Here is a 51224-nt window from a genome sequence, read left to right on the forward strand (position 1 = left end):
GCCGTACGGGTCGGCGCGGTTGAGGTGCACCAGGGCGGCGTCGAGGCGCAGCGCCTTCGCGGCCACCAGCTCCTCGCCGTCCTCGTACGGTGAAGTGACCGTGCGCAGCGAGGGGTTGACCCTCAGCACGTCCGAGCCGAGGCCGGCCCGTACCGGCATGAACGGCAGCCGGTGCGCGCCCGCGGTGAGGCCCCACATGAACATCGCCTCGTCCAGCTCCACGAACTCGAAGTCCCCGCGCTGCCGGGCCGCGGTGAAGTGCGGCTCCAGCGGCACCGAGTCCAGCGTCGCGAAGGCGGCGACCAGCTTCCGTATCTTCCCGGCGGCCGCGAGCAGTCCGACGTCGGGGCCGCCGTACGACACCACGGTCAGATCGGTGACGTCGGACCGCAACAGCGCCCTGACCAGGGCCATCGGCTTGCGCCGCGACCCCCAGCCGCCGATGCCGACCGTCATGCCGCTCTCGATGCGGCCGGCGACCTCCTCGGCCGTCATGATCTTGGTGCTCCGGTCCTGGCCTCGGTCCTGGTCTCGGTCCTGGGTCACGTCTGCTGCTCCTTGTCCGCGTCCGCCTTGTCGGTCTTGTCGGTGCCGAAGGTGTCGCGCACCCGGTCGGCGACGCCGCTGAGGTTGGCCTCGAAGGTGAAGCCCTGCTCGAAGCGGTAGCTGCGGCGTACGTCCACGGGGTCGATGCCGTTGATGGCGGCCTTGGCGAGCCGGATCAGGGTGCCGTCCTTGGCGGCGATCTCCCGCGCCAACTCCAGTGCCGAGGCGCGCAGGTGAGCGGCCGGAACCACCTGCCACACCGAGCCGTGCCGGTGCAGTTCGGCGGCCGTCGCGGTGCGCGAGGTGTAGTAGAGGGCGCGCATCAGGTGCTGCGGCACCAGACGGGCGAGGTGGGTGGCGGCGCCGAGCGCCCCGCGGTCCAGCTCGGGCAGTCCGAAGGTCGCGTCCTCGGCGGCGACGATCGCATCCGCGTTCCCGGCCAGGCCGATTCCGCCGCCGAGGCAGTGGCCCTGCACCGCCGCGACCACCGGGACCGCGCACTCGTACACCGCGGCGAAGGCCTCGTAGCAGCCGCGGTTGGCACCGATCAGGGCCTGGTGGCCGCTGTCGCGCTGCAGCTCCTTGATGTCGACGCCCGCGTTGAACCCGCGGCCCTCCGCGGCGAGCACCACACAGCGCACCTCCGCATCGGCGCCCGCTTCCCGGACCGCTTCGGCCAGGTCGTACCAGCCCTGTACGGGAAGGGCGTTGACCGGGGGGAAGGCCACGGTGACGAGGGCGATGCCGTCGTCCGGGACGGAGGTGGAGACACCCATGAGCAAATCAGCTACCTTTCCACCAAACATTTGTTAGGTGCGAAGGTAGCAGCGAACGGAGCGAGGCGGGAGTGCCTCCACCCACCCACCGGACCCGCCCCACCACCGAAGGGACCTCTCTCATGACCGCAGCGACCCCACCGACCGGACCGACCGGACCGACCGCGCCCACCGGCCTGTGCGCCGGCCGCGTGGTCGCCGTCACCGGCGCGGGCCGCGGACTCGGCCGCGCGCACGCCCTGGCCTTCGCGGCCGAGGGCGCCCGACTGGTGGTCAACGACCTGGGAGTCGGCCTCGACGGCAGCGCACAGCCCGACGGGCCCGCGGACCGAGTCGTCGAGGAGATCAGGGCGGCGGGCGGCGAGGCCGTCGCGCACGGCGGCGACATCACCACCGCCGAGGGCGCCGCCTCGCTCGTCGCCACCGCCTTGGACGCCTTCGGCCGTCTCGACACCCTGGTCAACAACGCCGGATTCCTGCGCGACCGGATGCTCGTCAACCTCGACGAGGACGACTGGGACGCGGTCGTACGCGTCCATCTCAAGGGCCACTTCCTGCCGTTGAAGCACGCGGCGGCGCACTGGCGGGCCGAGGCCAAGGCGGGGCGCACGCATGCGGCGCGCGTGATCAACACCAGTTCCGGGGCAGGGCTGCTCGGCAGCGTCGGACAGGGCAACTACTCCGCGGCCAAGGCCGGCATCCTCGGCCTCACCCTGGTCGCCGCCGCCGAGATGGGCCGCTACGGAGTCCAGGTCAACGCCATCGCACCGGCGGCCCGGACCCGTATGACGGAACGGACCTTCGCCGAGACCATGGCCGCGCCCGCCGACGACGGATTCGACGCCATGGCCCCGGAGAACGTCTCACCCCTGGTGGTCTGGCTCGGCTCCGCCGCGTCCGACGGGGTCACCGGCAGGGTCTTCGAGACCGAGGCGGGCCGCATCACCGTCATGGAGGGCTGGCAGCCGGGCCCCACCGCCGACAAGGGCACCCGCTGGACCCCTGCGGAGGCGGGGGAGGCGACCCGGGAACTGCTCGCCTCGGCCCGCCGACCACAGCCCGTGTACGGGGTGCGGTGACGCACCCTCACGCTAGGACGCATCAGGAGTGTGCGTCAGCCTCTGCCGGGAGCCGAACCACAGCGCCCGCCCGTCGCCGAACACCGGTAGCAGGAAGGCCAGATGGGCCAGGTACCACCAGGAGAGCGCGCGGTCGAAGGAGGTCAGCCAGAGGACCGCCCCGACCGCGACGCACACCAGGGGCCCGGCGAGCGCCACCAGGGCGGTCTGCCGGCCCGTCATCGTCCCGGCCGGGACCACCGACGTACGCCACCCGGTCCGTTCCAGGGCGATGTGTGTGACCGTGGGAATCCGCCGCAGCACGAGCACATGCGCCGACTCGTGCAGGGCGAACGGCACGAGCAGGCCGAGCAGCGCCGGCTTGGCGAGCAGCATCCACGCCATCGCGGCCGGCACCGCATCTCCGGAGCGGATCATCCAGAGCAGGGCCGCACCCGTCAGTACACCGGTGAACAGCAGCAGCGGCCAGACCTGCGACGCGACCGCCCCCACGACGGCGCGGATCCGGGGATCAGCTGCCGGACTGGCTGAGGAGTTCTGCACGGCGTTGCTTCAACCCCTGGTAGATGGCGGAGATCATGAGCAGGACGAGGGTGAGGACGACGAAGAGCACCACGATCGGGACCGGGTTCTCGACGCCGGTGGTGACCCCCATCGCCCCGTCCTTCTTCTTCACCGTCTCGAACACCAACGAGCCGAAGAACGCCTTGCGTTCGACGATCTCGTCAGTGCCCGTCGAGAACATGAGGACGAGCAGCGTCGTCGCCACGCCGACCAGCGTCAGGAGTGCGGCCCCGACGGCGCACTTCACTACCGACCGTGCCTTGAACATTTCTTCTCCTCGCTTCACTGCTGTGGATTCCTTGGATCGCGTACCAGACGAACGCCGCGGCCGCCGCGAGCAGACTGACGACGACCGCCCACGGCGGGAGGTTCAGCAGACCGAGCCCGATCAGCGCCACACCCGCGGTCACCAGGACCACCGAGAGCCCCAGGAACACGGAGAACGGATTGTCCTTCTCCGCGGGGAACACGATGCTGATGCAGGTGGTCATCACGGCCCCGCCCGCACATGCCGCCAACGCCGTTGCCCCTTGGGCCAGTTGCTCGGGACGCAGCCCCACGGCCAGCGCGGCCGCGGGCACGGCGAACACGGCGAGCAGCACCAACTGTGCCCGGATCAACCGGAGATACACCCGCCACGCCGGCTCCTGCGCCCCGGGCAGCAGACGCAGCTGCTGGGTGGCGGTGAACTGATAGAGCCCGCCGAAGGACAGCGCGGCAAGACCCCACAGCGGAGTGACCGACGGCTTGGCGAGCAGCAGGTACGCGAAGAGCGCGAGCGACATCGCCCCCGCGGCCACCGTCTGCGCACTGCGCAGCAGACACCAGTCGTACGGGCCGAGCACGCGGCGCAGCCGGACGCTGCCCGGAAGCTTCAGGAAGCGCGACTGGCGGATGTGCTGGTTCGGTGCGAGCGCGAAGGTCAGGACCAGGAGCAGCGCGGCCGCCAGCAGCGCACCTGCCGTCGTCAGCCACGGCCCGTGCGTGTTCCAGGCCCAGGACACCGAGGTGACCCAGTTGTACGCGGTCTCCTTGCGCAGATACGCGCCGGAGATGTCCTGCACGATCCCGGTCATCCGCGTCGAGTAGTACGCCAGGAGCGCGAACAGCACGAGCACGTTGAGCAGCCCCGCCATCCGGCTCAGACCCACCAGGATCCAGAGGCGGGTGAGCACTTGGTAGAGGGCGGAGAGGATCAGATACGTGAGGGCCGCGGGCAGCACGATCGAGGCGACGATGTAGCCGGCCGCGGACGGGCCGAGCAGGATCAGGGCGCTGACGGCGAGCGAGACCAGACCGGCGGCGGCGACGACGGCGGTCATCGCCGCCTCGTACATCAGGAACGCCGCCGAGCGCTCCCGGTTGGTGACCGGCAGCTGGTAACTGAGCTGGAGCATCCCCTCGGCGTTGATGAACAACACCTTCACCAGCAGGAACGCGATCTGGATCCACAGCAGCAGGGAGGCCGTCGCGGTGTTGAACAGCAGGTCCCAGACGGCCGTTTCGTCGGTCAGCGGACGCAGGAAGAAGTACGAGCCGGTGCACATCGCGGCGAGCAGCAGCGCGGCGCAGACCCCGGAGAACACGCGGACCGAGGCGGACTTGAACACGCCGGCCCGCAGCACCCGTCGGCGGAAGAATACGAGGAGCATCCGGGCCAGGACGGCGGAATGCTTCAGGCGGATGCCTGCGCGGAGGCCGGTCATCGCTGCGACGTCTCGAGGTAGTCGAAGACCATCTCGGCGACCGATCCGTGCTCCGCGACCAGGTCCCCGGTCGGCTCGTCGTACACCACGTGCCCGAGGTCCAGGAACACCGTGCGGTCGGCGAGGCGCTCGAGCACGGAGAAGTCATGGGTGCACAGCAGGATCGAACCGCCTTCCTCGCGGACCCGCCTGAACTCCTTCTCGGCGAGGTGCAGGGCCTCCAGATCGATGCCGTTCAGGGTCTCGTCGATGACGATCAGCGGAGGGCGGACGACGAGTGCGGAGACCAGCTGTGTTTTTTTCCGCATGCCGTGCGAGTAATCCTCCACCAGGTCGTCGTAACGCCCTTCCATGGAGAATTCTCGGAACAGTGCGAGCGCCTTCCCGTGATCGACCGTGACATCGAACAGGCGGGCCATCATGGTGATGTACTCGCGGGCGGTGAGGAATTCGGGAAGGTAGTCGTTGCTGGAGAGGTAGATCGCCTGCTGTTTGGCCTCGGGGCGGGCGTGTTCGTGTCCGCCGATATGAATCGTCCCGGACTGGAGTTTCACCAGGTCGAAAATGTTCTTGATCAGCGTCGATTTCCCCGAGCCGTTGGGTCCGACGAGACCGGTGATGGCACCTTCCTCGACGTCGAAAGACACATCGAGCAGGACGTTGACGATTCCGTCGTAGGAATAACTGACGTCTTTGACGCTGAGGAGAGACACAGTCGCGTGGTTCCTTTGCCGAGACGGTCGAGTCGGTCCGGTCCTTCGTAGGACTGGTGCCCGGGAAGTCCGGTTCCATTGCGGGGGGAGGGCTTCCCGGACACCAGTGGACCTACCGGTCGGTCAGCTACTTACATTCGGCGCTGACCTTGAGGCCGAAGTCCTTGAACGACCACGAGCCGGTGAACTTCTTGTTCTGCTTCACGACGCACCAGACCACCAGGCCGGCGAAGATCGTCGCGCCCAGGCCGAGGACGACGGCGGTGAAGATCAGGAACCAGGCGTCGTAACGCACCAGGCCACGGTCGATCTTCGCCCGCATGGAGGCGATGGCACGCGCCGGAGCGGTGGTCGCGGCCACGTAGGCGCCGATGGATGCGTTGGTGTACGCGCTGACGGCCTTGGCCTGAACGGACTCGGCCTGAGTCTCGTTCTCGCGCACCAGAGTTGCTGTAGTCACAGTTGCACTCCCCTGTGGTTCGGTATTGACCCGGTGAAGGTGTCACGGGAATTGCAAGCCGGACTAGTGTCCTCTTGGGCACCTTTCGGCGCAGGATTTGAAGGTCGCAATCACTGCGGCCTCCGCGCGCGTGGAGATGTCGAGTTTCACGAATACGCTGGTGATGTGCTTCTTCACGGTCCGCTCGGCGACGCACAGGCGCCGCGCAATGACCGTATTGGAAAGACACTTTCCCAATGCGTCGAGTACTTCGAGTTCTCGGGTGGTGAGCTGCGAGAGGTCCGCGTCGCGCACCCATTGCGGTGCGGCACAGACGCGGACCTCTTCATGGGAATGATCGACATGTGTGGTCAATGGCGTTCCTGATCCCCCGTGGGCGGCGGTCCACCGCCCGTGCCGGTGCGCCTCTTGTTGACGGAATGTATAGGTCGATTACGTCCGTCAGGGTCGTCACCCTATGGTCGGCTTCTACGACCGGACAAGCAAATGCAGTTGGGGGTACGGAAATCGGTACCGCCGGTACGTGGAGGCGGTACCGCCTTCACATCTCGCAGGTCGCGGCGTGGGCCAGAAAGTCGACCCAGGCCGCGGGGGCGACGGCGAGACGAGAGCCGTCCGGGAGCTTGGAGTCGCGGATGTGGATGAGGTGGGGGGTGGGGGCGACCTCTACGCAGTCGCCCTCGCTGCCGCTGCTGTACGTCGACTTGTGCCAGTCCAGGGCCACTTCGACGCAGTCGTCGCCGGAACCGCTGCTGTAAGTGCTCTTGAACCAGTCCAACTCGGACATGCTCATAGCGCTCCTCGCAATCGCTTCAGCAGGCCAAGGGAGTCTGCCGGAGTCAGGGCCTGCGAGCGCATCTTGGCATAGCGCTGGTGCAGCACGCTGATGTCCTTCAGGTCGGAGATCAGACGGCCGTTCTTCTGCCCTTCCGAGTAGCCGAACCAGCGATTGCCCGGCGTCTCCATGAGCTGGAGAGGCCCGTCCAGACCGGCATGCGACGGCTGGATGGATGGCATCAGCTGCAGCTCCAGGTTCCAGTGACGCTCAATCAGGTCCACCAGGTGATCGAGCAACTCCCGCGTCACCGCCTCCCCTCCGGTGCGCCGCTCCAGGACCGCCTGCTCGACGATGAAGCTGAACGCCGTCGGTGGCTTCCGGCACGTGGACAGGAGCTCTTGCCGCGCGAGCCGAGCCGTGACGCGCTGCTCCAACTCGTCCGGGTCCGGCAACGGAGGAACGCTCAGGGAAACAGCTCGCGCATACGCCTCCGTCTGCAACAGCCCCGGCACCAACCGGCATTCGTACGTGTAGAGGCTCACCGCCTCCGCCTCGAGCCGTGCCCACTGGCGGAACCAACTGGCCAGCCCCGGCTGCCGCGACAGGTGCCGCGCCGCACCCCGTAACGCCCCGAACGCGTCCAGCGCCTCCTCGGCCCGGTCCACGAAGTCCGGCGTCGGAAAGCGCCGGCCCTGCTCGATCGAAGCCACCGTCGGGACGGAGTACCGCACCCTGGGCGCGAACTCCTCCTGCGTCAGACCGGCCCGCCGCCGGAACGCCTTCACCACCTCCCCGAACGACTTGAGGCTGTCCGAAGCCTCCGGCTCGGCCCCCGCACCCGCGTACGGGTCCGCGATCTGGCGCCCGAAGGCGCCGTCACCGTACGTGTGTTCACCCGCTCCTTCGTCCAGCGGTCGGGCTCCAACGGAGCCCCTCCGGCGATTGAGGAGGCCCGTCCGGCAGGACTTTTCGGGAAGGGGCGGGTCCGGGGCTCACGCAGCCGCAGGCACCCGTACTGGCTCCGGAGCAGCCGCGAGCAGTGCTCGCGTGTACGGCTCGCGAGGTGAGTCGCAGAGGTCGTCCGCGCGCCCCGTCTCGACGAAGCGGCCGTGACGCATCACCGCGATGCGATGGCTGACCTGCCGGACGACGGCCAGATCGTGTGCGATGAAGACGAGGGCGAGCCCCAACTCCCGCTGCAGATCGGTCAGCAGATTGATGATCTGGGCTTGGACGGAGACGTCGAGCGCGGCGACGGGTTCGTCGCACACCAGGACAGACGGCTCGGGCGCCAGCGCACGGGCGATCCCGATCCGCTGCCGCTGGCCGCCCGAGAAGGCCCGCGGCCGGCGATCCGCGGCCGACGGATCGAGCCCCACCTGGGTGAGCAGCTCACCGACCCGTCGCCGCCGCGCCGCACGGTCCTCGAAGCCGCCGCGCGCCAGCAGTGGCTCGGCGATGATCCGGCCTGCCGTCATCCGCGGGTTGAGCGAGGCGTACGGGTCCTGGAAGACCATCTGCACCTCCTGCCGCAGGGCCCGCAGCGCCGCCCGGGACGGCCGCGTCACGTCCGAACCGCGCAGTTTCAGGACTCCCGCATCCGCCGGGTGCGCATGCACGAGGATCCGGGCGAGCGTGGACTTGCCGGACCCGGACTCGCCCACGATGCCGAGCGTTTCCCCCGCGTCCAGACGCAGGTCCACCCCGTCCACGGCGACCAGCGGATCGCGGCGTCCGCCCCGGGCCCGGCGCCCGAACTCCTTGCGCAGACCGGTCGCTTCGAGCAGCGGGGCACCACCGTCGACCGTGTCGGTCCGGGCGGCGCCCACCGGTACCTCCGACGGCACACGCCGGGGGACCTCCGTCACCCCGGAGCCGCCCGGATGGTGGCAGGCCACCCTGCGTACATCCGCCGCCCCGCCGTCCGCGACGAGCGGCGGCGGCACCGTCCCGCACTCCGCGTCCGCGGACGGGCACCGCGCGGCGAACGCGCAGCCCACCACCGGCAGCGACAGATCGGGCGGCGACCCGGGGATGCCGTACAGCCGGGTGCCGGACGGCGAGGAGAGGCGGGGCACGGCCGCGAGCAGCCCCGCGGAGTACGGGTGTCGAGGGCTGCCGAGCACGTCCGCGGTGGCGCCGTCCTCGACGACCGTCCCGCCGTACATCACCAGGACCCGGTCGCAGGAGCGGGCCACGACGCCGAGGTTGTGGGTGATGAGGAGGAGGGCCGTGCCGGTCTTCTCGTTGAGTTCGGCGAGGAGTTGGAGGATCTGCTCCTGGACCGTGGCGTCCAGGGCGGTGGTCGGCTCGTCGGCGATCAGGACGTCCGGTTCGTTCGCGAGGGCCATCGCGATCAGGATGCGCTGGCGCTGGCCGCCGGAGAACTGGTGCGGATGGTCGTCGAGGCGCCGCGCCGGATCGGGGATGCCGACCAGTTCGAGGAGTTCCTGCGCGCGCCGGCGGCGGGCGCGGCGGTCCCGGTGGCCCGCGTCGTGCTCGCGAGCGTGGGCGCGGAGGACCTCGTCCAGCTGCCGGCCGATGGTCAGGACCGGGTTCAGGGAGGTCATCGGGTCCTGGAAGATCATGCCGATCCGGGCGCCGCGTACGGTCCGCAGTTCGTCTTCGCCGAGGGTGGTGAGGTCCGTACGGTCCAGGCGTACGGAACCGGAGACGATCCGGCCGTTCCCGGGCAGCATCCGCATCAGGGCGAGCGCGGTGGTCGACTTGCCGGAGCCGGACTCGCCCACCACGGCGACGGTCTCGCCGCGCCTCAGGGTGAGGTCCACGCCCCGTACGCCATGTACCGGAGAGCCGTCCGGGGCGGTGAAGTCGACGCCCAGGCCGCGTACTTCGAGCAGTGCGGGTTCGAGGGAGGCTGGGGTGGTGGCGGTCATCGGCGGGTCTCCCGGTTGAGGGCCTCGGACAGCAGGGAGAGGCCGAGGACGAGCAGGGTCACGATCAGCAGCGGGCCGGCCGCGAAGTACGGGGCCTGGGACAGATACGGCAGCGCCTGGCTGAGCGAGTTGCCGAGGGTGGGCTCGGGCGGGCGTACGCCGACACCCAGGAAGCTCATGGCGCCCTCGAGGAATACGGCCACGGTGAGTGAGACGGCGAGCTGCACCACGAGCGGGTCGGCGCAGTTCGGCAGGATGTGGCGGATGAGGAGGCGGGCCCTGCGGGTGCCGCCGACGCGGGCGGCGACCGCGTAGTCACGCTCCCGCTGGACGAGGATCCCGGCCCTCAACTGCCTTCCGAACACCGGGATTTCGGCCAGGGTGATCACCACGATCACGGGCAGCCGGCCCGGTCCGAGGATCGCCGTCACGGCGAGTGCGAGGATCAGGCCGGGGAAGGCGAGTACGAGATCGAAGGCGCGCTGCACCACCGTGTCGAGCACCGGATGCACGGCCGCGAGCAGCGCGAAGGCGCAGCCGAGCAGCGCACCGATCGGCACGGCGAGCGCGATCACCTCCAGGTCCGTGCGGATGCCGTACAGGAGGCGGCTGAGCAGGTCACGGCCCAGGTCGTCGGTGCCGAGCAGATGGCCGCCCGTGCCGGGAGGGACCAGTGCGCGGCCGCTCTGGGCGGTGGGTGCGTGACTGCTCAGCAGCGGCGCGAGCAGTCCGGCGAGGACGACGGCGCCGACCAGGACGAGGCCGATCCGTGCCCTGGTCGTCGTCAGGGCGGCGAGATAGGGGTGGCGTGCGGCCGTCCCGCGCCTGACGGCGGGGGCGGAGGAAACTGTGCTGGTCATGGCGGTGATCACTCCCACCGGATGCGGGGATCGAGCCAGGCGTGCACCACATCGGTGAGCAGCTGGACGAGGACGAAGACGGTGACCAGAAGCAGCAGCAGGTCCTGGACGACCGGATAGTCACGGGCGGTGAGCCCGGTCTCGGCGAGCTGCCCGAGCCCCGGCCAGGCGAAGATCGCCTCCACCAGGACCGCGCCGCCGAGGAGTTGGCCGGTCTGCATGCCGATCAGGGTCACTACGGGCGGCAGTGCGTTGGGCAGGGCATGCCGCCACAGGAGCCGGCGCCGGGAGACTCCGGCCGCCGTCGCCGTACGGATGTAGTCCTCGGAAAAGGCCTGTTGCAGGCTGTCCTTGAGGTAGCGGCCGACGACGGCGGCGCTCGGCAGGGCGAGGCACAGCGCGGGAAGCAGCAGATACTGCAGTTCCAGATCGGGCGCCTCGAAGAGGCCGACCCGCCCGCCGGACGGCAGTACGGCGAATCCGACGGCGAGGACCAGCACGAGCAGCACTCCGGTGACGAACGGCGGCACGGCGAGCGCTCCGGTCGTCAGGGCCTGCACCACGCCCCGCACCGAGCGGCGCCGCGAGGTCGCACCCAGCACCCCGAGCGCGAGACCGATCGCGATCGTCAACAGCAGGGCGCCCAGGGTCAGTTCGACCGTCGCGCCGAATCCCTCGCCGATCAGGTCCGCGACCTCGCCGCCGACTGCGTACGACGGGCCGAGATCGCCGCGCAGCAGATCGCCGATCCAGTGCACATACTGGACGGCCAACGCCTGGTCGAGGCCCAGCTGTCGGCGGATCGCGGCGACGGACTCCTCGCTCGCGTCGGGTCCGGCGAGCGCGGTGGCCGCGTCCCCGGGGACGAGCCGCAGAATGCCGAAGACCACGACGGAGGCGATGACCAGGACGACGAGTGCGGACGGGATCCGCTTCAGCAGATAGCGACCCATGATCACGCCAAGTACGCGTGGTCGAGGGAGAGATAGCTGAACTTGTTCAGCGTGGCCCCGCGCAGCCGGGCCGCCGCGACCTCCACCTGGTCCTGGATCGCGAGGTCGATGATGAACGCCTCCTCGAGGAGCTGGTCCGAGACCCGCTGATAGCGCGCGTGCGCCGCCGGCCCGTCCGCGTCCCGTTGCTGCCAGGCCGCGCGGACCGCATCGGTGTATGCCTTGCTGCGGAAACCCGAGGTGTTCTTGGCCTCGTTGAAGGGGTACGCGCTCACCGCGAGTGTCGCCGGATGCACCTGGGCGAAGCCGTGCAGGTTGACCCAGAGGGCGGGCATGGTGCCGGAGATCAGCTTCTTCTGGAAAGTGGCCGAGTCGTGGGGCTGCAACTCGGTGCGGATGCCGGCCTGTTCGAGGTCGTACTGCACGATCTCGGCGATCGCCGTGTGCAGCGGCTGGCTCGGGTGGCCGAGCGGGACCCGGGTGCGGGTGGAGACTCCGGAGGACTTCAGGAGCGCGCGGGCCTTGCCGGGGTCGTGCGTGTAGTGGATGCGGTCGGCCTCGGTGTGGGCGGGCGAGGACCTGGGCCAGGGGGCGGCGGAGGGCAACCCGTAGCCGCCCAGGGCCTGTTGGACCACCCGCTCGCGGTCCACGGCCCAGGCGACGGCCTGGCGGAAGGACTTGTCGTCGGACGGCTTCGTCCCGACCGACGCCCCGACATAGGCGGCGCCGCTGCCTGTGTCGTAGCGCTTGATCCGGAAGTTCGGTGCCGCCTTCAGAGGCGCCAGATGCTTGCCGGACACGCCGTACGAGAGCTGGGCCTGGCCGGAGCGCAGGGCGGAGAGCAGGGCGTCGGGGTGGCTGTAGACGCGGAGTTCGACGGAGTCGAGATAGGGGCGGTCGGGTATCCAGTAGCGGTCGTTGCGGCTGAGGCGGACGCCGGTGCCGGGCCGCCAGCGGTCGAAGCGGAACGGGCCGGTGCCGTTCAGCCGCCGGCCCTTCAGCGCGTCGTCCAGGGTGTGCCGGTCCGTGATGATCATGAATTCGAAGAGGTCGAAGAGATTGGCCACGGGATGCGCGAGCTTGAGGACCAGCTCGTGCTCGCCGCGCTTCTGAAAGCCGGTCACCGCACGTGCTGTGGACGCCAGTTGGGCGGACCGTTCGGGCTTTCTGAGGTTCTCCACGGCGAAGATCACGTCGTCCGCGGTGAAGGCCCGCCCGTCGTGGAACGTCACGTCGTCCCGCAGCTTCAGGGTGATGCTCCGGCCGTCGTCGGCGTACTGCCAGGAGCGGGCCAGCTCGGGCTGTGGCCGGAGCTTCTCGTCGTAGCGGATGAGGGTGTTGTAGATCAGCCGCTGCTGCAGCGCCTGGTCGCTCTGGGTGAAGAGCAGGGCGGGGGTGAAGTCGACATGGATGCCCACGGTGAGGGACCCGCCGCGACGGGCGCCGCCCTCGCCGGCCGCCACCGAGACCGCGGAGCGGCAGGCGGTGAGCCCGCCGGTCGCGCCGAGCGCCAGAGCGCCGGCGCCTGCCGCGCGCAATGTGGCGCGTCTGGAGGGGAGTTGAGGGTGCGCAGGGGAGGCTGGGGGAGCGTGTACACGCATGGGTGTGACCCGTTCGTTTCGCTGCGGTAGGAAGTAATCACTCGCGCGGCAGGGCCCGGAAGGACATCGGGGCGGGCGGGCCGGCGAGGTGCTCGACGGTCGAGGGGACTACGTCAGCGGCGCACGGCACACAGCGCGCTGGACTGCCGACAGAGGTCGACGTGCCAACGGGCGACGAGGCGCGGATCCGGGTTCACGCGGAGCAGAATGACAGCGCACGCCACACGCGGTCAACGGCGTCCTCGGCGCCCTGCGTCCTCACTGTGAAGGCGCCATTGCGTCGGTCTTGCCCAGGGTTTGCAGCGGGCTTCTGAACAGGGGATTCAGCAGTACGGTGACGGCCGCGACCGGAAGTGCCGCCGGTCCAGCATGTGGGACCACGATCCGTTCGGGGTCGTCGCAGACGTGCGAATGGGCGACCGCCGCAGCCCTGATCTCCGCCAGGTACTCCGCCTCCAGCAGGCTCGACTGCTCGGTGATCACGACCTGTTCGGGGTTGAGCACATCGAGCAGCAGGCCGGTCGCGCGGCCGACCGCGCGGGCCCGCTGCCGCAGCAGCTCGTCGGCGCGCCGGTCGCCGGACGCCGCGGCGTCCACGATGAGCGCGGCGCTCTCCTCCGGCACGATTCCGCGCGCCACGGCCTCCCTGGCCAGCGCCGTGTCCGAGACGGTCGCCTCCAGACAGCCCGTACGGCCGCAGGGGCAGACCACCGTGCTGTCCGGCACCGGCAGATGGGCCACGTCGCCGGCCGCGGAGCGCGGACCCCGGTGCACCACGCCGGCGATGGCCACGGCCGCGTCCACCACGTTCCCCACGAACAGGTGCACCAGGGAGCGACGGGCCTCCGGCCGGCCGAACAACAGCTCCGACTGGGCGACGGCACGGGCGTGATTGTCCATGCGTACGGGAAGGCCCGTGTGCCGCTCCAACTCGGCGCCGAGCGGCAGCCGGTGCCAGTCGAGCGCATCGTGCCGGACCACGGTGGCGCGCCCCGGATCCACCCAGCCGCCGAGCACCGCGCCCACTCCGAGCAGCCGTCCGCCGCCCACGTACGGCGTGATGAACTCGGCCAGGGCGCGCCCCACCCGGTCGGGCAGCACACCCGCCGGCACACCCTCGTGCCGGAAACTCCCGCGGGCGAGGATCCGCCCGCGCAGATCGGCCACACAGAACGTGGACTGCGGGACCCCGATGTGCACACCGGCCGCCAGAGGGCCGCCGGCGGTGCCCGGGTGCAGATCGACCGGGATCTGCGGCCGGCCGACCGCGCCCGGCGCGACCAGCTCCGGCATCTCCCGCAGCAGGCCGAGCCGGGTCAGATCGGTGCACTGCCGGGACACGGCGGCGGGGCTCAGACCGGCGAGACGGGCGATCCGGCTCCGGGCCACCGGCCCGTGGTCGAGCACGGCACGCAGCACGGCGGCGGCGTTCGCGCCGCGCCGTCCGTCACCGGAGGTGGGGGTCGGCATCTCGGGATCCTTCCTGGATCGGACGTTCAACATGCCCTGTCCGCAGGTGATTTGGCGACCACATGTGACGTGCACGATGCCCCCGATGTCGGCCGCATTGCAGGGTCGTGAAGCGTCACCGGACGTCATTGACCACCCGAGATCCACCGAACCATGCTCAGTTCGAGCTCCCGCATCCAGCCGCTCCGGCTCATCCAGCCTCTCCGGCGCTTGAGGAGGCTTCAGCTCCAGCCCCTCCGGCGCTCGAGGAGGCCCCGGATCCGGCCTGTCCGGCGCTTGAGGAGGCTCCAGTTCCAGCCTCTCCGGCGCTTGAGGAGGCCTCTCCGGCAGGAGGAAACGGTGAAAGGGCGGGACCGGGAGACCCACCTCACCTGCACACACTTCGTTCCGCTCCGAGAGCAATCAACAACCCACCACGACCCCACCACGACCCCACCCCGAAGGGACAGAAACCCATGACCACCGCAACCACCCCCCTCACCACCCACAAGGTCGGCGGCCGCATCGGCGCCGTCATAGAGGGCGTCCGCCTCGGCGGCGACCTGGACGCCGAGACCCTCACCGCCGTCCGCACCGCAATCCTCACGCACAAGGTCGTCTTCTTCCGCGACCAGTCCCACCTCGACGCAGAGAGCCACGAGGCATTCGGCCGCCTGCTCGGCACCCCCGTCGCACACCCCACGGTGCCTTCCGTGGACGGCCGTTACGCCCTCGGCATCGACAACGACCACGGCGGCCGCGCCAACCAGTGGCACACCGACGTCACCTTCGTCCCCGCCTACCCCGCGTTCTCCATCCTCCGCGCCGAGGTCATCCCGCCGTACGGCGGCAACACCCTGTGGTCCAACACGGCCGCCGTCTACGCCTCGCTCCCGGAGCCGCTGCGCGTACTCGCGGACAGCCTGCGCGGCGTCCACACCAACGACTACGACTACGCCGCCGCCCGCCCCGAGGCCCGTACCGCCGCCCTGGAGCAGCACCGCAAGGTGTTCACCTCCACCAAGTTCCAGACCGAGCACCCGGTCGTCCGCGTCCACTCCGAGACCGGTGAACGCACCCTGATCCTGGGCAACTTCCTGCAGAAGCTGGCCGGCTTCCGCGCCGCCGACTCGCGCGCCATCATCGACCTGCTGCAGGCGCACGTCGAGCGCCCGGAGAACACCGTCCGCTGGCAGTGGCGCGCAGGCGACGTCGCCATCTGGGACAACCGTGCCACCCAGCACTACGGCGTGGACGACTCCGACGACCACGAGCGCACCCTGCGCCGGGTCACCGTCGACGGCGACGTACCGGTCGGCGTCGACGGCCGGCGCTCCGTGCTGCTCTCCCCGGAATCGGTCCCCGAGCCGAGCCACGGCATCGCCTCCGGCGCTTCGACGGACGGCAGCCTCGCCGAGGCGGCCTAGGTCCTGTCCGGCGGCCCAGGGCCTGTTGCGAAAATGTCCCGAGGCGGGCTGACCAGCGCTGCTTACGGCTCGTACAGCGGCAGAAAATGGATGACCGCCTCCTCGTAGGGGTGGGCATCGCGGACAGCCCGCTGGACGGCCCTGGCCTGATCCGCGTCACAGACCGATTCGATCCGGCACTCTTCGCTGTGCCGTACGAGACCGACTTCACCGTCGTACGGCTGTGCGCCAGGCAGGGCCTGCCAGCTGCCGGTCACTTTCCAGACACTGGAACACCTTGCGTACTCGCCCACCCGCCCCGCACCGGCCGCGTGGAGAGCCTCGATCACCACCTCCGCATGACTCTCGGGGACGGATATCTCGATCTTCAAGCGCGTCATGCCTGGACCCTAGCAACCCGTGCCACCAGCACTTTCACATCAGGGCCTAGGCGTCGTCCGCGGGGGAGTCCAGTCTCAACTCCACCAGCGCACCCGCCTGTTCGAGGCCGCTCTCCTCGACCACCCCGCGGATGCTCTGCGCCTCGCGTACGAGTGCGAACCGTACGTCACCGTCCGCTGTGGCGCGGTACCCGTAAACAGCGGGCCGCGGCAGCGAGTTGTACGAGAAGTGGGAGGAGAAGTAGTAGGCGCCCGTGTCGTACAGGGCCACCACGTCACCCGGCTCGATCGGCGGCAACGGGCGCGCCTGTGCCGTCAGATCACCCGCGAAGCAGCACGGGCCCGCGACATCGGTCACCTCGGTGGGGCCGGCCTTCGGGTGGCCCTTCGCGTCGAGGACCCCGACCCGCAGCGGCCAGGCCTCGGGCGCGAACGCCGTACGGGTGGCGACCTGCGCGCCCGCATGAGTGACGGCGATCCGGCGGCCGCCCGCCGACTTGGTGTACTCCACGAGCGAGGCGATCGTGCCGCTCTTGGCGAGCAGCGAGCGGCCGAACTCGGTGACGAGGGTGTAGCGGCCGCCGAACAAGTCCGGTACGGCTGAGCGGAGTTCGGCCACGAGGTCGTCGTACGTCGGCCGGTCGTCCTCGTCGTCGAAGTTGACGGGGAGACCGCCGCCGATGTCGAGCCCGGTGACCTGTTGCCGGCCGGCCTCGGTGTTGATCCGCTCGGCCAGGCCGTGGGCGACGCGGATGCCCTCGGCGACAAGCGGAAGCGGAACGCCCTGCGAACCGACGTGCACGTGCAGCCTGTTGAGCCAGGTCCGGTGCAGGAACGCCTCGACGACCGCGTCCTCGGCGCCCGGATCGCGCAGCGCCACACCGAACTTGGAGGTGTCGGTGGCGGTACTCATGGCGCCGATCGCGCCCGAGCCGACCTGCGGGTTCACCCGGATCCCGACCGGGCCCGCGGGTCGTCCCTCTCCCAACAGGCCGTCCACACGAGCCAGTTCCTGAAAGTTGTCGATGTTGACCGCGATGCCGTGACCGAGTGCGTACTCCAGCTCCTCGACCGTCTTCGCCGGGCTGTCGAACACCAGACGGTCGTGGGTGAAGCCCGCGGCCAGCGCCTGCTGGAGCTCGCCCGGCGAGGCGACCTCGCAGTCCATGCCGGCCTCGGCGAGCAGCCTCAGCACGGGGACCAGACCGCAGGCCTTCGCGGCGAAGGCGTGCCGCACGGGTGCCGGACCGTCGAAGGCGGTGCGGAACGCCCGGTGCAGCGCGTCGACCGCATGCAGGACGTCGTCGATGTCGAGCAGGCCGACGAGGGGCTGCTCCGGGCCGAGGATGCCCCGGCGGACGGCTTCCGCCAGGGCTGCCGCACGCCTCTCTGCCCGCTCTGTGGACCGGCCGGAAGACACCTGGGTCACTCTCCGTCGCTCGTACGTACGCGTGCTCTCCGGTCCAGTCTCCGGGTCGGTCACCGGCCGTGTCTTCTCCGCGCCCGACGAGGTCAGAGCTGCCGCGTTGTGCTCCCGTACACGTAAACGATCATGGTCGTCGGACGAGCCGCAGCCCGATGGCCGCGAGCAGCCGCATCGTCGGGTCCGACAGATCGACACCGAACAGCTCGCGGGCCCGCCGAAGGCGATAGCGCAGGGTGTTGGGGTGCACGCCCAGCCGTTCGGCCGCCCGGCGTGCGTCGCCGAAGGCGTCCAGATAGGCGGCCACGGAGGCCCCGTAGCCGGAACCGTGTGTCCGGTCGTGCTCGACCAGCGCGTGCACCGGTCCGGTGAGCGCCTCCCACAGGGGCTCGAGGCGGTCGAGCATGCGCAGGGCGACGGTCTCGGCGGCCACCTCGGAGCTGTCGGCCCAGGCCGACTCGAGCGGTCCGGCGCCGTCGCCCTCGGCGCGCTCGCGCAGCACCCGTACGACCAGTTCGGCCTCCTCGCGGGACGCGGGCAGCGACGACAGGTCGGGCGCCGTCGGACCGACCCCGGCGAAGACCACGCTGTGCGGCACCGTACGGGCCGTCTCGACCAGCCGGCGTCCGAGGCCGCCGTCGTCCAGCCCACCGGGGACGAGGACGTGGAGGCGCCGCCCTGATCGGGCCGTGACCGAACCGGACCGGTCCGCGGCCGCCTGCAGCGCCAGCACATCGAGCACACGCTGCTCGATGGCGCCCGCCGGACCCGGGAACCCGCCGCCCTCGCCCAAGGACTGCTCGCCGAAGACCCTCTCGCCGAAGGCCCGCTCGTCGTACGCCTCGATGGCGAGGACCCGGTACGGCCGGTCCGGTTCGATGCCCGCCTCGTGCGCGGACCGGGCCGCGTGCGGGGCGCCGTCGAGCACCGCGCGTACCGCCGCATCGCGCGCACGGGCCGCCGCGCGCCCCCACGTCTGATGGTGCGCGAGGTGCGGGACGGCCGCCCGGGCCGCGGTGCGCAGCGCCGCCACCGCCCCGTCCGGCAGCGGACGTCCGTCACCGGCCGCCCACAGCGAACCGAGGACCTCGGAGCCCAGCCGCACCGCGATCGCCAGGCGCTCGGCGAAGCGGTCGTCCGCGGGCAGCCGCAGCACGTCGCCGCTGTGCCACAGCTCCTGCAGAAAGCCGCTCTCGCGCAGCTCGGCCACCCGCCAGCGCGGCACCTGCTGCCCGAGGATCGTCAACCGCCGCATGGCGTCCGGTTCGTGCACCATCCGGGAGTACGCGAGCACCTGTGACTGCGGGTCCTCCACGGTGATCGCCCCGCCGACCAGATCGGCCAGCGCATTCGCCAGGCCCGCCAGATCGCCGAGCCGCAACCCGTCCACCGCCACCGGCCCGGACGCCCCGCCGGCCGCGAGCGCGGTCCGCAGCTGCCCCAGTGTCTCCGTCCAGCCCTGACCTGCACGGTGGCGGCCGAGTACCACCACACCGGTCTCGCCGGCCGCGGCGAGCAGCCCCGGATCCGGACCGCCGTGTCCCTGCCGCAGGACCACGGCCGCCGCTCCTGCCCGCCCGGCCCCGCGGACCACGTCCGCCGCGGCCGGCGACGCCGTGTCCGCACCGATGGCGAGCAGCACCAGACCCTCGGCACCGGGGACGGGCTCCTCACCGGGATCGTGCAGCGTCACCTCGGTCACCTGTGCCCCGAGCCCGGCCGGCGCCGCCACGACCTCGAGGACGCCGGGCGGCACCCGGGCGAGCAACTGCTCGACGGTGGCACCCGAGGCGGCGGGGGAGCGGTCCGGACGACCGTGCGTGGACATACGCCCATCATGACCGCGGGCGGGTCCCGGACCCCACAGTGAGGTGAGGAGGTCCGGAACCCGCCCGCTCAGTACCGCTCGCCGAGGGCGGTCGGGCCCCCGCTCACTCCTCCACGTTGATCGTGAACGTGTCGGTGGTGTTGCGGATGTCCTCCGCGTTGTCGCTCAGCTCCAGATTGCGGAAGGTGACCTCGCCGACCGCGGGTCCCTGGCCCTCCTCCGGCATCTCGTTCGCCCACAGCCCGAAGCCCGACTTGTCGTCGTACTCGTCACCGCTCTTCTGCGCCCCGCTGATGCTGACGTCCGTGAGGATCGTGTCGGCGACCGGGAACTCGGCCTGCCCGCCCACGTAGTTGGTCTGGAACATGATCCCGCTGTACGTCGGGTCCACGATGTCCACGTTGTTCACGCGGATGTTCTGGAACACCTTCGAGGCGGAGAACATCCAGATCCCAGGGAAGGTCTGCCCGTTCCAGAAGTGACCGCCCGCCCGCTCGATGCTGATGTCCTCGAGCGTGGTCGGTCCGGGCCCGAAGCCGTTCATCGGGTAGCCGAAGTCGAGCGAGCTGACCGTGATCCCGGAGTACACCAGGGTGTCGGCGATCCGGATGTTGCGGAAGGTGTTGTCGTAGCCGCCGTAGACCGCCAGGCCCGCGGCCCGCCAGGTCAGGACCGACGTCAGGTTCTCGTAGACGTTGTCCTTCATGTCCGCGCCGCCGGCGTCGATCGCCGAGAACAGGGCGAAGCTGTCGTCGCCCGTGGCGCGCGCCTCGTTGTTGCTGACCAGGTTGTCCGTGCTGCCGTTGGTCATGTTGATGCCGTCGGCGAACATGTTGCGGATACGGGAGTTCTTGATGGTGATGTTGTCGGTGTTCGCGCCCCAGTAGAGGCACACCATGTGCTCGTTCCAGATGTTGTCGATGGTGATGTCGGAGACATTGGCGAAGTCGAAGACCTTGCCCGGGCCGTCGATCCGCGAGGTGTAATTGCCGAAGTAGGCGAAGCCGGCGAACGACGAGCCCTGCGCGTCCGCGTCCGCGCGGAACCCGATGTCGGTGTTCTCCTGCCCCTCGGGCGCGTGGAAGCGGGTGAACCAGGGACCCGCGCCGACGACCTGCACGGCCTTCCCGTACACCTGGAACTTGCTGGACGTCTCGTAGTCACCCGCCGGCAGATAGACGCCTACCAGCTTGCCCGTGGTGTCCATCCGCACCTCGTCCAGGGCGTTCTGCACATCCTGATGGGTGAAACCGTCGGGGACCGCGTACGTCTCCGGGTCCGGGTTGGCCGCCTCCGTGGCCTCCTCGAAGCTCACGAAGTCGATGGCGTACTCGGAGTCGTTGCCGTCGTCCTTCTGCAGCTTGACCGTGCTGCCCGCCGGCACGGTCTCGTCGAGCATCAGCTGCGCCTCGTCGTAGATGTGCCGCGGGTCGCCCTCGCCCGGGGAGTTGCCCGGGCTGGCCTCCGCGCCGTACAGCCAGGCGTACTTGGAGGTGAGGTCGATCGCCTTGTGCAAGGTGCCGTCGACGTACACGTTCAGAGTCGAGTCGATGCCGCCGCCGCCCGGGGCGTCGGGGATGGAGAAGCGGGTGACCAGGGTGTTGGTGGCCCGGTCGGTGGTGAACTCGACGGAGTCGCCGGTCGATTCGAGGGTGACCGCGCGGCGGCCGGAGGCCTCGCCCGCGAGGTCGCCGATGGTGCGGTTGGGGCCCAGCACCGCGGCGCCGCCGCCGAGTTCGGCATCCTCCGCCTCGAGTATCGAGTACGGCATGGTGGCGCCCTCACCGGCTGCCGCTTGCGCCTTCCCTCGCGCCTTCTTCTTCTCCGCCGCGACCGCGTCGTCCGCCGCGGACGTGCCCGGCGCTGAGGGGGCGCCGGGTCCCTTCGCGGCGACCGGCGCGCGCTCCACGGCGGCCGAACTCGGCGTGGAGGCAGGCTCGGACACCCGGAACGGGCCCGCCGGCTTGCGGGTCACCGAGTCGCTGTCCGCCGACTGGTTCCCCATCGCGTCCCGGGCGCGCACGGTGTAAGTGACCGGCTCGTCGCTGCGCTGGGGGTCGGTGTACGTGGTGGTGTCCCCGGCGACGCTGGTGCGCAGCCGGCCGTCGGCGAACACGTCGTAGGCGGTGACACCCTTCGCGTCCTCGGCCGGCTGCCATTCGAGCGTGGTGCCGGACTCGGACGCCGACTGCTTCAGGCCGCCCGGTGCGGTCGGCGCGGTGGCATCGCCGTGCCGGTCCGCGTACACCTCGATTCCGGCGAGGCGTGCCGACTTGCCGCCGGGGCCTGCGGTGATCAGGACCCGGATGTGGCGGGTGGGGGCGCCGCCGAGGTCCGCTGTCGTGGTCCGTGCCGCCTTCGGGGTCCTGGCCGAGGCGCGGAAGGTCCGGCTCTTCGCCTCGGTGAGGTCGGTGAAGTCCCGTCCGTTGGTGCTGCCTTGGAGCTTCAGGGTCTGCTTCTGCGGACCGTCGCCCGCGGGCAGGTTCAGGACGACCTTGCCGACCCGGACCGTCGAGCCGAGGTCCGTGCTCACCCACTGGGGTGTCCCGGCGGTGGCCTTCGCGGAGCTCTCCCAGTACGTGCCCGAGTCGCCGTCGGTGATCTCGCCGGCGCCGTGGCCGTCCCGCGCGGAACTCGCCGACGCCGGCTGTCCGTCCGCGAGTTGGTCCTGCGCACCGGCCGACGCGGACGGCGCGGACATCGCGAGTGGCAACAGTGTGCCCGCGACCAGGGCCGCTCCGGCGCGCCCTCTCCAACGATGGAGTCTCATGACCTCTCCCACTCCTATTCGGATTTTGCAGTGATTTGTTGAAGAGTTGCAGAGGCCTGTCGATCGGTCTACAGGTACGACAGAACTGATCCGAGACGGCGCGATACGAGCGGTGCGCGAGCAAACGCCGTGTCGCGGTTGGGCCGATCGGGTGAATGACGTAAGAATTGGCCCGTGCAGACCGACAGTGCGAACCCGGACGGGGTGGGGCCTTGAACAGCCACGACGTCACCGACGAACAGTGGGAGGGGCTCGCCCAGGTCGTACCGCTGCGCAGCCGCAACGAGTGGCCCTCGTGGCCCGGACACCGCGCCCTGGCCGACGCCAGGACCGAGACCAGACGGCGCTTCGTGGTGCTGCGGGTCAATGTGTTCGCCGACGCCCGCGAGGTCGCCCAGACCCTGATGGCCGGCACACCCGTCCTGCTCGACCTGTCGGGCGCGGAGACCGAAGTCGCCCGCAGGGTCCTCGACTTCAGCAGCGGCGTCGTCCTCGGACGCGGCTGCGCCATGCACCGCGTCGACCGGAACGTCTTCCTGCTCGCGCCGTCGGGGACCGAGGTGCAGGGGCTCGTGGAGGGGACGACGATCCCTCGATCGTAGGAAGGTCACCAGGGCAAAACGGTTCGCCTCGCAGCGGGCCGCCTAACGTCCTGCCCCATGACAGCGCACTGCGAGACCCCCGCGTCCGACGTACGCCCGGCCGGTCCCGCACTCCGTGAACTGCGGCTCTCCGCCTTCGCCTCGCACCGCGGTACGGTCCTCGCCCTCGGCCCGTGCACCCTGGTGGCCGGCCCGAGCGGCAGCGGCAAGACGACCGCCCTGCGGGCCTACGAGGCGCTGGCGGGCCTCGCGGCCGGGGGCACGCTGGACGAGGTCTTCCCCGATCCGGGCGTCTGTGTTCCGGAGAGTGCACGGCCCGACCGGCAGCGCCGGCGCGGCTTCCGCATCGGCTGCACGGTGGACGGCGCGGCCGGTCCCGTACGACTCGATCTGGCCGTGCAGGCCGAACCGGAACTGCGGCTCGTCGGCGAGCGGTTGACCGCCGGCGGGCGTGTCCTGCTCGCCTCGGCGCTCCGCGATCCGGCGCGCCGCACGGTCGCCGCCTCCTGGCACACCGGCGGAACGGCGCAGGTCACCAAGGGGCCACTGCCCGACGACCGGCTCGGCACCGCCCTGCTGCCGCTGCGGGTGGCCGGCCGCACGGACGGCGAGCGCCTGGTGCTCGCGGCGGCCGAGCAGGTGGTGGTGGCGCTGCGCTCCGTCTTCGGCTGCGATCCGCGGCCGTCCGTGATGCGGGCGCCCGTGCCGGTCGCCGAGGGTCGGTTGCTGCGCGGCTGCGGCAATCTGGCCGAGGTGCTGCGGCGCACGGCCACCGAGTGCGGCATCCGGCACGCCGCGCTGGTCGAGGCCGTGGGCCGCGGGTGCGCGGGACCGGTCGCGGACCTGCGGGCGGAGGTGCTCGTGGACGGGACCGTGCGGGCCGTGCTCGACCGCGCGCTGTCCGGGCGGACAGCCGACGCGTGGAGCGCCTGTACGCCGCTCGAGCGGCTCGGGGACGGGGAGTTGAGATACGTCGCCCTCGCGCTGGTACTGCTCACCGGGCCGGGTGTGCTGCAGGTCGATCCGGTCGCCGAGGTGCCCGGGGCGTTCCAGACGCTGACCGTGCTCGCCGACGGCTTCGACCGCTGTCTGGACCGGCGGCAGGCCCGCGCACTCGCGGCCCTTGCGGTCGGCGTGGCCGAACAGCGGGGGCACATCGGCCTGGTGGCGACCGTGGGGGACGCCTCCTGGGCGGACGGGGTGGACGGTCTGACGGTGGTAGACCTGGACCGTGACGGAGAACGGGCCGGAGACGGCGGACGAGTCGGTGACGGGGATCGTGCGGGACGAGGATCGGCGACAGGACCTCGCGGCATTGCAGCGCAGACTCGCCGAGTTCGCGGCGGCGCGTGACTGGGGGCCGTACCACACGCCGAAGAACCTGGTCTCCGCGCTCAGCGTCGAGGTGTCCGAACTCGTCGAGATCTTCCAGTGGCTGACGCCCGAGCAGTCCGCCAGGGTGATGACGGACCCCGACACGGCCCACCGGGTGCGCGACGAAGTCGCCGATGTGCTCGCGTACTTGCTGCAGTTCTGCGAGGTGCTCGGCGTCGATCCGCTGGACGCCCTCGCGGCCAAGATCGACCGCAACGAGCGGCGGTTCCCGGTGAGTTCGGGGCGCGCGGAGGATGCGCCGGTGATCGGCAAACGCCGGCCGCCGTCGGGGCCGTGAAGCGGCCCGGGCGCACCTCTACGGCGTCAACCCACCCATGATCGTCACTCTGCGGAGTGGCGCACTTGTCCACAGCCGAACTTCTGTCCACAGATTTCCGTATTCCTCTGGCCTTTCGGTCTCCGAACGCTCACTCTGGGTAGTGGAGTTGAAGGAGCCGGTGTGAGACCGGGCTGGTGCGGCGGCGAGAGCGCCGCCAGGAGGGACGGGGGAGTCGTGGTGGACGCGGTGCGGTTGATCAGGGAGTGCCGGAGCGCGCTGGCCTCTTGCCAGGAGGTGCCGGCCATCATGAGCGAGGCCTGGCAGGCGCAGGCCCTTGCCCAGGCGATCGGCGGCCGGCTCGCGGTCGGCGGACCGCCCGAACTGCGCGGTGACGCCCTCGGACTGAGCGAGGTCAGCGGCCGCGGCTGCGGGACGCTCGACGTCCGGCCGCCCGGCGGCGGAGCGATACGGGCGGCGCGGCTGGACGAGGTCGCCGATATCCGGGAGGCACTGACCGGGCTCGGGAGCCTGCTCGGCGAGGTGGGCATCGCCCTGGTCGGGGTGGCCTGTTCGGCGGACGCCGATCAGTACTACTGGCAGTGCATCGAGTCGATCGACGCCGCCGACGAGTCGAGGGACCGTGTGCTCGAAATGCTGCGCCGGCTCACCGCACGGGAGCAGGGACTCGCGCCCGACCCGCTGGCCGGTCCGCCGTGAGCGGCCGGGGCGTGCAGGATGGTGGCCATGGATCTTCGCATCTTCACGGAGCCCCAGCAGGGGGCCACCTACGACACACTGCTCTCCGTCGCCAAAGCCACCGAGGAGCTCGGCTTCGACGCCTTCTTCCGTTCCGACCACTATCTGCGCATGGGCGGGGGAGACGGCCTGCCCGGCCCGACCGACGCCTGGATCACCCTCGCCGGCCTCGCCAGGGAGACCAGCCGGATCCGCCTCGGCACGCTGATGACCGCCGGCACCTTCCGCCTCCCCGGAGTCCTGGCGATCCAGGTCGCCCAGGTCGACCAGATGTCCGGCGGACGGGTGGAACTCGGCCTGGGCGCAGGCTGGTTCGAGGAGGAGCACACGGCGTACGGCATCCCGTTCCCGAAGGAGAAGTTCGCCCGGCTCGAGGAGCAGCTCGCGATCGTCACGGGCCTGTGGTCCACCGACACCGGCAAGACCTTCGACCACGACGGCACTTACTACCAGCTGTCCGGCTCGCCTGCGCTGCCGAAGCCCGCGCAGGCGAAGCTGCCGGTCCTGATCGGCGGACACGGCGCGAAGCGCACCCCGCGCCTCGCCGGGCGGTACGCGGACGAGTTCAACATGCCGTTCGCCTCCGTCGAGGACAGCGAGCGACAGTTCGGCCGGGTCCGGGAGGCCGCCGAGTCCGCCGGTCGAGCGGCCGGGGACCTGGTGTACTCCAACGCCCTGGTGGCCTGTGTGGGCAAGGATGACGCGGAGGTCGCGCGCCGGGCGGCGGTGATCGGCCGGGACGTGGCGGAGCTGAAGGCCAACGGCCTTGCGGGTTCCCCCGCCGAGGTCGTCGACAAGATCGGCAGGTACGCGGAGATCGGCTCCCGGCGGATCTACTTCCAGATCCTCGACCTGGACGACCTCGACCAACTGGAACTGATTGCGCACGAGGTGGGCGGTCAGCTCTCCTAGGGCTTGCTCGCGCGAAGACCCCTCCGGGGCCGCCCGGTGCGGCGGAACCCGGAGGGTGTGGCGGGCCGACCTGCGGGTAGCGGCCGTGCGGGACGGCGGTGTCGGCGACCGCTCCGCGGCACCGGAGTGGTCACGATCGTCGCCCCGCTCTCCTGCCGGAGCCGCACGCAGTGATGGGATGGGCCCACGCCCGGCCCGGCCCGGCGACGCAAGTGGGACGTAGAGAACACACAAGTACGACAAGGGGGACGCAGTGGCGCGAGCAAAGGCGCAGAGCCTGCGCAGGGTGGCAGGGGCGGTAGCCTCCGGAGCCGACCCGCGGCAGGCGGCTCAGGACGAGGTCCGGCGGCGCGCGGCAGGCGCGACCGGACGGTCGCGGGACGAGCGCGACGACACGGCGGACGGTCACGAACCGCAGGAAGAAGGCATGGACCCCGCCGACTTCCCGGCGGCCCGTGAGCAGGGTGGCTCGCTCGCCACCGTGATGGAGCAGAAGACCGTCTCGCTCGACGAGGCGGGCGAGGCGCTCAACCGCAGCGAGCAGAAGCGCGAGGACGGCGACAAGGTCCACGCGATCTGCCCCATGGTGCTGCCCAAGGGCCGCTCCTTCATCAGCATGCTGCCGGTGCTCTGTCTGCTCGTCCTCGGCATCGTCGGCACCGCGGTGGTCTCGGCCGCCGACGACTCCCCGCTGACGAACCCGCTGTTCGGCATCCACTACTGGGTCATCGCCGTGCTCGCCGTCGCCTTCGTCTGGTGGCGCCAGGGCATGGTGATGGTCCCGGACGGCTGCCAGGCCCTGATCACCCGCTTCGGCAAGCTGGAGAAGGTCGTCGGACCCGGCCGGGTCACCCTGATCAGCCCGTGGAAGCGGGTCTCGTACATCGTCAACACGACGCGCGAGTACCCCTTCAACGCCCCCGTGCGCGAGGCGCCGACCAAGGGCGGCGTCAAGGCCTCGATCGATCTGTTCATCCAGTTCCGGATCAGCGACCCGACCGAGTTCGTCTACACCCTCGGCGCCGTCCGCGGCTTCGAGGAGAAGCTGAGCAACGCGGTCAGTGAGACCATCCGCAGCCTGATCTACGAGCAGGAGGCGGCCGGCATCTACGACATGGTCGGCGAGGACACCAGCCGGCTCGTCGAGCAGCTGAACCAGCAGTTCCGGCCCGCGGTCGAACTGACCAACGCGAACATCACGCACGCCGAGCCGTCCGACCGTGCCTACCGCATGGACCTGGCCGCCCCCGAGATGGTGCGGATGGCCAAGGAGGCGTACACCCACGAGTACGCGCTGATGCTGCGCAAGGAGCAGGACGAGGGCGACCTGACCAAGGAGCTGGCGAGCAGCCAGGAGACGCTCTCCGCGATCCAGGCCGACATCGCCCAGTACCAGGCGCAGATGGACACCGCGGTGGAGCGCGAGACCAACCGCGCCCAGGCCCTGGCCCGTCAGCGGTACGTCCAGGCCGAGTCCGAGGCCAAGGCCAATGCGGCCCTGCTCGAGGCACAGGCCCTGGACATCCGGGCGGTCACCGCGGCCGAGGCCCCGGAGATCCTCGAGTACCGCTACCAGCAGCAGATCCTCGACACCCTCGAGCAGGTCGCCGACCACCTGCCCCGTCTGGTGCGGATCGGCGGGGACGGCAGCGGCGCCGCCGGCGTCGACTTCCTGCAGCTGGCCCGGGAGTTGGTGGGCGAGCGCGGTGACGAGCTGTTCACCGAGGCCGACATGGCCGCCGTGCGCGCCCGCCTGGACGAGGTGGCCGCGCGGATCGCCGAGCGGCAGGGCGAGATCGACGAACTGCGCGAGGCCGAGCGCCCCACCGTGCCCGAGGCCCCGGAGGCCGAGTCCGGCGGAGTCCCCGTACCGGCCGTCGACGGGGCGGCACCGGCGACCCCGCCCGCCCCCGAAGCGCTGTACGAGCCGGGGGCCGCATCCGTCGGCTTCCCCGGCGACCCGCTGTCCGAGCGCCCCGACCACACTGAGGAGGCCGGCGAATGAGCGCCGCACGCACTGACCGCAGGTCGGTCATCTCCGAGGCCGTGGCGCCCTGGAGCAATATCGCCCAGCTGCTCCGCGGCGGCGAGGCGGGCACCCTGATCCCCGTCATCATCCCGCGCAACAGCCGCCGACTGTGGTGGATGCTCCCGCTGTGGCTGGGCCTCTTCGCCCTGCTCATGGGCGTGATGCTGACGATCAGAGGGGCCGACTCGGACGGCGCCGCCGACCTCGCCTACGGCACCCTCGCCGGCCTGTCCTACGCCGGCGGAGGCCTCCTCCTGGTCATCGGCGCGCTCTGGTGGTGGCGCTCCTCGATCGTCGAGATCGAGCAGGGCACCAACGGCGTCCTGACCCGGTACGGCGCCGTCACCCGCACGCTCGACGCAGGCCGCCACTACCTGTGGCACCCCTGGTCGCGGGTGGACTTCGTCGTCGACACGGCGACCGAGATCCCGTACTCCGCACCGGTGATGGCCTGCCCGACGCAGGAGAACGTGCCACTGCGGTCCATCGAGTTCTTCCTGAAGTTCCGCATCACGGACGCGGTGCTCTTCGTCCGCGCCATCGGCGCGGGCAACTTCGACCTGGTCCTCTCCAGCGCCGTCCAGGACGCCATCCGCCAGCGCGCCCGCAAGATGCGCACCGAGCGGGCCTACGATCTGCGCGGCTCCGACGTGGCCGACATGCAGGAGCTGCTCAACCGTCAGCTGGACCGCTACGGCGTCCGCATCACCGGCTGCAACATCCCGGACGTCCAGCTCCCCACCCAGTACCAGCAGCACCTGGCCACCCGTGAGCGGGTCGCCAAGGAGCGGACGGCCTACGAGCAGGAGTGGGGCCTCATCCGCAAGCGCCGCATCGACAGCCTGGGCATGGACATCGAGCGGGCCAAGAAGGTGCGGGACGCCCGCATCGTCGAGGTGAAGGCCGCGCTCAACCGGGCACGTGAGGAGGTCGCCCAGCTTCTGGAGGAGCAGGAGACCAACGCCCAGCGGGTCCGCTTCGAGATCGAGACCCGCGGCCGCAGCGGCCTGATCTCCGCGGAGAACGAGGCCCGCGCCCAGCGCGCCCTCGCCAAGGCCTACCGCGACAACCGGGCGGTGCTCCAGTACGAACTGGCCCGCCGCCGGCTCGATGTGGGCGCCGAGCTCGCCTCCAAGGCGCCGCAGCCGGTGGTCGTCCGCACGGACGGCGGCAGCGGCGGCGACAACTCCGCACTGTCCACGCTGATCGCCGCACAGTTGCTGCCCCGCATGGCCGCGCTGCCGGCGGGCGAGGCCGCGACCTCGGTACACCGTTACTTCGACGACTCGGGGGCGCCCGAGGACGACTGACCGGATCATCCCGTCACCGGGCGGTCCCGGACGGCGCGGCCCTCGGGTCGCCGCCGGACCGCTCGGTGACGGGCAACTCCCGCACACCGGCAGCCAGTCGGCGGGCACGGCCCTTTCCGCTCACGAGGCACGCGCGGGCGCGTCGCCGCAGCCGTCAGCGGAAGATCGACGCGGGATCGCCCATGGCGACGACCGGCTTCTTCGCGGGGTCGAGCCACCTCAGGAGCGCCCGCATCTTGTCCCGCGCCACCGCCACGCAGGCCTGCGTCGGCCCGTGGTGGTCGACGTNCAGGAGCGCCCGCATCTTGTCCCGCGCCACCGCCACGCAGGCCTGCGTCGGCCCGTGGTGGTCGACGTGCAGGAAGATTCCACCGCCCCGCTCCGGGCCCATCGGGCGGGTGAGATTTCTCGGTGGGGTGCCCGGGCGGCGGTTGTAGTCGATGGCCACCACGTGGTCGAACGCCCCGGCGAGCGGTTCGCCCAGATACCCGACGCCGTCGACGGCATAGACGTCGTCCTGGTCGTACGGGAGCTTCGTGCCCGGGTTCGGCAGCAGCCCGCCGGCGTCGCTGAGGCCGTAGACGCCCACCGGGGTGCTCCGGTCGCCCGCCGTGTGGTGCTCGGTCCAGCCGCGCTGGCCGTTGCGGGCCGGCCAGGGTTGCGACGCCCGGTGCCAGCCGGCCTTCGGGTGGTGCTCGTACAGGGTCACCGTCGCATAGCTGGAGTCGACCGCCTCGCCCTGCACCAGGACGACCTGCCGTGCTCCGAGGCGGTCCACGGAGTGCTGCATCTGTCGGCCGAGCAGTGGAACGGACGCCGAGCGAGGGGCGGGAGGCCCCGGGCGCCCGGCGGACGGGGAAGCATCGGCGCTCCGGTCGGGACCGCCGTCGGCCGGGGATGGACCGGAGGCGCAGCCGCCGAGGAGCAGGGTGGCCACGAGCAGCGGAGCCACGGACCACGACCGGACATAATTGCGCATTGGCGAATTATCGGTCCAGGGGGTCCGCTTCCTGCGGAGCCGTGGTCGTGGCGTGTTGCGGCGTCCGGTGCTCCATGGCCCGGCCGGGCGACCCGTCCGGCCTCGTAGGCCGGTCGCAGGAAATCTTGCGGTCTACATCCAGTTTCGCTGTGAAATGCATCATTCAGGCGTGTTAGTGTCGTCACATCTCCTCGCGGGCGATTTGTTCATCCATGTCCGGAGTTGTAGATGTGCCGCAATGGGGCGGCCGCTTCCCCCGAAATCGACCCGAGAGGGCCTCTTTCGTCATGCGTACTTCCCGCTCCCTGCACTCCGCGCTCATCGCCGTGACCGCGCTCGCCGCCGTCGGGCTCTCCGCCGCCGGCGCCCTGGCCGCACCGGCCGCCACCGACGCCCGCACGGCTGCTGCCGCGACGGCCCACGGCCACCACCAGCGCACGTACGTGAAGACCGTCAAGCTGCGCGACGGCTCGACGGTGAAGGTCTACAAGCTCGGCAAGCGCGGCGCCCAGGCCGACATATGGGCCAAGGGCCGCAAGGCCGGAACCCTGACCGCGAAGGGCAGGAACGCCGACGCCGACCACAACGGCCTGCACATCAGGCTCTCGCCCAACGGCACCGTCACCTCCTGGGCCGACCGCGCCGAGCCGAAGCCCAAGCCCAAGCCGGTCACGCGGGTCCTGGTCAGGATCGACACCCTCGAGGACGGCTCGGCGGCCAAGGTCTACCGGCTCGGTGCCAGTCACTTCCAGGCCGACATCCACGGCAGCGCGAAGATCGGCACCCTGGACGCCGACGGCCGCGCGGCCTACGGGCAGAACAACGGCCTGCACATCGCACTCCAGCCGGACGGCTCCCTGACCTCCTGGAACGAGGACGCCGGAAGTCCCGCCCCGGAGGCTCCGGACACCCCGACCGGCGACACCGGCCAGGTCGGCACCCCGGCATCCTGAACGAGCCCGGTACAGCACCGACTTGTGTACGGGTATCCGGCTGCGTGCCGTACTGATCGCGACCGCGGCCCTGGGGGTCCTCGCGCTGCCCACGGTGGCTGCGTTCACCGACACCGCCGACCTGGCGCACCGACCACCCCCCGACGCCCCGCACCGCACGCCCCGAGAGGAGATACAGCCGGCCGCCAACATCGCCGGTGAAGCCGCCCGCCGGGCCGCGCAGCGCCTGCTCGGCGGCTCGGCGACGCCACTGGCCGAACAGGCTGAAGCGCCACCGTGCCATGCGCCCGCGCCCGTGCCCGTGGGCGATGTCTAGCGGCCGCCGAAGAGCCCTTGCGCCGCGTGTGCGAGGGCTCTTTCGTGTCCGGCGGGCGCCACACCATCCGGTAGGTCTGGGGCGGTCGCGGTCCCGGCCGCCAACACCCGGCCCCGCGGCCCGAGTTGGGTGGCCGAGGGGCACTCACGCGGGCCCGGGGCGCTACTCCAGGTGGCGTTGCGCCGACTCGCCGTAATGGTGCGCGCCTGACATGCAGGTAGGGAAGGCGCGCGGCACCCCGAGACCCGACCGGCTGTCCGGCCGCGCCTGGATCGAGGAGCCATGCGCGTCATATCCGCAGCCGCCACCGCCGCCCTGACCACCGTCGCCGCCGTCTCGTTCGCCGTACCGTCGGCGTTCGCGGACGAGCAGCCTTCGTTCTCCGCCACTCCGAACCCGGCGAAGCCCGGGGACTCCGTGGTGCTTTCGGTTTCCGGAGGCTGCCAGGCCGAGTCCGCCACCGCGTCGTCCGCGGTGTTCGAGCAGGTCGTACCCCTGTCGACCGGTTCGGCGGGGATCTACACGGGTACCGCGAAGATCCGTTCCGGTGCCTCGGCCGGTGCGCACCCCGTGCAGGTCGACTGCGCAGGCAGTGTGTCCAGCTATTCGATCAGCATCACCGGATCCGGGACGACGTCCCCGACTCCGTCACCGGTCAGTCCCGCGCCCAGCCGAGGCGTACAGGGCGGACTCGGCGGTTCGAGCGACGACCTGCCGGTGGCGCCGATCGCCCTCGGCACCGGGCTAATCGCGGCCCTGTGGGGCACCGTCTGGTTCAGGAGCCGGCGGCCCGGCCGTCGCTAGACCGGGTCTTCACGGACGGCCCGCGGACGTGCCGTCGGTGCGGGTGACGGCGAGCAGCGCCATGTCGTCCGCCTGACGGCCGTTCGTGTGCCGGTGCACGGCGTCGAGCAAGGTGTCCAGGAGACGGTCGGGGGTGGTGAAGCTGTGGTTCCGCAGGGCGGTGACCGGGTCGAAGAAGGCGCCGTCCCGGTCCCGCGCCTCACTCAGTCCGTCCGTGAAGGCGAGCAGCGTCGTCCCGGGCGGGAACGCCACCTCGACCGACTCGGTGGGCTCGCTGCCCAGATCGCCCATGCCCAGGGGCAGTGCCGGGACATCCGGCTCCACGGTCCGTACGCGGACCGGCCTTCCGTCGGGCGTATCGACGTTCTCGACCGGCGTCAGGAGCAGCGGACCAGGGTGTCCGCGGTTGACCACCCGCAGCAGGTTCCGGTCCTGATCGAGCTCTGCCAGTACGGCCGTGACGAAGCCCTCGGACACCGCGGGACCCTCGGCGAGCCGGGTCCCGCGCTGGACCGCGAGATCGAGCCGGTCGGCCACGGCCGCGAGGTCCGCCTGCTGCTCCGCGGCCTCGCGGAAGACCCCGATCGTGGTGGCCACCGCCCGGACCGCCTGCATGCCCTTCCCGCGCACATCGCCCACGAGCACCCGCACTCCGTACGGCGTCTCCTGGACGGCATACAGATCACCGCCGATGAGGGCGTCCGCCTCCGCCGCCTCGTACCGTGCGGCCACATCGAGCGTGCCCGTCCGCTGTGGCGGGGGAGGCAGCACCGCGCGCTGCACCGTCTCGGCCATGCCCCGCGCCGTGGCCAGGCGCCGGCCGTGCCGGGCGACGATCAGATGCAGGGCCACGGCAATGCCGCCCACCAGGAACTGCGTGACCATCTCGGTGATCGCCGTGGGGTCGTCGGCCGTGCCGTTCGCCAGCTCCAGCGCGATCTGTACGGCGAGGGCGAGCGCGGCCACCGCCACGGTGCCGCGCAGCGAGTACAAGGGAGCGATCAGCAGGGGCGCGGTCTCGAAGAACGGCGGCGAGGTGAACCCGGCGGGCGTGAAGACGTAGAAGGCGGCGCCGGCCAGGATCAGCGGGAGCGGCAGCAGCCGTACGATCCGCGCGGCACGTGCCGCGATCAGATCGGAGCGGCGGGGGTGACGGAGCCTGGGGGCACCCGGCCGGCCGGCGAGGTCGAGCATGTTCGGGTCTTCCTTCGTGAGGGTGCCGATCGGGCGGCGTGCTGTCGGAGCCGGATCGTCCGTACGACCTTGCCGTCGCCGTTCCGGATCATCCGAAAGCCGTTCCGGATCATCCGAAGGTCCGGGGCCGGGCGGTCGGCGAGCAGCCGGCCCCGACCACCCTCCCGGTCCGCGTCCGGATCCCCGCGGACCGGCAGCGCCGTGTCGGCGTCCTGCACGTCCCGCCCATTCTCGGCAGCCGGGACCGCGGCGAGGACGGGGCGATCGGGCATGTGTCCCCGCAAAAGGTCCCGACCGGCGGGACCTTGGTCCCGTTTCCTCTGCCGGCGATCTTCCCCCGCCGCCCCACCCGCTGCCCGCCCGAAGTGGAAAGTCCCTCGCCATGGCGAGCACGGCGCCGCATACTCGGACGGGTGTTCCTGACGATAAGTACCACCGGCAGCCCGGAGCGACCCGCGACCGATCTCGGATTTCTGCTGCACAAGCATCCCGAGAAATCGCAGGCGTTCGACACCTCGCACGGCACCGCGCACGTCTTCTATCCCGAGGCGTCCGAGGAGCGGTGCTCCGCCGCGCTGCTCCTGGAGGTGGACCCGGTGGCGCTGGTGCGGCGCGGCAAGGGCAAGGGCCGCGGCGGCGCTCCCGACTCGGCGCTCGCGCAGTACGTCAACGACCGTCCGTACGCGGCCTCCTCGCTGCTCGCCGTGGCCGTCGGACGGGTCTTCAAAACTGCGCTGCAGGGCACCTGTGCCGCCCGGCCCGAACTGGTCGGGCAGCCCCAGCCGTTGCGCATCGAGGTCCCCGTACTGCCCGCGCGCGGCGGCCCCGACCTGGTCGCGAAGCTCTTCGAGCCGCTCGGCTGGAGCGTGCAGGCCACCCGGCTTCCGCTCGACGAGCAGTTCCCGGAGTGGGGCGAGTCCCGGTACGTGAGGCTGGTCCTCGAGGGCGAGCAGGTGCTCGCGCAGGCGCTGCGGCACCTGTACGTCCTGCTGCCGGTGCTCGACGACGCCAAGCACTACTGGGTGGCGCCCGACGAGGTCGACAAGCTGCTCAGGGCGGGCGACGGCTGGCTGGCCGAGCACCCCGAGCAGAAGCTCATCACCAGCCGCTATCTGTCCCGCCGCTGGTCCCTGACCCGTACGGCCATGGAGCGGCTCGAGCTCGTACGCCTGGCGGAGACCGACGACAGCCAGGTCGAGGAGATCGACAACGCGGTGGACGAGGAGACCGACACCGAGGAGCGGCCCGTGCCGCTCGCGGTGCAGCGGCGCGAGGCACTGCTCGCCGAGCTGCGCACGGCCGGTGCCGGGCGGGTGCTCGATCTCGGCTGCGGGCAGGGCCAGTTGGTGCAGGAGCTGCTCAAGGACACCCGGTTCACCGAGATCGTCGGCCTCGACGTGTCGGTGCGGGCGCTCACCATCGCCTCGCGGCGCCTCAAGCTGGACCGGATGGGCGACCGCCGCGCGGAGCGGGTCAAGCTGCTCCAGGGCTCGCTCGCGTACACCGACAAGCGGCTGACCGGGTACGACGCGGCCGTGCTCAGCGAGGTGATCGAGCACCTGGACCTGCCGCGGCTGCCCGCCCTCGAGTACGCCGTCTTCGGCTCCGCGCGGCCCGCGACCGTCCTGGTCAGCACGCCGAACGTGGAGTACAACGTCCGCTGGGAGTCGCTGCCCGCCGGGCACAGCCGGCACGGCGACCATCGCTTCGAGTGGACCCGGGCCGAGTTCCGTGCCTGGGCGCACCGGGTCGCCGAACGGCACGGATACGCAGTGGAGTTCAAGCCGATCGGACCCGACGACCCGGAGGTCGGACCGCCGACCCAACTGGCCGTCTTCACGCGGATCGAGCACACCGCGGCACCCGCACCCACTACCAGCACCACCAGCACCAGCACCTCCACCGCCACAGCCACGAAGGGAGACGAGGCAGCATGACCGAGCACGACGACCGCCGCACCGACGCCCCGTCCGGCCCGCGTGAGCCCCGCAGGCTCCCGGTGACCGACCTCTCCCTGGTCGTCCTCGTGGGCGCCACCGGCTCCGGCAAGTCCAGCTTCGCCCGCAGGCACTTCAAGCCCACCGAGGTGATCTCCTCGGACTTCTGCCGCGGCCTGGTCGCCGACGACGAGAACGACCAGAGCGCCAGCCGCGACGCCTTCGACGTCCTGCACTACATCGCCGGCAAGCGCCTCGAGGCCGGCCGGCTCACCGTCGTGGACGCCACCAACGTCCAGTCGGAGAGCCGCAAGCAACTGGTCCAGCTGGCCCGGCAGTACGACGTGCTGCCCATCGCCATCGTGCTCGACGTACCCGAGCAGGTGTGCGCCGAGCGCAATGCGCAGCGCGCCGACCGGGCCGGCATGCCGCGCCGCGTCATCCAGCGCCACCAGCGCGAACTGCGCCGCTCCCTTCGGCACTTGGAGCGCGAGGGCTTCCGCAAGGTGCATGTGCTGCGCGGCGTCGACGAGGTGGACGCCGCGGAGATCTCCCTGGAGAAGCGGTTCAACGACCTCAGTCACCTGACCGGTCCCTTCGACATCATCGGCGACATCCACGGCTGCCGCTCCGAGCTGGACACCCTGCTCGGCAAGCTCGGCTACGTGGACGGCTCGCACCCCGAGGGCCGCACCGCCGTCTTCGTCGGCGACCTGGTCGACCGCGGCCCGGACAGTCCGGGCGTACTGCGCCGGGTGATGAGCATGGTCGAGTCCGGCGACGCGCTGTGCGTGCCCGGCAACCACGAGAACAAGTTCGGCCGCTACCTCAAGGGCCGCAAGGTCCAGCACACCCACGGCCTCGCCGAGACCGTCGCCCAACTGGAGGAGGAGAGCGAGGAGTTCCGCGCCCGGGTGCGGGAGTTCATCGACGGCCTGGTCAGCCACTACGTCCTGGACGGCGGCAAGCTCGTGGTCTGCCACGCCGGTCTGCCGGAGAAGTACCACGGCCGCACCTCGGGCCGGGTCCGCAGCCACGCGCTGTACGGCGACACCACCGGCGAGACCGACGAGTTCGGGCTGCCCGTGCGCTACCCGTGGGCCGAGGAGTACCGGGGCCGCGCGGCGGTGGTCTACGGCCACACCCCGGTGCCGAGCGCCAGCTGGCTGAACAACACCATCTGCCTGGACACCGGCGCCGTCTTCGGCGGCCGGCTCACCGCGCTGCGCTGGCCGGAGCGCGAACTCGTCGACGTACCCGCCGAGAAGGTCTGGTACGAGCCGGTGAAGCCGCTCGCCACCGAGGCGCCCGGCGGGCACCAGGGCCGGCCGCTCGACCTCGCGGACGTGCAGGGACGGCGCATCGTGGAGACCCGGCACATGGGCCGCGTCTCGGTCCGTGAGGAGAACGCGGCGGCGGCGCTCGAGGTGATGAGCCGCTTCGCGGTCGACCCGCGGCTGCTCCCGTATCTGCCGCCGACGATGGCGCCCACGGCGACCTCGGGGCGCGAGGGCTATCTGGAGCACCCGGCCGAGGCCTTCGCGCAGTACGCGTCCGACGGCGTCGAACGGGTGGTGTGCGAGGAGAAGCACATGGGCTCGCGCGCCGTGGTGCTGCTCTGCCGCGACGCGGAGGTGGCCGCGCAGTCGTTCGGCCTCGACACGGCGCCCGGCGGCGCGAAGGAGGGCGCTCCGACCGGCGCCGTCTACACCCGCACCGGCCGCCCCTTCTTCGACGACCCCGCGGTCACCGAGGAAGTCCTGGCGAGGCTGCGCGCCGCGGTCACCGAAGCGGGACTCTGGGACGAACTGGGCGCGGGCGAGTCGGCGGGCTGGCTGCTGCTCGACGCCGAGCTGCTGCCCTGGTCCCTGAAGGCCTCCGGCCTGCTCCGCTCGCAGTACGCGGCGGTGGGCGCGGCCTCCGGCGCGGCCCTGCCCGGCGCGGTGGCCGCCCTGGAGGCGGCGAAGGCGCGCGGCGTGGACACCGGCGAACTGCTCGACCGGCAGCGGGGCCGCGCCACGGACGCGGCCGCGTTCACCGAGGCGTACCGGCGCTACTGCTGGACGACCGACGGGCTCGACGGGGTGCGGCTCGCGCCGTTCCAGATCCTCGCCACCAGCTCCCGCAGCCTGACCGCACTCCCGCACGACGAGCAGCTCGCCCTGATCGACCGCATGGTCGAGCACGACTCGAGCGGACTCCTGCACACCACCCGCCGGCTCTACGTGGACACCGGCGACGAGGCCTCCGTACAGGCAGGCATCGACTGGTGGCTCGAGATGACCGGGCGCGGCGGCGAGGGCATGGTCGTGAAGCCGGTGCAGGCCGTGGTGCGCGACGGCGGCGGCCGCCTGGTGCAGCCCGGCATCAAGTGCCGCGGCCGCGAGTACCTGCGGATCATCTACGGTCCCGAGTACACCAGGCCGGACAATCTGCAGCGGCTGCGCAGCCGCTTCCTCGGGCACAAGCGATCGCTCGCCCTGCGGGAGTTCGCGCTCGGTCTGGAGGCCGTGGACCGGCTCGCCGAGGGGGAGCCGCTGTGGCGGGTGCACGAGGCGGTGTTCGCGGTGCTCGCGCTGGAGTCGGAGCCGGTTGACCCGCGGCTCTGAACAGGCGCACAGCGCCCGGGGGTTCGCGTCGCCGCGGCCAGGGGGCGTCTCCCCTGGGTCCTGTCCGGCGGATCTTCGCGGGCTCGCGGCGCCTGGCACGCTCCCCCAGCCTCCGGCCGGGGGTACCCCCACTCGCCGCACGCCCGAATCACCCGAGTACGTCCAGTACGAGGGCGATCCGGGCGCACTCCCCCAGCCTTCGGCCGGGGGGACCCCGAGAGCACGCACATGGGGGCACCTCCCGGCCGGAGGCTGGGGAGCCGCGAGCTGACCCGCGAAGATCCGCCGGACAGGACCTAGCCGCGGCGGCGGGAACCGCGCGGGTGGAGTACGGCGTACGCGCCGAGCAGGCGCGCGGCGTCCGCCTCCGGCAGCCGCCGTGCGCCCTCCCGCAGGGTCAGTCCGGACACCCGGTCGAGCCGGTAGCCCAGCCAGGCGGCGACCGGCTCCGGGTGGTGTTTGGTGCCCTCGCGCAGCGCCCAGCCGATCGCCTTGCGCACGAAGAAGCGGTCGTCGTCGAGCAGCGGATCGACTACTTCGCCGAACACCGGGAACCAGCGCGGGAATTCACGCTCCCGCCGCAGCGCGAGCAGGAACGTCAGGATGCCGCCCCGCCGCACCCACTGCCCCGGATCGGCGGCCCAGCGGCGGGCGGCGTCCACCACCTCGGGCCGGTCCAGGAGCATCCGCCCCGACACGAACGGCGCCAGCAGATCGACATGGGCCCAGGACCGGCAGTCCCGCAGCAACTCGTCGAGTAGCGCGCCCTCCTGTGTGTCCGTCGCCCGGAGCCGGTCCACCCAGCCGGCGAGCAGCAGCAGCGCGACCGACCGGTGCTCGTGCACGGGTCGCGACCACAGTGCCCGGACGAGCCCGGCGATCTCCTCGGGGTCCGGCTCGGGCCGGGCGCGCACCACGTCCCGCGCCACGGTGCGCAGTGCCGGCAGCGGCACGCCGATGTGCTCGAGGTCGCTGCGCAGGTACTGCTTCTCCTTCGCCGCACGGCCGGGCACGGCCCCCTGCGCGATCCGGTCCCGGATCTCCTGCGGCTGTGCGGGAACGGCCACGGCACACATGCGGACCTCGGCTCCGTACGGGAATGGGCGCCGCCGACCGTACCGGAAGGCGGGGCCCGTACCTCGCGGAAGGCGCGCGTGTGCGGGCGGCGCGGGGAAGGATGGGGGCATGGGATTCCACGTCGACTCCGAGACCGGACGCCTGCGGCGCGTCATCCTGCACCGGCCCGATCTGGAGCTCAAGCGGCTCACCCCGACCAACAAGGACGCACTGCTCTTCGACGACGTCCTGTGGGTGCGGCGCGCCCGCCAGGAGCACGACGGTTTCGCCGATGTCCTCAGGGACCGCGGAGTGACCGTGCACCTCTTCGCCGACCTGCTGCGCGAGACGCTCGACGTACCGGCCGCCAGGAGCCTCGTCCTGGACCGGGTCTTCGACGAGAAGGAGTACGGGCCGCTGGCCACCGGCATCCTGCGGACGTCCTTCGACGCGCTGCCGTCCGACCTCCTGGTGGACGCGCTGGTCGGCGGGATGACCAAACGGGAGTACCTCAGGGAGCATCCGGAGCCGACGTCGGTGCGCTTTCATGCGCTTGACCTGGACGACTTCCTGCTCGGACCGCTGCCCAACCACCTGTTCACCCGCGACACTTCGGCCTGGATCTACGACGGGGTGTCCATCAACGCCATGCGCTGGCCGGCGCGGCAGCGCGAGACCGTGCACTTCGAGGCGATCTACGCGCACCATCCGCTGTTCGCGGGCGAGCAGGCCGGGCCCTTCCACCGCTGGTCGGACGGGCAGCGGGACTATCCGTCGACGATCGAGGGCGGGGACGTCCTGGTGATCGGCAGGGGAGCGGTACTGATCGGGATGAGCGAGCGGACCACGCCGCAGGCGGTGGAGATGCTCGCCCACAAGCTGTTCGCCGCGGGCTCCGCCACCGCGATCGTGGCGCTCGACCTGCCCAAGCGCCGGGCGTTCATGCACCTCGACACCGTGATGACCATGGTGGACGGGGACACCTTCACGCAGTACGCGGGACTCGGCATGCTCCGCTCGTACACCATCGAACCAGGCGTCGGGGAGCGGGAGTTGAAGGTCACCGACCACCCGCCGGAGCATATGCACCGCGCGATCGCGGCGGCCCTCGGGCTCAGCGCGATCCGGGTCCTGACCGCCACCCAGGACGTGCACGCGGCCGAGCGTGAGCAGTGGGACGACGGCTGCAACGTGCTCGCCGTGGAACCGGGCGTCGTCGTCGCCTACGAGCGGAACTCGACCACCAGCACCTATCTCCGCAAGCAGGGCATCGAGGTCATCGACATCCCGGGCAGTGAGCTGGGCCGGGGGCGCGGTGGCCCTCGGTGCATGAGCTGCCCGGTGCAGCGGGATCCGGTGGACTGAAGGCGGCGCACCGCCCGGCCGTATAAGAATGTAAGTCGTCGTATAGACTTCCAGCATCGTCCTCGTCAGTCACGTCCCACGCATCCCGCGCATCCCACGAATCCCGCATATCCCATACATCCCGCACGTCCCCTGGAGCGTTCATGTCCACCGACCTCACCGGCCGCCACTTCCTCAAGGAGCTGGACTTCACCGCCGACGAGTTCCGCGGACTCCTCGCGCTGGCCGCCGAGCTCAAGGCGGCCAAGCGGGCGGGCACCGAGCAGCGGCGGCTCACGGGGCGGAACGTGGCGCTGATCTTCGAGAAGACCTCCACCCGTACGCGCTGCGCCTTCGAGGTCGCCGCCGCCGACCAGGGCGCCTCGACCACGTATCTCGACCCCTCCGGATCGCAGATCGGGCACAAGGAGTCGGTGAAGGACACCGCGCGCGTCCTCGGTCGGATGTTCGACGCCATCGAGTACCGCGGCGACAGCCAGCAGGCCGTCGAGGAGCTCGCCGAGCACGCCGGCGTCCCGGTCTACAACGGCCTGACCGACGACTGGCACCCCACCCAGATGCTCGCCGACGTCCTCACCATGACCGAGCACAGCTCCGCACCGCTGGAGCGGATCGCCTTCGCCTACCTCGGCGACGCCCGTTTCAACATGGGCAATTCGTACCTGGTCACCGGCGCCCTGCTCGGCATGGACGTACGCATCGTGGCGCCCCGCAGCTACTGGCCCGCGGACGAGGTGGTCGCCCGCGCCCGGGAGCTCGCCGCCGCGAGCGGTGCCCGGATCACGCTCACCGAGGATGTGGCGGAGGGCGTCGCCGGGGCGGACTTCGTCGCCACCGACGTCTGGGTGTCGATGGGCGAGCCGAAGGAAGTCTGGGCCGAGCGGATCCAGGCGCTGCGCCCGTACGCGGTGACGCTGGACGTACTGCGGGCCACCGGTAGGCCCGACGTGAAGTTCCTGCACTGCCTGCCCGCGTTCCACGATCTCGGTACGAAGGTCGGGCAGGAGATCCACGAGCAGTACGGCCTCGACTCGCTCGAGGTGACCGACGAGGTCTTCGAGTCGGCGCACTCGGTCGTCTTCGACGAGGCGGAGAACCGGCTGCACACGATCAAGGCGATCCTGGTGTCGACGCTGGCCTGAGATCTCTCCGGCGGCGTCGTGTCCCGCGCCGCGGGATCAGTGCCGCGCGGGCAGCCGGAACCACACGGCCTTGCCCGACTCCGTCGGCCGGTGGCCGCACTCCTGGCTGAGTGCCCGGATGAGGAGCAGTCCGCGCCCGTGCTCCTGCCACGGGTCGGGCTGCTCGGTGCCCGTCGGCCGGGTCAGATCGCCGGGCGGCGACGGGTCGGCGTCGTGCACCTCGACATGGCAGCCCGTCGGCAGCAGCTCGATGACCAGCTCGATCCCGGAGCCCGGCGGGGTGTGCTCGACCGCGTTCGCCACCAGCTCGGCCGTCAGCAGCTCCGCGGTGTCGCAGGCGTCGGCCGCGGCGATCTCGGCGAGCGCGGTGCGGACCAGGGCGCGGGCGACCGGGACGGCCGCGGTGCTGTGCGGCAGGTCGATGCGCCAGGTGGCGGGCGGGGGAGGGGTCGAGGGCACGGGGTTCCGTTCGCTGTGTGGCCGTCGGTGGGGCGGCCGCTGTCCTGATTTCAACGATACGAAGGCGCATTCGCTGGATATAGGGGCGTCGGTCTGTAGTGGGTGGGACGTCGGACACATTTCGGGATTCCGGGTGGGGGTGTGGTCGCTTCTTCAGGCCCGGCCTGGCGGCCTTGTCCTCAAGCGCCGGACGGGCTGATCTGAGCCTGGCGGCTCTGTCCTCAAACGCCGGACGGGCTGATTTGAGCGCGCTCCGCGGTTATCGCGTACCCGTGACGACGGTCACGACACGGTGATACCTTCGCTGGAAGGGATCCCGCCCCCGTGCAAGGAGGCCGCTCCGGATGAGCCCGTTCACCGGCTCCACGCCACCCATCTCCAGCTGGCAGCATCTGCGCGTCGCCGTGGACGAGACCGGCGTCGCCACCGTCACGCTGGCCCGCCCGGACAAGCTGAACGCGTTGACGTTCGGTGCCTACGCCGACCTCCGTGACCTGCTCGCCCAGCTGTCCAGGGAGCGGTCCGTGCGGGCCCTGGTCCTTGCCGGCGAGGGCCGCGGCTTCTGCTCGGGCGGGGACGTGGACGAGATCATCGGAGCCACCCTCGCCATGGACACCGCCCAGCTGCTCGACTTCAACCGCATGACCGGCCAGGTCGTACGGGCCGTCCGCGAGTGCCCCTTCCCGGTGATCGCGGCCGTGCACGGGGTGGCCGCGGGAGCCGGCGCCGTCCTGGCGCTCGCCGCCGACTTCCGGGTCGCCGACCCGTCCGCGCGGTTCGCGTTCCTCTTCACCCGCGTCGGCCTCTCGGGCGGCGACATGGGCGCGGCGTATCTGCTGCCCAGAGTCGTAGGACTCGGCCACGCCACCCGGCTCCTCATGCTCGGCGACCAGGTGCGTGCCCCCGAGGCCGAACGCATCGGTCTGATCAGCCAGTTGACCGACGAGGGCGGTGCCGACGCGGCCGCCGCCGAGCTCGCCCGGCGCCTCGCCGACGGACCCGCCCTCGCGTATGCCCAGACCAAGGCACTGCTCACCGCCGAGCTCGACATGCCGCTCGCCGCCTCCGTCGAACTGGACGCCTCCACCCAGGCCCTCCTGATGACCGGCGAGGACTACGCCGAATTCCACGCGGCGTTCAGCGCGAAGCGCAGCCCAAAATGGCAGGGGCGCTGACGATGGCGCCGGCGAGCGACGGCACGGGCGGCGGCCCGCTCAGTGTGGCGGTGATCGGCGGCGGACCCGGCGGTCTGTACGCGGCCGCCCTGCTCAAGCGCCTCGACCCCGACCGCGACATCACGGTCTGGGAGCGCAACGCCCCGGACGACACCTTCGGCTTCGGCGTCGTCCTCTCCGACGAGACACTCGGCGGCATCGAGCACGCGGATCCCGCGGTGTACGCGGCGCTCCAGGCCGACTTCGTACGCTGGGACGACATCGACATCGTGCACCGTGGCCGCCGCCACACCTCCGGCGGCCACGGCTTCGCCGCCCTCGGCCGCCGCCGGCTGCTCGCCGTCCTGCACACCCGCTGCCAGGAGCTCGGCGTACGACTGCACTTCGGCACCGAGGCACCCCCGGCCGTCGAACTCGCCCGCACCCACGACCTGGTGATCGCCGCGGACGGAGTGCACAGCCTCACCCGCGAGGCACAGGCGGACGGCTTCGGGCCGCGGATCGAGGAACACCGCTGCCGGTACATCTGGCTCTCCGCGCCCTTCGCCTTCGACGCCTTCCGCTTCGAGATCGCCGAGACCGAGCACGGCATCATGCAGCTGCACGGCTATCCGTACTCCGACAGCGAGTCGACGGTCATCGTCGAGATGCGCGAGGAGGTGTGGCAGGCCGCGGGATTCGAGGGTCTCGACGAGCAGTCCTCCGTGGACCGCTGCGCCAAGATCTTCGCCGAGGCGCTCGGCGGCCGCCCGCTGCGCGGCAACAACTCCGCCTGGACCACCTTCCGCACCGTCGTCAACGACCGCTGGAGCCACGGCAGTACGGTCCTGATCGGCGACGCCGCGCACACCGCCCACTTCTCCATCGGCTCCGGCACCAAGCTCGCCATGGAGGACGCCCTCGCCCTCGCCGCCACGATCCAGGAACAGCCGACACTCCCCGCCGCCCTGGCCGCGTACGAGGAGGAGCGGCGCCCGGTGGTGGCCTCCACTCAGCGCGCGGCCCTGGCGAGCCTCCGCTGGTTCGAGGAGCTCGAGCGCTATGTCGGCCAGCCGCCGAAGCAGTTCGCCTTCAATCTGCTCACCCGCAGCCGCCGCGTCACCCACGACAACCTCCGGCTGCGCGACGAGCGCTTCACCGAGGCCGTCGAGCGGGACTTCGGCTGCCCACCCGGCACACCGCCCATGTTCACGCCCTTCCGGCTCGGCCCGCTCACCTTGCGCAATCGCGTGGTCGTCTCACCGATGGACATGTACTCGGCGACCGATGGTGTCCCCGGCGACTTCCACCTCGTCCACCTCGGGGCCCGCGCACTGGGCGGCCCCGGTCTGGTGATGACCGAAATGGTCTGCGTCAGCCCGCAGGGCCGCATCACGCCCGCCTGCGCCGGCCTGTGGGACGACGAACAGGCCGCGGCCTGGCGCCGCATCACCGACTTCGTGCACACGAGCGCACCGGGCACCGCCATCGGCATCCAGCTCGGCCACTCCGGCCGCAAGGGGTCGACGCGTGTGATGTGGGAGGGGATCGACGAGCCGCTTCCCGAGGGCAACTGGCCGCTGGTCGCGGCCTCCCCGCTGCCGTACCGCCCCGACAGCCAGATCCCCCACGAGCTGACCGAGCCCGAACTCGCCGCGATCCGGGAGGAGTTCGCCGCCGCCGCGCGCCGTTCCGCGGACAGCGGCTTCGACCTGCTCGAACTGCACTGTGCACACGGCTACTTGCTCTCCGGCTTCCTCTCCCCGCTCACCAACCACCGCACCGACTCCTACGGCGGAGACCTCGCCGGCCGACTGCGCTTCCCGCTCGAAGTCCTCGACGCGGTACGCGCCCAGTGGCCCGACGACCGCCCGCTCACCGTGCGCATCTCCGCCACCGACTGGGCCCCCGGCGGCACCACCGGGGACGACGCGGTGGCGATCGCCCGCGCCTTCGCCGAGCACGGCGCCGACGCCATCGACGTCTCCACCGGCCAGGTCGTCTCCGACGAACGCCCCGCCTACGGCCGCTCGTACCAGACCCCGTACGCCGACCGCATCCGCAACGAGACCGGCATCCCGGTCATCTCGGTCGGCGCCATCTCCTCCTGGGACGACGTCAACTCCCTTGTCCTCGCAGGCCGTACGGACCTCTGCGCGCTCGCACGCCCCCACCTCTACGATCCGCACTGGACCCTGCACGCCGCCGCCGAACAGGACTACACCGGCCCCGGCGTCGCCTGGCCGGCCCCGTACCGCGCGGGCAGCCGCCGCCCCCAGACCGGCCGCACCGACGGACCCAAGCCCCGCCTCACCCTCAACTGACCTTCCACGTACGTCACTTCACTGTGACCGGCGGCGACTTCAGCTCACCGCGGCGAACAGCGCCCCCGCCTCGTACAGCCGCTCGTGCAGCTCACCGAACACCTCGGCCGAGCGCGTCCCCGGCCAGTCGGCGGGCAGCAGCTTGGGCGGCAACCCCGGGTCGGCGTACGGGAGATGGCGCCAGGAGTCGAGCGCCAGGAGATAGTCGCGGTACGCCTCCTCGGCCGGGGTGTCCGTGCGCCCGCGCCAGGACCGCAGCACCGGCTCGTGCCGCGCCAGGAACTCCTCGTGCTGCTTGGCGATCCCGGCCAGATCCCACCAGCCGGCCACCGCGTCCGCGCTCGGCGAGAAGCCGACATGGCGGCCGCGGAACAGCTCCACATACGGCGCGAGCCGCAGCCGCTCCAGGGTGTGCCGCGCCTCCTCGTGCAGCCGGTCCGGCGCGATCCACACCCCGGGCGCCACCGTGCCGAAGCCCAGCCGGGACAGCTGCGAGCGCAGTATGTGCCGCTTGCTGCGCTCCGACTCCGGCACCGAGAACACCGCGAGCACCCAGCCGTCCTCGGCCCGCGGCGGCCCGCTCGCGTACACCCGCCGGTCGCCGTCGTCGAGCAACTGGCGGGCGTCGTCGGACAGGGCGTACCCCGCGGCGCCGTGCGCCGTCCGCTCCGGACGCAGCAGCCCGCGGCGCTTGAGCCGGGACACCGAGGACCGAACCGACGGCGCGTCCACACCGGCAGGGGTCAGCAGCCGGATCAGCTCGGACACCGGTACGGGGCCGTCGAGGCGCCGCCCGTACGCGCCGTAGTAGGTGACGATCAGGGACCTGGGAGTGTGCAGCTCGGACACGTGATCACTCTAGAACGCGCTCCTGCGGCGGATTCCCCGGCCTGGTGCGCAGCCGGAACCGCTGCAGCTTCCCCGTCGGTGTCCGCGGCAGCGCGTCCAGGAAGGCGATCTCGCGCGGGCACTTGTACGGCACCAGCTCGGCCTTCACGAACTCCCGCAGCCGCTGCACCGTCCCCTCGTCCCGCGGCACCCCGTCGCGCAGCACCACATGGGCCGCCACCAGCTGTCCGCGCCGCTCGTCCGGCTTGCCGACCACCGCCGCCTCCAGCACATCGGGGTGCCTGAGCAGCGCGTCCTCCACCTCGGGTCCCGCGATGTTGAACCCGGCCGAGATGATCATGTCGTCGGCGCGGGCCACATAGCGGAAGTAGCCGTCGCTCTCGCGCACATAGGTGTCACCGGTGATGTTCCAGCCGTGGCGCACGTACTCCGCCTGGCGAGGGTCCGCGAGATACCGGCAGCCCACCGGGCCGCGTACCGCGAGCAGACCCGGCTCGCCGTCCGGCACGGGCTGCCCCGCCGCATCCACCACGCGGGCCTGCCAGCCCGGTACCGGAACTCCCGTCGTCCCCGGCCGGATCGCGTCGTCGGCCGCGGAGATGAAGATGTGCAGGAGCTCGGTCGCGCCGATGCCGTTGATGATGCGCAGACCGGTGCGCTCGTGCCAGGCCTGCCAGGTGGCCGCGGGCAGATTCTCGCCCGCCGAGACACAGCGGCGCAGCGCGGACAGATCGTGCCCGTCGAAGGCGTCGAGCATCGCGCGGTACGCGGTCGGCGCGGTGAACACCACCGACACCCGGTGCTCGGCCATCGCGGGCAACAGCTGCTTGGGGCCCGCCTGTTCGAGCAGCAGCGCCGCCGCACCCACCCGCATCGGGAAGACCACCAGACCGCCGAGGCCGAAGGTGAAGCCGAGCGGCGGACTGCCCGCGAACACATCGTCCGGCTCGGGCCGCAGCACATGCTGCGAGAAGGTGTCCGCGATCGCCAGCACATCCCGGTGGAAGTGCATACAGCCCTTCGGTCTGCCGGTGGTGCCGCTGGTGAACGCGATCAGCGCCACGTCGTCGGCAGCAGTGTCCACCGCATCGAAGGGCTCGGGACGCGCCGCGGCCCGTCGCAGCAGATCGTCCGGAGCGTCCCCGCCGAACGCAGTGATCGCCAGGCCCGGCACCTCGGCCTTCGCCAGATCGTCCACACTGCGTACGTCGCACAGCGCATGCCCGACCCGGGCGATCTCGCAGATCGTGGCCAGCTCCTGGGCGCGCTGCTGGGCGAGCACCGTCACCGCCACCGCGCCGGCCTTGAGCACCGCCAGCCAGCAGGCGGCGAGCTGCGGAGTCGTGGGGCCGCGCAGCAGCACCCGGTTCCCCGGCACCACACCGAGCTCCTCGGTCAGCACCCGGGCGATCGAGTCCACCTCGGCCCGCAGCCTGCCGTACGACCAGCGCTCGCCCGACGGCAGGACGAAGGCCGTCCGGTCCGCGCCGTACCGCTCGATGGTGCCGTCGAGCAGCTCGGCGCCGCAGTTCAGGCGATCGGGATAGCGCAGCTCGGGCAGCTCGAAGAGCAGCTCGGGCCACTGGTCGACGGGCGGCAGATGATCCCGCGCGAAGGTGTCCGTGTGCGCCGAGGCCGTCAGCTCCATGTGCGTCCCCTGACTGTCGTCGGGTCGTCCGAGCATCTCAATCCGTGGAACGAGCGTATCGTGGTGGTGACGACAGTCAACAGATCGCGATACGGAGGGGGTGTCGATGCCCGCGTTCGCACTGGAGACGGGGGACCGGGACCGGTGCGAGAAGCTGCGCACCCAGGCGGCGGAGCACCTCGCACCACTGGCGGGCCGAGGGGAAGAGGGCCGGATCAACCGCCCCTTGGTCCAGGCGCTCGGTGAACTCGGCCTGATCGACCGCCTGTTCACCTCCGGCTCGCTCGAGCTCTGCCTGATGCGGGAGTCCCTGGCGTACGCCTGCACGGAGGCCGAGACCGCACTCGCGCTGCAGGGCCTGGGCGCCCACCCCGTCCATGCGCACGGCACCGAGCGGCAGCGGGCCGCCTGGCTGCCGCGGGTGCGCGCCGGGACCGCGGTCGCCGCCTTCGCGCTCAGCGAGCCCGGAGCGGGCTCGGACGCCGCGGCCCTGTCCCTCGCGGCGGAGCGCGACCGGTCGGCTCCCGGGGACGGCCCGGGCTGGCGCCTGTCCGGCGAGAAGTGCTGGATCTCCAACGCCCCGGGCGCCGACTTCTACACCGTCTTCGCCCGTACGACCCCGGGCGCCGGAGCCCGCGGCGTGACCGCGTTCCTGGTCCCCGCCGACCGCACCGGACTCACCGGAACCCCGCTCGACATGCTCTCGCCGCACCCCATCGGCGCGCTCGCCTTCGACGGCGTCCCCGTCGGCGAGGAGGACGTGATCGGCGCGGTCGACGGCGGATTCCGCGTCGCCATGGGCACCCTGAACCTCTTCCGGCCGAGCGTCGGCGCCTTCGCCGTCGGGATGGCCGATGCGGCACTCGACGCCACCCGCGCGCACACCGCGCGGCGCACCGCGTTCGGCGGCCCGCTCAAGGACCTGCAGTCCGTCGCCCACCAGGTCGCGGAGCTCGCGACCCGCACGGAGGCCGCCCGCCTCCTGGTGTACGCGGCCGCCGCGGCGTACGACCGCGGCGATCCGGACGTGCCCCGGCGCGCCGCGATGGCGAAGCTCTTCGCGACGGAGACCGCGCAGCAGGTCGTCGACGCCGCCGTCCAGCTGCACGGTGCACGCGCCCTGCAGCGCGGACACCTCCTCGAGCACCTCTACCGCGAGGTGCGCGCCCCACGGATCTACGAGGGCGCCACCGAGGTGCAACGCACCATCATCGCCAAGGAGTTGTACCGCGAGACCGCAGCCGCGAGTGACGACACCTAGCGGGGCGTCCGCATCGCCCCCCCAGTCCCCACCCGGCACCACCACCACTGAGAGGAAGCACCCCGCCCGATGAGTGTGGAGCGCATCAACCCGGCCGAACTCTCCCCGCCCACCGGCTTCTCGCACGCCGTCACGGCCACCGGCGGCCGCCTCGTGCTGCTCGCCGGCCAGACCTCCCTCGACGGCGACGGGAAACTGGTCGGCAGCACCCTGCCGGAGCAGTTCGAGCAGGCCCTGACCAATCTGCTCACCGCCCTCGCCGCCGCCGGCGGCACCCCGTCCGACCTCGCCCGCGTCACCGTCTACGCCACCGATGTGGCCGACTACCGCGAGCGGGCGCCCGAACTCGGCCGTATCTGGCACCGGTTGGCCGGCCGCGACTACCCGGCGATGGCCGTCATCGGCGCGGTCCGCCTCTGGGACGAACAGGCCCTGGTGGAACTGGACGGCATCGCGGCGGTCGACTGAACCGAGCCCGCCAAGGGCCGGCCGATCCACGAAGATCCGCCGGACGGGCCCGAGCCCCACATGCCCGGGCCTCGACCCGGAACCCCGCTTCCCCGCGGAGCCCCGGGCCGAGGCGCGATGCCGGCTCAGGCCGTGCAGTACCCTCCGGCCACGGCTCAGTGCCGGCCGGCGAACCAGTCCTTCTGCGATGCCTTGCCCGTGAGCGAGCCGCAGTTGGAGCCGAAGTTCCAGGCCTGCTCCTTGCCGATCACGCCGCCCCACTCCACACAGGCGCCACGCGCCTCCACGTACACCGGGCCGGCGTACTGGGTGAAGTCGCCCTCCTCGTAGCTGTCCTCGTCGGTGTCCACGTTCCGCACGTAGGCGACCATGTGGGTGGCCTCGCCGGCGCTGCTGCGGACAGTGACCGTACAGTTCTCGCCCGTGGACGAGTTGTAGGTGAGGAAGACGGTGCCGGCGGCGCCGTCCGTGCCGACCGGCAGGGAGTTGACCACCGAGAATCCGGAGCCGCAGGCCCCGTTGTACTCGGCGGCCGCCTCGGCTGCGCCGGCGGCCGGAGCAGTCGCCACCAGCCCCGCGCCCACCACGCCGGCAGTGAGCAGGGACGCACCCAGAGTCTTCATCGAACGCTTCATGGCACCTCGATCCATCGAACCGAACGGCTTCGCCATGGTGTTGCTGAAGCCACCTGTTGAGACCTTTGTGCCTCTTCGGTGGTTGTACGCCGTTGGCGATTGTTTACGGCCGTCCGCGCGGGAGCCGGACGCGAGCCACCGCCAGACACACCCTGCGCGGAGGCTGCACCGTCCCGTACAAGAGGAGCAAAATCACTCCATAGCCGCACAGAACGCCCCGCGGCACACGAACCGGCACCACTGGAGACCCTCATGCCCGCCACCGCACACGCCCCGCACCCCGACCACACGCACCAGCACGGCGAGGGCTGCGGCCACGTCGCGGTCCCGCACGGCGACCACACCGACTACGCCCACGACGGCCATCTGCACCGTGTGCACGGCGACCACACGGACGAGTGCGAGGCCGGCGAGCACAGCACCCACGACGACCACGCCCACCAGCACGGCGAGGGCTGCGGTCACGTCGCCGTCCCGCACGGCGACCACACGGACTACCTGCACGACGGCCACCGCCACGCCCAGCACGACGGCCACTGGGACGACCACTGACCCGGGACACCGCAGCACACCACGGACCCGGCCGGGCGTCACGACG

46 protein-coding genes and 2 pseudogenes (1 of these 48 only partly in view) are annotated in these 51224 nt (G+C 71.4%); 21 read left to right on the forward strand and 27 right to left on the reverse strand.

The window, feature by feature from the left end; translation table 11 throughout:
* Both DY218_RS06235 and DY218_RS06240 read right to left on the reverse strand, forming a co-directional pair.
* On the reverse strand, positions 1-495 hold the 5' portion of the coding sequence (locus DY218_RS06235) for a CoA transferase subunit A (RefSeq protein WP_128554946.1). The gene continues 375 nt to the left of window position 1, outside the view; 495 of the gene's 870 nt are visible here — the first part of the coding sequence; it begins with the start codon at positions 493-495; its stop codon lies off the left edge, out of view.
* A gap of 47 nt (positions 496-542) precedes the next feature.
* The gene (locus DY218_RS06240) at positions 543-1322 is read right to left on the reverse strand and encodes an enoyl-CoA hydratase family protein (RefSeq protein WP_128554897.1); all 780 of its coding nucleotides are present in this window, start codon (positions 1320-1322) and stop codon (positions 543-545) included.
* 122 nt (positions 1323-1444) lie between these two features.
* On the opposite strand from DY218_RS06240, the gene DY218_RS06245 reads away from it, so the two are divergent.
* Positions 1445-2401 (forward strand): SDR family oxidoreductase, encoded by a 957-nt coding sequence (locus DY218_RS06245; protein WP_128554898.1) that lies wholly within the window; start codon positions 1445-1447, stop codon positions 2399-2401.
* Positions 2402-2413: 12 nt separating this feature from the next.
* Here DY218_RS06245 and DY218_RS06250 read toward each other — a convergent pair whose 3' ends face one another.
* The 14 genes from DY218_RS06250 to DY218_RS06310 form a co-directional block, all read right to left on the reverse strand.
* The gene (locus tag DY218_RS06250) at positions 2414-2893 is read right to left on the reverse strand and encodes a hypothetical protein (RefSeq protein ID WP_128554899.1); all 480 of its coding nucleotides are present in this window, start codon (positions 2891-2893) and stop codon (positions 2414-2416) included.
* A 19-nt stretch (positions 2894-2912) separates the two neighbouring features.
* A complete protein-coding gene (locus DY218_RS06255; RefSeq protein ID WP_128554900.1) occupies positions 2913-3170 on the reverse strand; it encodes a hypothetical protein in 258 nt (85 codons plus the stop codon).
* Positions 3127-4671 (reverse strand): hypothetical protein, encoded by a 1545-nt coding sequence (locus DY218_RS06260; RefSeq protein ID WP_128554901.1) that lies wholly within the window; start codon positions 4669-4671, stop codon positions 3127-3129. Before DY218_RS06260 ends, DY218_RS06255 begins: the two co-directional genes overlap by 44 nt.
* Positions 4668-5384, reverse strand: a complete 717-nt coding sequence (locus DY218_RS06265) for an ABC transporter ATP-binding protein (RefSeq protein ID WP_128554902.1) — start codon at positions 5382-5384, stop codon at positions 4668-4670. Before DY218_RS06265 ends, DY218_RS06260 begins: the two co-directional genes overlap by 4 nt.
* A gap of 127 nt (positions 5385-5511) precedes the next feature.
* Positions 5512-5844: a hypothetical protein gene (locus tag DY218_RS34435; protein ID WP_199566639.1), complete on the reverse strand. Its 333-nt coding sequence runs from the start codon at positions 5842-5844 to the stop codon at positions 5512-5514.
* A 63-nt stretch (positions 5845-5907) separates the two neighbouring features.
* The gene (locus DY218_RS06275) at positions 5908-6198 is read right to left on the reverse strand and encodes a response regulator transcription factor (RefSeq protein WP_128554903.1); all 291 of its coding nucleotides are present in this window, start codon (positions 6196-6198) and stop codon (positions 5908-5910) included.
* Positions 6199-6385: 187 nt separating this feature from the next.
* Positions 6386-6637, reverse strand: coding sequence for a DUF397 domain-containing protein (locus DY218_RS06280; protein WP_128554904.1), 252 nt, complete (start codon positions 6635-6637; stop codon positions 6386-6388).
* Complete coding sequence (locus DY218_RS06285; protein ID WP_128554905.1) at positions 6634-7479, reverse strand: helix-turn-helix domain-containing protein; 846 nt, start codon at positions 7477-7479, stop codon at positions 6634-6636. Before DY218_RS06285 ends, DY218_RS06280 begins: the two co-directional genes overlap by 4 nt.
* A gap of 135 nt (positions 7480-7614) precedes the next feature.
* A complete protein-coding gene (locus DY218_RS06290) occupies positions 7615-9519 on the reverse strand; it encodes a dipeptide ABC transporter ATP-binding protein (protein WP_128554906.1) in 1905 nt (634 codons plus the stop codon).
* A complete protein-coding gene (locus DY218_RS06295; protein WP_407703567.1) occupies positions 9516-10388 on the reverse strand; it encodes an ABC transporter permease in 873 nt (290 codons plus the stop codon). The genes DY218_RS06290 and DY218_RS06295 overlap by 4 nt, the downstream gene beginning before the upstream one ends.
* Positions 10388-11332, reverse strand: a complete 945-nt coding sequence (locus DY218_RS06300; RefSeq protein WP_128554908.1) for an ABC transporter permease — start codon at positions 11330-11332, stop codon at positions 10388-10390. Before DY218_RS06300 ends, DY218_RS06295 begins: the two co-directional genes overlap by 1 nt.
* Positions 11333-11334: 2 nt before the next feature.
* A complete protein-coding gene (locus DY218_RS06305) occupies positions 11335-12933 on the reverse strand; it encodes an ABC transporter substrate-binding protein (RefSeq protein WP_128554909.1) in 1599 nt (532 codons plus the stop codon).
* Between the two features lie 113 nt (positions 12934-13046).
* Entirely contained in the window at positions 13047-13157 is a 111-nt protein-coding gene (locus DY218_RS35780) for a putative leader peptide (RefSeq protein ID WP_407703564.1), read from the reverse strand.
* A 34-nt stretch (positions 13158-13191) separates the two neighbouring features.
* The gene (locus DY218_RS06310) at positions 13192-14403 is read right to left on the reverse strand and encodes an ROK family transcriptional regulator (protein WP_128554910.1); all 1212 of its coding nucleotides are present in this window, start codon (positions 14401-14403) and stop codon (positions 13192-13194) included.
* Between the two features lie 455 nt (positions 14404-14858).
* Here DY218_RS06310 and DY218_RS06320 point away from each other — a divergent pair, with 455 nt between their 5' ends.
* Positions 14859-15809, forward strand: coding sequence for a TauD/TfdA dioxygenase family protein (locus DY218_RS06320; RefSeq protein ID WP_128554911.1), 951 nt, complete (start codon positions 14859-14861; stop codon positions 15807-15809).
* Between the two features lie 62 nt (positions 15810-15871).
* On the opposite strand, the gene DY218_RS06325 is transcribed toward DY218_RS06320, so the two are convergent.
* The 5 genes and pseudogenes from DY218_RS06325 to DY218_RS35790 all read right to left on the reverse strand — a co-directional run.
* Positions 15872-16189 carry a hypothetical protein gene (locus DY218_RS06325; RefSeq protein WP_128554912.1) on the reverse strand — a complete coding sequence of 106 codons (318 nt, stop codon included), beginning with the start codon at positions 16187-16189 and terminating at the stop codon, positions 15872-15874.
* 46 nt (positions 16190-16235) lie between these two features.
* Positions 16236-17618 carry a type III PLP-dependent enzyme domain-containing protein gene (locus DY218_RS06330; protein ID WP_407703565.1) on the reverse strand — a complete coding sequence of 461 codons (1383 nt, stop codon included), beginning with the start codon at positions 17616-17618 and terminating at the stop codon, positions 16236-16238.
* A gap of 121 nt (positions 17619-17739) precedes the next feature.
* Positions 17740-19440 carry a PucR family transcriptional regulator gene (locus DY218_RS06335; protein WP_128554914.1) on the reverse strand — a complete coding sequence of 567 codons (1701 nt, stop codon included), beginning with the start codon at positions 19438-19440 and terminating at the stop codon, positions 17740-17742.
* Positions 19441-19543: 103 nt separating this feature from the next.
* Positions 19544-21226: pseudogene (locus tag DY218_RS35785) on the reverse strand (hypothetical protein); the annotation flags it as partial.
* 504 nt (positions 21227-21730) lie between these two features.
* A pseudogene (locus DY218_RS35790) lies at positions 21731-22210 on the reverse strand (discoidin domain-containing protein); the annotation flags it as partial.
* A gap of 212 nt (positions 22211-22422) precedes the next feature.
* Between DY218_RS35790 and DY218_RS06345 the strand changes: the two are divergent.
* The 10 genes from DY218_RS06345 to DY218_RS06395 all read left to right on the forward strand — a co-directional run bounded on the left by DY218_RS06345 (position 22423) and on the right by DY218_RS06395 (position 32525).
* Positions 22423-22812: a cell division protein SepF gene (locus DY218_RS06345; protein ID WP_128554916.1), complete on the forward strand. Its 390-nt coding sequence runs from the start codon at positions 22423-22425 to the stop codon at positions 22810-22812.
* A 57-nt stretch (positions 22813-22869) separates the two neighbouring features.
* Positions 22870-24165, forward strand: coding sequence for an ATP-binding protein (locus tag DY218_RS06350; protein WP_233521395.1), 1296 nt, complete (start codon positions 22870-22872; stop codon positions 24163-24165).
* On the forward strand, positions 24092-24484 hold the full coding sequence (locus DY218_RS06355) for a nucleotide pyrophosphohydrolase (protein WP_128554917.1): 393 nt from the start codon (positions 24092-24094) through the stop codon (positions 24482-24484). Before DY218_RS06350 ends, DY218_RS06355 begins: the two co-directional genes overlap by 74 nt.
* A gap of 219 nt (positions 24485-24703) precedes the next feature.
* Entirely contained in the window at positions 24704-25183 is a 480-nt protein-coding gene (locus DY218_RS06360) for a DUF6099 family protein (protein WP_128554948.1), read from the forward strand.
* A gap of 27 nt (positions 25184-25210) precedes the next feature.
* On the forward strand, positions 25211-26134 hold the full coding sequence (locus DY218_RS06365; RefSeq protein ID WP_128554918.1) for an LLM class F420-dependent oxidoreductase: 924 nt from the start codon (positions 25211-25213) through the stop codon (positions 26132-26134).
* Between the two features lie 253 nt (positions 26135-26387).
* Entirely contained in the window at positions 26388-28139 is a 1752-nt protein-coding gene (locus tag DY218_RS06370) for an SPFH domain-containing protein (RefSeq protein WP_128554919.1), read from the forward strand.
* Entirely contained in the window at positions 28136-29473 is a 1338-nt protein-coding gene (locus DY218_RS06375; RefSeq protein ID WP_128554920.1) for an SPFH domain-containing protein, read from the forward strand. Before DY218_RS06370 ends, DY218_RS06375 begins: the two co-directional genes overlap by 4 nt.
* A 1266-nt stretch (positions 29474-30739) precedes the next feature.
* Positions 30740-31405 (forward strand): hypothetical protein, encoded by a 666-nt coding sequence (locus DY218_RS06385; RefSeq protein WP_128554922.1) that lies wholly within the window; start codon positions 30740-30742, stop codon positions 31403-31405.
* A gap of 22 nt (positions 31406-31427) precedes the next feature.
* Entirely contained in the window at positions 31428-31721 is a 294-nt protein-coding gene (locus DY218_RS06390) for a hypothetical protein (protein WP_128554923.1), read from the forward strand.
* Positions 31722-32003: 282 nt separating this feature from the next.
* Positions 32004-32525, forward strand: a complete 522-nt coding sequence (locus tag DY218_RS06395; protein WP_128554924.1) for a hypothetical protein — start codon at positions 32004-32006, stop codon at positions 32523-32525.
* A gap of 9 nt (positions 32526-32534) precedes the next feature.
* On the opposite strand, the gene DY218_RS06400 is transcribed toward DY218_RS06395, so the two are convergent.
* On the reverse strand, positions 32535-33719 hold the full coding sequence (locus tag DY218_RS06400) for a PP2C family protein-serine/threonine phosphatase (RefSeq protein WP_128554925.1): 1185 nt from the start codon (positions 33717-33719) through the stop codon (positions 32535-32537).
* Positions 33720-34132: 413 nt separating this feature from the next.
* On the opposite strand from DY218_RS06400, the gene DY218_RS06405 reads away from it, so the two are divergent.
* Positions 34133-35656 (forward strand): 3' terminal RNA ribose 2'-O-methyltransferase Hen1, encoded by a 1524-nt coding sequence (locus tag DY218_RS06405; protein WP_128554926.1) that lies wholly within the window; start codon positions 34133-34135, stop codon positions 35654-35656.
* A complete protein-coding gene (locus DY218_RS06410; RefSeq protein WP_128554927.1) occupies positions 35653-38265 on the forward strand; it encodes a polynucleotide kinase-phosphatase in 2613 nt (870 codons plus the stop codon). Before DY218_RS06405 ends, DY218_RS06410 begins: the two co-directional genes overlap by 4 nt.
* A 296-nt stretch (positions 38266-38561) precedes the next feature.
* Here DY218_RS06410 and DY218_RS06415 read toward each other — a convergent pair whose 3' ends face one another.
* Entirely contained in the window at positions 38562-39332 is a 771-nt protein-coding gene (locus tag DY218_RS06415) for a DNA alkylation repair protein (RefSeq protein WP_233521396.1), read from the reverse strand.
* A 118-nt stretch (positions 39333-39450) separates the two neighbouring features.
* On the opposite strand from DY218_RS06415, the gene DY218_RS06420 reads away from it, so the two are divergent.
* Positions 39451-40686, forward strand: coding sequence for an arginine deiminase (locus tag DY218_RS06420; RefSeq protein ID WP_128554929.1), 1236 nt, complete (start codon positions 39451-39453; stop codon positions 40684-40686).
* Between the two features lie 143 nt (positions 40687-40829).
* Positions 40830-41828, forward strand: a complete 999-nt coding sequence (gene argF, locus DY218_RS06425; RefSeq protein WP_128554930.1) for an ornithine carbamoyltransferase — start codon at positions 40830-40832, stop codon at positions 41826-41828.
* A gap of 36 nt (positions 41829-41864) precedes the next feature.
* Here argF and DY218_RS06430 read toward each other — a convergent pair whose 3' ends face one another.
* Complete coding sequence (locus tag DY218_RS06430; RefSeq protein WP_233521397.1) at positions 41865-42287, reverse strand: ATP-binding protein; 423 nt, start codon at positions 42285-42287, stop codon at positions 41865-41867.
* Between the two features lie 344 nt (positions 42288-42631).
* Here DY218_RS06430 and DY218_RS06435 point away from each other — a divergent pair, with 344 nt between their 5' ends.
* A complete protein-coding gene (locus DY218_RS06435; RefSeq protein ID WP_128554932.1) occupies positions 42632-43462 on the forward strand; it encodes an enoyl-CoA hydratase family protein in 831 nt (276 codons plus the stop codon).
* Between the two features lie 2 nt (positions 43463-43464).
* On the forward strand, positions 43465-45765 hold the full coding sequence (locus DY218_RS06440; RefSeq protein WP_233521398.1) for a bifunctional salicylyl-CoA 5-hydroxylase/oxidoreductase: 2301 nt from the start codon (positions 43465-43467) through the stop codon (positions 45763-45765).
* Positions 45766-45804: 39 nt separating this feature from the next.
* Here DY218_RS06440 and DY218_RS06445 read toward each other — a convergent pair whose 3' ends face one another.
* Together DY218_RS06445 and DY218_RS06450 are read right to left on the reverse strand one after the other, a co-directional pair.
* Positions 45805-46614 carry a PaaX family transcriptional regulator gene (locus tag DY218_RS06445; RefSeq protein ID WP_128554934.1) on the reverse strand — a complete coding sequence of 270 codons (810 nt, stop codon included), beginning with the start codon at positions 46612-46614 and terminating at the stop codon, positions 45805-45807.
* Between the two features lie 4 nt (positions 46615-46618).
* On the reverse strand, positions 46619-48262 hold the full coding sequence (locus DY218_RS06450) for an AMP-binding protein (protein ID WP_128554935.1): 1644 nt from the start codon (positions 48260-48262) through the stop codon (positions 46619-46621).
* A 106-nt stretch (positions 48263-48368) separates the two neighbouring features.
* Here DY218_RS06450 and DY218_RS06455 point away from each other — a divergent pair, with 106 nt between their 5' ends.
* Together DY218_RS06455 and DY218_RS06460 are read left to right on the forward strand one after the other, a co-directional pair.
* A complete protein-coding gene (locus DY218_RS06455; protein WP_128554936.1) occupies positions 48369-49523 on the forward strand; it encodes an acyl-CoA dehydrogenase family protein in 1155 nt (384 codons plus the stop codon).
* A 69-nt stretch (positions 49524-49592) separates the two neighbouring features.
* Positions 49593-49991: a RidA family protein gene (locus DY218_RS06460; protein WP_128554937.1), complete on the forward strand. Its 399-nt coding sequence runs from the start codon at positions 49593-49595 to the stop codon at positions 49989-49991.
* Positions 49992-50146: 155 nt separating this feature from the next.
* Here DY218_RS06460 and DY218_RS06465 read toward each other — a convergent pair whose 3' ends face one another.
* Positions 50147-50614, reverse strand: coding sequence for a spore-associated protein A (locus DY218_RS06465; protein WP_128554949.1), 468 nt, complete (start codon positions 50612-50614; stop codon positions 50147-50149).
* A gap of 264 nt (positions 50615-50878) precedes the next feature.
* On the opposite strand from DY218_RS06465, the gene DY218_RS06470 reads away from it, so the two are divergent.
* Complete coding sequence (locus tag DY218_RS06470) at positions 50879-51178, forward strand: hypothetical protein (RefSeq protein WP_128554938.1); 300 nt, start codon at positions 50879-50881, stop codon at positions 51176-51178.
* Positions 51179-51224: the final 46 nt, after the last annotated feature.

It is taken from the genome of Streptomyces triticagri (genome assembly GCF_003429565.1).
Lineage (GTDB): Bacteria > Actinomycetota > Actinomycetes > Streptomycetales > Streptomycetaceae > Streptomyces > Streptomyces triticagri.

Coding starts and splice junctions, on each gene's coding strand:
- DY218_RS06280 (WP_128554904.1), bottom strand. CDS start 6,637: ATGAGCATGTCCGAGTTGGACTGGTTCAAGAGCACTTACAGCAGCGGT.
- DY218_RS06465 (WP_128554949.1), bottom strand. CDS start 50,614: ATGAAGACTCTGGGTGCGTCCCTGCTCACTGCCGGCGTGGTGGGCGCG.
- DY218_RS06375 (WP_128554920.1), top strand. CDS start 28,136: ATGAGCGCCGCACGCACTGACCGCAGGTCGGTCATCTCCGAGGCCGTG.
- argF (WP_128554930.1), top strand. CDS start 40,830: ATGTCCACCGACCTCACCGGCCGCCACTTCCTCAAGGAGCTGGACTTC.
- DY218_RS06365 (WP_128554918.1), top strand. CDS start 25,211: ATGGATCTTCGCATCTTCACGGAGCCCCAGCAGGGGGCCACCTACGAC.
- DY218_RS06320 (WP_128554911.1), top strand. CDS start 14,859: ATGACCACCGCAACCACCCCCCTCACCACCCACAAGGTCGGCGGCCGC.
- DY218_RS06440 (WP_233521398.1), top strand. CDS start 43,465: ATGGCGCCGGCGAGCGACGGCACGGGCGGCGGCCCGCTCAGTGTGGCG.
- DY218_RS06400 (WP_128554925.1), bottom strand. CDS start 33,719: ATGCTCGACCTCGCCGGCCGGCCGGGTGCCCCCAGGCTCCGTCACCCC.
- DY218_RS06385 (WP_128554922.1), top strand. CDS start 30,740: ATGCGTACTTCCCGCTCCCTGCACTCCGCGCTCATCGCCGTGACCGCG.
- DY218_RS06240 (WP_128554897.1), bottom strand. CDS start 1,322: ATGGGTGTCTCCACCTCCGTCCCGGACGACGGCATCGCCCTCGTCACC.
- DY218_RS06450 (WP_128554935.1), bottom strand. CDS start 48,262: ATGGAGCTGACGGCCTCGGCGCACACGGACACCTTCGCGCGGGATCAT.
- DY218_RS06455 (WP_128554936.1), top strand. CDS start 48,369: ATGCCCGCGTTCGCACTGGAGACGGGGGACCGGGACCGGTGCGAGAAG.
- DY218_RS06350 (WP_233521395.1), top strand. CDS start 22,870: ATGACAGCGCACTGCGAGACCCCCGCGTCCGACGTACGCCCGGCCGGT.
- DY218_RS06470 (WP_128554938.1), top strand. CDS start 50,879: ATGCCCGCCACCGCACACGCCCCGCACCCCGACCACACGCACCAGCAC.
- DY218_RS06410 (WP_128554927.1), top strand. CDS start 35,653: ATGACCGAGCACGACGACCGCCGCACCGACGCCCCGTCCGGCCCGCGT.
- DY218_RS06335 (WP_128554914.1), bottom strand. CDS start 19,440: ATGTCCACGCACGGTCGTCCGGACCGCTCCCCCGCCGCCTCGGGTGCC.
- DY218_RS06460 (WP_128554937.1), top strand. CDS start 49,593: ATGAGTGTGGAGCGCATCAACCCGGCCGAACTCTCCCCGCCCACCGGC.
- DY218_RS06435 (WP_128554932.1), top strand. CDS start 42,632: ATGAGCCCGTTCACCGGCTCCACGCCACCCATCTCCAGCTGGCAGCAT.
- DY218_RS06420 (WP_128554929.1), top strand. CDS start 39,451: ATGGGATTCCACGTCGACTCCGAGACCGGACGCCTGCGGCGCGTCATC.
- DY218_RS06290 (WP_128554906.1), bottom strand. CDS start 9,519: ATGACCGCCACCACCCCAGCCTCCCTCGAACCCGCACTGCTCGAAGTA.
- DY218_RS06300 (WP_128554908.1), bottom strand. CDS start 11,332: ATGGGTCGCTATCTGCTGAAGCGGATCCCGTCCGCACTCGTCGTCCTG.
- DY218_RS06395 (WP_128554924.1), top strand. CDS start 32,004: ATGCGCGTCATATCCGCAGCCGCCACCGCCGCCCTGACCACCGTCGCC.
- DY218_RS06325 (WP_128554912.1), bottom strand. CDS start 16,189: ATGACGCGCTTGAAGATCGAGATATCCGTCCCCGAGAGTCATGCGGAG.
- DY218_RS06260 (WP_128554901.1), bottom strand. CDS start 4,671: ATGACCGGCCTCCGCGCAGGCATCCGCCTGAAGCATTCCGCCGTCCTG.
- DY218_RS06245 (WP_128554898.1), top strand. CDS start 1,445: ATGACCGCAGCGACCCCACCGACCGGACCGACCGGACCGACCGCGCCC.
- DY218_RS06305 (WP_128554909.1), bottom strand. CDS start 12,933: ATGCGTGTACACGCTCCCCCAGCCTCCCCTGCGCACCCTCAACTCCCC.
- DY218_RS06310 (WP_128554910.1), bottom strand. CDS start 14,403: ATGCCGACCCCCACCTCCGGTGACGGACGGCGCGGCGCGAACGCCGCC.